The organism is Rhodococcus sp. K11/5, assembly GCF_055193735.1.
Genome location: NZ_CM143721.1, coordinates 3,216,574 through 3,274,244, shown reverse-complemented (window position 1 = coordinate 3,274,244; position 57,671 = coordinate 3,216,574). Strand labels below are relative to the sequence as shown.

Sequence of the window (57,671 nt, the reverse complement as noted above, 5' to 3'; positions counted from 1 at the left end):
CAGGCCTCGCGCGGAGATACGGCGATCACCCTGCACCACGGAGATGCGACGGACCGAACACTGCTCGGTTCGCTCGATTCCGGTGTCGACCTCGTTGTGACCAATCCGCCGTACGTTCCCGACGGTGCGCAGCTCGAACCCGAGGTGGCGGACCACGATCCGCACGTCGCGCTCTTCGCGGGTCCGGACGGTCTGTCCGTGATCGAGCCGATGATCGGCAACATCGCCCGATGGCTCCGCGTCGGCGGGGGAGTCGGTGTGGAGCACGATGATTCGCACGGAGACCGGGTGGTGAAGGCGTTCACCGACCGGGCGGTTTTCGCGGACGTCTCTCAGCACCTCGATCTCGCCGAGCGCCCGCGGTTCGTGGTGGCTCGACGGGTGACGCGCCGGACCTAGCTGCGCGAGGCGCGCGCGAGCCGCGGTGGCAAGATGGGCCGGGTGTCCACCGTCTACGACTGCTCCGAACCCGCGTCCCGCGCCGCCGGCCTCGATGCTGCGCGGCGGGCCCTGTCGTCCGGTCGCCTCGTGGTGATGCCCACCGACACCGTCTACGGAGTGGCCGCCGACGCGTTCGACAGCGGCGCGGTGTCGGATCTGCTGCGCGCCAAGGGGCGCGGTCGCGACATGCCCGTTCCGGTGCTGGTGGGCTCCTGGACGACCATCGACGGACTGGTCCTCGGCGTCCGCCAAGCCGCGCGTGACCTGATCCAGGCGTTCTGGCCGGGTGCACTGTCCCTGGTCGTGCACCAGGCGCCGTCGTTGTCCTGGGATCTCGGTGACGCTCGGGGGACGGTGATGCTCCGGATGCCGCTGCACCCCGTCGCTCTGGAACTCCTGCGCGAGGTCGGTCCACTCGCCGTCTCGAGTGCGAACGTCTCGGGTCGGCCGCCCGCGGTGACGGCGGCGGACGCGCGGGAGCAGCTCGCCGAGTCGGCCACGGTCTACCTCGACGGCGGACCGGCGGAGCACGCACTCGCCTCGACGATCGTCGACCTGACGGGAGACTCTCCCCGCATCCTGCGCGAGGGTGCCGTGTCCACCTCGGCCGTCGCCGAGGTACTCGGCGTCGGCGCCGACACCCTGGTCGCCGGAAGCGCGTGACCGACGGCGGAGCGGGAGTTCCCATTCGGGAACTGCTCCTGGTGATGCTCACCGCGGCGGTGGTGACATTTCTGCTGACGGGAGCGATCCGGCTCGCCGCCCTGAAGTTCGGCGCGGTGGCCGTGCCGCGCGAGCGCGACGTCCACGTCACCCCGACCCCGCGCCTCGGCGGCGTCGGCATCTACTTCGGTCTGCTGATCGCGCTGCTCTTCGCACAGAATCTACCCGCTCTGACCAGGGGCTTCGAGTTCACCACCGACGTCCAGGCTGCGCTCGTGGCCGGATTCATCATCATGCTCGTCGGGGTGATCGACGACCGGTGGGGACTCGACGCGCTCACCAAGTTCGCCGGTCAGGTGACCGCGGCCGGCGTACTGGTGTTGATGGGGGTCAGCTGGTTCCTGCTGTTCCTGCCATGGGGCGGGGACAACGGGACCGGTGGCCAGACGGTCATCCTCGACCAACTGCAGGCGGGCCTGGTCACGGTGCTGATCACGGTCGTCATGGTGAACGCGATGAACTTCATCGACGGACTCGACGGTCTCGCCGCCGGGTTGGGCTTCATCGCCGCCGTGGCCATCTGCATCTTCTCGGTCGGCCTGCTCAACGAGCAGGGCGGCGACGTCAGCGCATATCCGCCCGCCATGATCGCGGCGGCGCTGGCCGGTGCGTGCCTCGGTTTCCTGCCGCACAACTTCCAACCCGCACGGATCTTCATGGGCGACTCCGGGTCCATGGTCATCGGTCTCATGCTGGCCGCGATCTCGACCAGTGCGTCGGGCCGAATCAGCATCAGTGCCTACGGCTCTCGTGACCTCCTGGGTCTGCTCACACCCCTGCTCCTGGTGGGTGCCGTGATGCTGATTCCGATGCTCGATCTTCTTCTGGCCGTCGTCCGTCGAACCCGCGCCGGGCGCAGTCCGTTCAGTCCCGACAAGATGCACCTGCACCATCGGTTGCTCCAGATCGGCCACTCCCATCGACGCGTCGTGCTGCTCATCTATCTGTGGGTCGGCGTGCTGGCGTTCGGGGTGGTGGGCGCATCCCTGATCGATCGTCGGCTCGTGGTTCTCCTGGTGGCGGGCGGTCTGGTGTTCGCCCTGGTCGTGACGGCAGTCCCGGCGCTCGACACGAATCGAAGCACCCGCGGTCGTCCTCGCGGACAGGACGGCTGATGTGCGGTCTCGGTGCGCGCGGGGGAGCGGGAGTCCGTTTCGCCGGAGTCCGTTAGGGTCGAGCATCGTGACATCTTCGGAATCCGAACACTTCGTCCCGGAACCCCTGCCCGATGCCACCGAAGCCCTGCGCCGGGCCGTGCGGTACGGCTCGTTCGGTGTCCTCGCCCTCGCTGCGGCGGGCGTTCTCGTCGGTGGACTGGCCGCCGGACTGCCGGGTGTGTGGGGAGCTCTCCTCGGCGCCGCCGTGGGCGGTGGCTTCGTCCTCATCACCGGGGTGACCGTCCTGGCGTCCGCCAAGCTGCCGCCGACCACCGCGATGGTGGTGGTGCTCGGGAGCTGGTTGGTCAAGATGGCGGTCGCGCTGATCGTCCTCGGTCTGCTCGGTTCGCAGACGTTCTACGACCGGACGACCTTCGCGGTGGTGACGGTGGGAGCGCTGGTCCTGGTGCTGGGTGCGGAGGTCTGGGGGATCCTCAAAAGCAAGATGCTCTACGTCGACGAAAAGCCCTCCGACCCACACTGACCTGCAACGATGCGTGGAGGCCCCCGTCTACACAGCGTCGTAGATGTCTTGTTATGCTGTGGTCCAGGTGACACGGAAGTCGCAGTCCTCGATCGGCCGCGACCATCGTGTCTCGCTCGGGGACTGCCGCGCGCAGCCTCCGGCTCGACCGAAGTGCCGAGGTCGGAAGTGATCCCCCAGGGGGTGTCGCTGACGTGCTCGCGGGTCTGCGTTCTCAGCCAGCAGATCGCCAACGCCAGATCGAACCGCCATAGTCAGATCGAACCGCAGCTCGCGAAGAGCCGCGGCCCGACCACGGGAGAGACCGCTGAGCGTCATATTCACGGCCCAGGGCTACACCCCGCCCACGCTGTCCGACTTCAACCCGCCGGCAATTCTGTTCGGCGGAACGCCGTTCGAGATCGACCGTCTGATCATGCTCAGGCTGATCATGTGCGCGGCCCTTCTCCTCTTCTTCGTTCTCGCGCTGCGGTCGCCGAAGCTCGTGCCGCGCGGCGTCCAGAACGTGGCCGAGTTCGCGATCGATTTCGTGCGGATCAACATCGCCGAGGAAATTCTCGGTAAGGAGCAGGGACGTCGTTTCCTGCCCGTCATCGCCACGATCTTCTTCATCGTGCTGGCGACCAACTTCTCGGCGATCCTGCCGTTCATGAACATCTCGTCCAACGGCCGTATCGCCATGCCGATGGTGCTGGCGCTGTTCGCGTACTTCACCTTCCTGTACGTCGGCATCAAGAAGTACGGCTTCTTCAAGTACTTCAAGAGCAGCATCGTGGTGCCGGACGTTCCGAAGGCGTTGCACGTTCTTCTGATCCCGATCGAATTCATTTCGACGTTCGTTCTTCGCCCGTTCACGTTGATGGTCCGTTTGATGGCCAACATGCTCGCCGGCCACATTCTGCTGGTGCTGTTCTTCGGATCGGCGTGGTACTTCTTCTTCGAAGCCGGTAATTTCACGGCCGTGTTCGGTGTGGCGTCGGTGGCTGCGGCCGTCGCGTTCACCTTCTTCGAGATCCTGGTGATCTTCCTCCAGGCCTACGTGTTCGCGCTGCTGACGTCGGTGTACATCGACACGTCGCTGCACGCGGATTCGCACTAGACCATCCACACCACGGCTGGGGCCCGACATTCCCGGCTGCACTGAGAACTGAGCCCACACCGAACCCGGTGCGGGTCGACAGAAAGGGAACAATCACCATGAGCGTCACCTACCTGGCCCAGGAAGCGGCCGAGACCACGGTCAACGGCTACGGCGCAATCGGCTTCGGTCTGGCGGCCATCGGCCCCGGCATCGGCATCGGCATCCTCGTCGGCAAGGCGATGGAGAGCATGGTCCGTCAGCCGGAGATGGCCGGACAGGTGCGAACCACCATGTTCCTGGGCATCGCGTTCACCGAGGCTCTCGCTCTGATCGGCCTCGTCGCCGGCTTCATCTTCTAAGATCCCCGACATGGCAGCCGCAACCATTGCCCTATTGGCCGCGGAGGGGGAAGAGCAGAATCCTCTCCTTCCCGCGATTTACGACATCGTCTGGTCGATCGTCGCCCTGGCCGTCGTCGCGTTCGTGTTCTGGAAGTTCATCCTGCCTCTCGCGCAGAAGGTTCTCGACGAGCGCACCGACAAGATCGAGGGCGGCATCGCCCGTGCCGAACAGGCGCAGGCGGAGGCTCAGGAAGCGCTGCAGCAGTACAAGCAGCGTCTGACCGAAGCTCGCACCGAAGCCGCGCAGATTCGTGAGGACGCGCGTTCGCAGGGTCAGCAGATCATCGACGAGATGAAGAAGCAGGCCCAGGCGGAGAGCGATCGCATCATCGCGGCCGGCAACGGCCAGCTCGTCGCCCAGCGCCAGCAGATCGTCGCCGATCTGCGCAGCGATCTGGGACGCACCGCGGTCGATCTGGCCGAGAAGCTCATCGGTGAGTCCTTGTCCGACGAGGCCAAGCGGGCGGGCACCATCGACCGTTTCCTCGACGAGCTCGACACCGTCGGAACCGACGCCCCGGTAGGGAAGTGACGCAGATGTATGCAACCAGCCGCGAAGCACTGACACGGACCCGTGCAGCGCTCACCTCGGCCATCGATTCCGCATCGTCGGACTCGAAGACCGCGGTCGCGGCGCAAGCCGGAGCGGACCTGTTCGCGGCCGTCGAGGTTCTCGACGGCGCACGCAGCCTGCGCCGGACCCTCGCGGATCCGTCGGCTCCCGAAGCGGCGCGGTCCACGATGGTCGAGCAGGTCTTCTCCGGCAAGGTCGGCGACGCCGCCCTCGCCACGCTGAAGGATGCGGTCGCCAACAGCTGGTCCGCTCCGCGCGATCTTCTCGACTCGCTGGTCCTGGTGGGCCGCGAGGCGATGCTGACCGCGGCCGAGGCGCAGGATCAGCTCGGCACGGTCGAGGACGAGTTGTTCCGGTTGGGTCGCATCGTCACCGGCGATGCCCAACTCGAACGCACTCTCTCCGATCGCACCGTCGAGCCGGCGCACAAGCGCGAGCTTCTGTCCAAGCTGCTCTACGGGAAGGTCACGGCCGTCAGCGAGGCCCTGGCCCTGCAGGCGGTCGGGCGGTTGCGCGGGGCGACACCGTCGGACGCGTTCGACGCGTTGTCCAACATCGCGGCCGATCAGCGCAAGAGCGTGGTCGCGAAGGTGACCAGTTCGGCGGCTCTCACCGAGTCGCAGGAGACCCGTCTGGCCGCCGCTCTGGGTCGGCTGTATGGCAAGACGGTGACCATGCACGTCGAGGTGGACCCCGGTCTGCACGGCGGGCTCGTCGTCCGAGTGGGCGACGAAGTCATCGACGGCAGTGCTTCCGGACGCCTGGACGCGTTGCGAGCACAACTGGGTAGCCCGCCCGCGTGAGAACACCCCAATACTTTTTCGAAGTCGAGACACCGAGAGCAGGAACAACATGCCGGAGCTGACGATCTCCTCCGACGAGATCCGTAGTGCGATCGAGAATTTCACCGCGAGCTACTCGCCCGAGTCCTCCCGTGAGCAGGTCGGCACGGTCACGGACACCGCGGACGGAATCGCCCACGTCTCGGGCCTGCCGTCCGCGATGTCCAACGAGCTGCTCGAGTTCGAGGGCGGCGTTCTCGGTGTCGCACTGAACCTCGACGCCACCGAGATCGGTGCCGTCATCCTCGGTAACTACGAGGACATCGAAGAGGGCCAGGAAGTCAAGCGCACCGGAGACGTGCTGTCGGTACCCGTCGGTGACGGCTACCTCGGTCGCGTCATCGATCCGCTCGGCCGCCCCATCGACGGACTCGGCGAGATCGAGTCCTCCGAGACCCGCGCCCTCGAGCTCCAGGCCGCGTCGGTCCTCGAGCGTCAGCCCGTCGAAGAGCCGCTGCAGACCGGCATCAAGGCGATCGACGCCATGACGCCCATCGGCCGCGGACAGCGCCAGCTCATCATCGGTGACCGCAAGACCGGCAAGACCGCGGTCTGCATCGACGCGATCCTGAACCAGAAGGCCAACTGGGAGAGCGGCGACGACAAGAAGCAGGTTCGCTGCATCTACGTCGCCATCGGCCAGAAGGGCTCCACCATCGCCGGTGTGAAGGCGGCTCTGGAAGAGCAGGGCGCACTGGAGTACACGACGATCGTCGCGGCGCCGGCTTCCGACTCCGCCGGCTTCAAGTGGCTCGCGCCGTACACCGGTTCGGCCATCGGCCAGCACTGGATGTACCAGGGCAAGCACGTCCTCATCGTGTTCGACGACCTGACCAAGCAGGCCGAGGCGTACCGCGCCATCTCGCTGCTGCTGCGTCGCCCGCCGGGCCGCGAGGCATACCCCGGTGACGTCTTCTACTTGCACTCCCGCCTGCTGGAGCGCTCGGCGAAACTCTCCGACGAGTTGGGCGGCGGATCGCTGACGGCACTGCCGATCATCGAGACCAAGGCCAACGACGTGTCGGCGTACATCCCGACCAACGTCATCTCGATCACCGACGGCCAGGTCTTCCTGGAATCAGACCTGTTCAACAAGGGTGTTCGTCCCGCGATCAACGTCGGTATCTCGGTTTCCCGAGTCGGTGGCGCCGCGCAGACCAAGGGCATGAAGAAGGTCTCCGGTTCGCTCCGCCTCGAGCTCGCACAGTTCCGTGAGCTCGAAGCCTTCTCGGCGTTCGCCTCCGACCTCGACGCCGCGTCGAAGGCGCAGCTCGAGCGCGGTGCTCGCCTGGTCGAGCTGCTCAAGCAGGACCAGTACGCACCCGTCGCCGTCGAGGATCAGATCGTGTCGATCTGGCTCGCCGGCCAGGGCGTCTACGACTCCGTGCCCGTGCACGACGTCCGTCGCTTCGAGACCGAGCTGCTTGAGGACCTGCACCGCAACGCGAGCGGCGTCTACGACAGCATCGCCGGCGGCAAGGCCCTCGACGAGGACAACCAGAAGGCACTGCTCGACGCGACCGAGAAGTTCAAGTCCGGCTTCCTCGACTCCGACGGCAACTCCGTGGTCAACGAGGCCGAGGCCGACACGTTGGACCCGGACGAGGTCAACCAAGAGCAGGTCAACGTCACGCGCAAGACAGTCAGCAAGTAGCGACGATGATCGACGCCACTACGAGGACGGAAGGGAACGGGATCAACTGATGGCGAGCATCCTCGAGCTTCGTTCCCGCATCAAGTCTGTCAACTCGACGAAGAAGATCACCAAGGCCCAGGAGCTGATCGCGACCTCGCGCATCACCAAGGCGCAGGGACGGGTCGCGGCGTCGAAGCCGTACGCGGAACAGATCACCAACGTGCTGTCGGCTCTCGCGAGCACGTCGGGCGCGCTCGACCACCCGTTGCTCAGCGAGCGGACGGAGCCCAAGCGGGCTGCGGTCCTCGTGGTGACCAGCGACCGTGGCATGTGCGGCGGCTACAACTCCAACGTGATCAAGGAAGCGGAGCAGCTGTTCCAGCTCCTGCGGTCCGAGGGCAAGGAGCCCGTCCTGTTCGTTCTCGGCGCGAAGGGCCTCGGCTACTTCACGTTCCGTGAGCGCGACGTCAGCGGTGCGTGGACCGGTTTCTCCCAGGAGCCGGGCTACAACGACGCCGCGAAGGCGAGTCGGCATCTGGTCGACCTCTTCATGGCCGGATCGGGCACGGACGTCGACAAGTCCAACGGCGAAGGCACGATCGAGGGCGTCGACGAGTTGCACATCGTCTACACCCGTTTCGTGTCGATGCTGACCCAGAAGCCGGAAGTTCGGCGGATGGCGCCGCTGGAGATCTCCTACACGGACGAAGAGATCCAGATGGGTGCCGACGCATTGTCGGACTCGCCCACCTCCTCCGAAGCGCAGGCGCAGTACGAGTTCGAACCGGAGGCCGCGACGTTGCTCTCGGCGCTGTTGCCGAAGTACATCAGCACCCGCGTCTACGCGTCGTTGCTGGAAGCGGCGGCCTCGGAATCGGCCGCTCGGCGTACCGCCATGAAGGCGGCCACCGACAACGCCAACGAATTGGTCGAGAACCTGAGCCGTCAGGCCAACCAGGCGCGACAAGCCCAGATCACCCAGGAAATCAGCGAAATCGTCGGTGGCGCCAACGCGCTGGCTGACAGCGCAGGAAGTGACTAAGCAATGACTGCAGCAGTAGCTCAAGAGAACGCGAGCGGAGCGGACACACAGTCCGGCCGCGTCGTGCGGGTCATCGGCCCCGTTGTGGACGTCGAGTTCCCCCGCGGCGCCATGCCCGCCCTGTTCAACGCTCTCCATGCCGAGATCACGCTCTCGACCGTGGCGAAGACGCTGACCCTCGAGGTCGCCCAGCACCTCGGCGACAACCTGGTACGCACCATCTCGATGCAGCCCACCGACGGCCTGGTGCGCGGCACCTCCGTCGAGGACACCGGCAAGCCGATCTCGGTTCCCGTCGGTGACGTCGTCAAGGGGCACGTGTTCAACGCCCTCGGTGACTGCCTCGACTCGCCCGGCCTCGGCCGTGACGGTGAGCAGTGGGGCATCCACCGCAAGCCGCCGGCCTTCGATCAGCTCGAGGGCAAGACGGAGATCCTCGAGACCGGCATCAAGGTCATCGACCTCCTGACCCCGTACGTCAAGGGCGGAAAGATCGGTCTGTTCGGTGGTGCCGGTGTCGGCAAGACCGTGCTGATCCAGGAGATGATCACCCGTATCGCTCGCGAGTTCTCCGGTACCTCGGTGTTCGCCGGCGTCGGCGAGCGCACCCGTGAGGGCACCGACCTCCACCTGGAGATGGAGGAGATGGGCGTCCTCCAGGACACCGCCTTGGTCTTCGGTCAGATGGACGAGCCGCCCGGCACGCGCATGCGCGTCGCGCTGTCCGCGCTGACGATGGCGGAGTACTTCCGCGACGTGCAGGGACAGGACGTGTTGCTCTTCATCGACAACATCTTCCGGTTCACGCAGGCCGGTTCCGAGGTCTCCACCCTGCTCGGACGTATGCCGTCCGCCGTGGGTTACCAGCCGACGCTGGCGGACGAGATGGGTGAGCTCCAGGAGCGCATCACCTCGACCCGTGGACGCTCGATCACCTCGCTGCAGGCGATCTACGTTCCCGCCGACGACTACACCGACCCCGCGCCGGCCACCACGTTCGCGCACCTCGACGCCACGACCGAGCTCTCGCGTCCGATCTCGCAGATGGGCATCTACCCCGCTGTGGACCCGCTGAGCTCCACGTCGCGCATCCTCGAGCCGGGCATCGTCGGCGCCGAGCACTTTCGTGTCGCCAACGAGGTCAAGCGCATCCTGCAGAAGTACAAGGAACTGCAGGACATCATCGCCATCCTCGGTATGGACGAGCTCCAGGAAGAGGACAAGGTTCTGGTCGGCCGCGCGCGCCGTCTCCAGAAGTTCCTCGGCCAGAACTTCATCGTCGCCGAGAAGTTCACCGGTGAGGAGGGTTCGGTCGTGTCGCTGTCCGACACCATCGAGGCGTTCGACAAGGTCACCAAGGGCGAGTACGACCATCTGCCCGAGCAGGCCTTCAACAGCTGCGGCGGACTCGACGACGTCGAGGCCGCGGCCAAGAAGATGTCCGGAAAGTAGTCGGTCATGGCTGAGATGGATGTCGAACTGGTCGCCGTCGAAGAGCGGCTGTGGTCGGGAACGGCCACGCTGGTCATCGCCGAGACCACCGAGGGCGAGATCGGCATCATGTCCGGACACGAGCCGCTGTTGGCGCAACTCGTCGAGGGCGGGACCGTTGCCATCACCACCACCGACGGAGAACGACGCGTCGCGGCGGTGCACGGCGGATTCCTGTCCATGACCGGCGGCACGGTCACCGTGCTGGCGGAGTCGGCGGAATTCGCCGAGGACATCGACGTCGACTCGGCTCGCTCGGTCCTGTCCGAGGGTTCGGACGACGCAGACGCGTTGGCCATGGCCCGCGGCCGCGTCCGTGCTGTCGAGCGCGCGTAGGTTTCGAACGACCCGAGAAGCCGCGGAGGACACCCCCGAGATGACGACCTGGACGAGCCTGCTCGTCGTGATGGTCGTGCTGCTCGTGGGGTTCTCCGCGGCTTTTCTCTATCGACTGGTCCTGGTGCGCCGCGGGGGAACGCCGGTGATTCTGCGCCGGGTGCCCGCATCGAGGGGCAGCGGATGGCGCCACGGCATCATTCGATACGGCGAGAACGTCCTGGTGTTCTACAAGTTGTCCAGCCTGCGGCCGGGGCCGGACCGACGAATGGTGCGTCAGACGCTCGTCCTCGGGGAACGTCGCTCACCCGACTCCGCAGAATCGGACATCATGTCGGACGACATCGCCGTCGTGGAGCTGTCGGACGGCGATCGACGCTACGAGGTGGCGTTCGACCGGGGTGCGTTCACCGCCTTCACGTCCTGGGTGGAATCGCGTCCGTCGGGACGTTCCCAGCGCCCGAGCCCGGGGACCGCCGACGGAACCTGAGAAGGTTCAGGGCTTCTCGCGCCCGCCGCCCGGCTTCCACAGAACGTCGCCGTCCGGGTTGGCGATTCGTCCCAGGATGAAGAGCAGGTCGGACAGCCGGTTGAGGTAGGTCGCCGGCAGGGTCGACGTGGTCTCGGGATGTGCTTCGACCGCCGCCCAGGCCGCGCGTTCGGCTCGGCGGGTGACCGTTCGAGCGTGATGCAGCAGGGCCGATGCAGCCGTACCGCCGGGGAGAACGAACGACGTCAGCGGAGCGAGCTTGCCGTTGAACTCGTCGCACCAGTTCTCGAGCCTCGTGACGTACTCGTCGGTGATGCGCAGCGGCGGGTACTTGGGATCTTCGGCGATCGGCGTGGACAGATCCGCACCGGCGTCGAACAGATCGTTCTGGACGACCCCGAGCACGTCCGCGATCTCGGATGGAGGGGTGCCCAGAGCCAGGACCATCCCCAGCGCTGCGTTGAGTTCGTCGCACTCGGCGTAGGCGACCACGCGGGCGTCGTTCTTCGACACCCGAGAGAAATCGCTCAGTCCGGTGGTTCCGTCGTCCCCGGTACGCGTGTAGATCGATGTCAGATTGACGGCCATCGTCCGATCGTACGGCGGCAGCACCGTCGGTGACGCTCCGATGCTTTCTCCCGTGCCCGCAGCCTCTAGGCTGACCGATGTGAGTGAACGTTTTCTGGTGACCGGTGGCGCTCGCCTCGCGGGCGAGGTGTCCGTGGGTGGCGCGAAGAACAGCGTTCTGAAACTGATGGCGGCGACGTTGCTCGCCGAGGGCACGACCACCATCACCAATTGCCCGGACATCCTCGACGTTCCCCTGATGGCCGATGTTCTGCGCGGGCTCGGGTGCGAGGTCGAACTCGACGGCGACACCGTGCGCGTGACCACGCCGGCGGAGCCGAAGTACCACGCGGATTTCGCGGCGGTACGGCAGTTCCGAGCGTCGGTATGTGTTCTCGGTCCGCTCGTCGCTCGATGCCGCAAGGCTGTCGTGGCCCTGCCGGGCGGCGACGCGATCGGCTCCCGTCCGCTCGACATGCACCAGTCAGGATTGCGACTGCTGGGGGCGACGAGCGAGATCCAGCACGGATGCGTCGTGGCGAGCGCGGAGACGTTGCACGGAGCCACCATTCGGCTCGCGTTTCCTTCGGTGGGAGCCACCGAGAACATCTTGATGGCCGCGGTACTGGCCGACGGCGAGACGGTGATCGACAACGCCGCGCGGGAACCGGACATCGCCGATTTGTGCGCGATGCTGAACAAGATGGGTGCCAAGGTGACCGGCGCCGGAACTCCGACGCTCACCATCGTCGGGGTGAAGTCCCTGCATCCCACCGAACATCGCGTGATCGGCGATCGCATCGTTGCCGCAACGTGGGGGATCGCGGCGGCGATGACCCGCGGGGATGTGACGGTACGGGGAGTCAACCCGAAGCACCTGTCCCTGGTGCTGGACAAGCTCAAGCAGGCCGGGTCGCGCGTGACCTTCCTGCCCGACGGATTCCGCGTGGTGCAGGACGAGCGACCGGTGGCCGTCAACTTCGCGACGCTTCCCTTCCCCGGATTTCCGACCGACCTCCAGCCCATGGCCATCGGTCTGGCGGCCGTCGCGGACGGGACGTCGATGATCACCGAGAACGTGTTCGAAGCGCGCTTCCGTTTCGTCGAGGAGATGATTCGGCTCGGAGCGGACGCCCGGACGGACGGACACCATGCCGTCGTGCGGGGTGTCGCCCGTCTGTCGAGCGCTCCGGTCTGGTCGTCGGACATCCGCGCGGGTGCCGGCCTGGTCCTGGCCGGTCTGATGGCGGACGGTGTGACCGAGGTGAACGACGTCTACCACATCGATCGCGGTTACCCGAGGTTCGTCGAACAGCTGCAGGATCTGGGCGGGGAGATCGAACGGGTGCAGTGAGGCTGCCCCGCCCTCACCGGTGGCGTTGCAGCGCAGCGGACAGCACGCCGAGCGCGGTCGTGAGGTCTCGTTCCTCCACGCGCCCGTAACCGACGACGAGACCGCCTGCGCCGCAGGGCGTTCGGACCGACTCGGACACCGTCGGCACGAGGACGCCGTGTTCGGCCGCGTCCGCGGCCACGGCGTCTGCTCGCTCCGGAGCGAGCATCAGTGTGGTGTGCATACCCGCTCCCGCGCCACGCAGTTCTCCGAATTGCGACAGTGCTCGTTCCACGGCCGCATCCCTGTCTCGGTACCGCCGCCGCGCGGCGCGGACGGCGCGATCCCATTCGCCGTCGCGCAACAGACTCGACATGGCCAGGCTCGACGGTTCCGAGGGGAAGTCGCCGACCGCAGCTCGGTGGGTGAGGACGTCGTCCACCAGGTGGTCCGGCAGCACCATCCATCCGAGTCGGATGCCGGCACCGAGTGTCTTGGCGACGGTACCGAGACAGACGACCCGATCCGGTGCCAACTGCGCGAGTGCGGGGAGGGGCGCGACGTCGAATCTGAATTCCGAGTCGTAATCGTCCTCCACGATCAAGGCTCCGATTCGCCGGGCGTGATCGACCAGCGCCGATCGACGGGCGAGATCGAGTGTTCCGCCCGTGGGGTATTGATGCGACGGCGTGACGTAGACGGCGTGAACCGGTCCGGGGAGCCGTTCGAGAAGGTCGACCCGCATGCCATGGCCGTCCACGGGGACGTCGGCTATCGCCCACCTGGCGGCTCGTGCTGCCGCGGCCGCAACTCGGTACCCCGGATTCTCCATCGCCACAACGGGTTCAGTGAGTTCGGACCCGATGGCAGCGAGGAGGAGAGACATTCCGTGGATCGCTCCGGTGGTGATGACGACGCGATCGGGATCGACGGTCGTTCCCCTGTTGCGCGCGAGGAGGTCGCACACGTCCGAGCGAAGGAGTCGAAGGCCGGCCGGATCCGGGTAGGCGGCCGGCGCGGGCCTGGACCCGACCGTGCGCCAGGCACGACGCCATGCGGCCGTGGCACGCGGATCGGTCCACGGCACACCGGGCCGGAGTCGGATCGTGCGGTCGTCGTCGGAGCGGACTCGTCGCCGCGAGACGGCGGTCTCGTTGTCGGCCGCGGGGCGGGGGAGCGTCGACGCCGAGACGACGAAGGTGCCCGAGCCGCGGCGCGTGACAAGCCAGCCTTCGGCGGTGAGCTGGTCGTAGGCCTGGCCGACGACGCCTCGAGCAATGTCGAGCTCCGTGGCCAGGGCGCGGGTGGACGGCAATCGACTGTCCGGGCGAAGGGTGCCCCCGCGGATCGACTGTCGGATTGCATCGGCCAGTTGCGTTGGCAGACTGCGTGACTCGTCGCGGCGGAGGGACACGGACACGGCTGCCGGTGGTGTTGCCATTGCGTGTCACTTTCCCGATGGTGGGTAGTGGTTCATCGAACTTGTCTGAAACTGGACCATGACAGTAGACCAGTCCGACGTGAGAATCGGGCGGTGAACAGAATCGAACGAAGTGCGACCGGTGTCGGGAGCGAGTCCGTCGAGGGTTTGTCACCGACTGACCGCACCACCCTGCGACGCGGGAAGGCGCGGGCCGCCGCGGATCGCGTGGCGTTGGTCGACGTCCTCGACGCTGCTCGGGTGTGTCACCTGGGCGTGGTGGTGGACGGCAGTCCGCGGGTGGTGCCCACCACCTATGCCTACGACCTGGAGGGCCCCGACCGTGGCGGGACGCTGTACCTACACGGTTCGGTGGCGGCACGCAGCCTGCATGTGGACGGTGAACTGTGTGTCACCATCACCGTTCTCGATGCACTCGTATTGGCGCGCAGCGCTTTTCATCACTCGATGAACTATCGGAGCGCCATGATCCTGGGAGTGCCGAGGATGGTCGACGATGCCGCGGAGCGAGATCACGCCCTGGTGTCGATCGTGGACCGGTTGGTGCCGGGGCGGGCGGGTTCGTTGCGAAAGAACACGCGCAAGGAACTCACGGCGACTTCCGTCGTGGCACTTCCGTTGTGGGAGGCGTCGGTGAAGTCGCGCTCCGGCGGTCCCGTCGACGATCCCGACGACATCGAGCGCGGTGGAGTGTGGGCGGGGCTGGTGCCGTTGCGTGAAGCGGTCGGCGACGCAGTCGCCGTCCCGGATCTCGACGTGCAGGGTCGGGTTGCCGGGTACCACCGGGTCGCGCGGTCGCGTGCCCTTTCGTGAGAGGGCCGTTGCAAGCCCCTGACGGACCTGTGGGCGCTGTGACCAGTGGATTTGCGTTGTGGTTGGTGGTGGCGTAACTTTCTTCGAGTCAGAGCGACACGGACACCGACCGAAGACCTGAGGGTCTGGCGAACGAGGTTGTACGGAGTCGCATGGCTGGGACAGAAAAGGTTCGTCTGCACGTGGTGTAGGCTGAGCGGACAGTCCACTTCCTGATCGGCCGGCGCAGGGTTTGCGTGTGTTCGGTGGTCGGGTTCAGGCTCGAACGGTTGCCCCGGATCTTGCTCGCTTCGGCGGGTGGTGATGGTGTGTGCGTGTTCTTTGAGAACTCAACAGTGTGTCGATGAATGTCAGTGCCAATTGTTTTTGGTTTGCTGGTTTCTTCTCTTCTTCCCGTCGAGGGGGAACTGGTTCTTTTTTGTCAGCAATGGAGTATTGCTGGCGTGAGTTTTATTGCTGGATTTGGCTCTCTAGTTTTCATTCATCGCCCGGGCTGTTCTGGTCTGTGGTGGTGGGTATGAGTCTTCAACGGAGAGTTTGATCCTGGCTCAGGACGAACGCTGGCGGCGTGCTTAACACATGCAAGTCGAACGGTAAGGCCCTTCGGGGTACACGAGTGGCGAACGGGTGAGTAACACGTGGGTGATCTGCCCTGCACTTCGGGATAAGCCCGGGAAACTGGGTCTAATACCGGATATGACTGCAGCATGCATGTGCTGTGGTGGAAAGATTTATCGGTGCAGGATGGGCCCGCGGCCTATCAGCTTGTTGGTGGGGTAATGGCCTACCAAGGCGACGACGGGTAGCCGGCCTGAGAGGGCGACCGGCCACACTGGGACTGAGACACGGCCCAGACTCCTACGGGAGGCAGCAGTGGGGAATATTGCACAATGGGCGCAAGCCTGATGCAGCGACGCCGCGTGAGGGATGACGGCCTTCGGGTTGTAAACCTCTTTCAGCAGGGACGAAGCGTGAGTGACGGTACCTGCAGAAGAAGCACCGGCCAACTACGTGCCAGCAGCCGCGGTAATACGTAGGGTGCAAGCGTTGTCCGGAATTACTGGGCGTAAAGAGCTCGTAGGCGGTTTGTCGCGTCGTCTGTGAAAACCAGCAGCTCAACTGCTGGCGTGCAGGCGATACGGGCAGACTTGAGTATTTCAGGGGAGACTGGAATTCCTGGTGTAGCGGTGAAATGCGCAGATATCAGGAGGAACACCGGTGGCGAAGGCGGGTCTCTGGGAAATAACTGACGCTGAGGAGCGAAAGCGTGGGTAGCGAACAGGATTAGATACCCTGGTAGTCCACGCCGTAAACGGTGGGCGCTAGGTGTGGGTTTCCTTCCACGGGATCCGTGCCGTAGCTAACGCATTAAGCGCCCCGCCTGGGGAGTACGGCCGCAAGGCTAAAACTCAAAGGAATTGACGGGGGCCCGCACAAGCGGCGGAGCATGTGGATTAATTCGATGCAACGCGAAGAACCTTACCTGGGTTTGACATACACCGGAAAGCCGTAGAGATACGGCCCCCCTTGTGGTCGGTGTACAGGTGGTGCATGGCTGTCGTCAGCTCGTGTCGTGAGATGTTGGGTTAAGTCCCGCAACGAGCGCAACCCTTGTCTTATGTTGCCAGCACGTGATGGTGGGGACTCGTAAGAGACTGCCGGGGTCAACTCGGAGGAAGGTGGGGACGACGTCAAGTCATCATGCCCCTTATGTCCAGGGCTTCACACATGCTACAATGGCCGGTACAGAGGGCTGCGATACCGTGAGGTGGAGCGAATCCCTTAAAGCCGGTCTCAGTTCGGATCGGGGTCTGCAACTCGACCCCGTGAAGTCGGAGTCGCTAGTAATCGCAGATCAGCAACGCTGCGGTGAATACGTTCCCGGGCCTTGTACACACCGCCCGTCACGTCATGAAAGTCGGTAACACCCGAAGCCGGTGGCCTAACCCCTTGTGGGAGGGAGCCGTCGAAGGTGGGATCGGCGATTGGGACGAAGTCGTAACAAGGTAGCCGTACCGGAAGGTGCGGCTGGATCACCTCCTTTCTAAGGAGCACATCTCGCTGGAGTACCACTCACACAGGTGGGAGGGAAACGGTGCAGAGACCATGCCGGCCCCGTTCGTGGGTCGGGTGGACGCTCATGGGTGGAACACTGACAACCGGAACCGGCAGTAGCGAGCATCCCTTGTGGTGGTCCGCTGGTTCTATATCGATGCACTGTTGGGTCCTGAGAGAACACGTGAGTGTTTTTTCATGGCAAGAACTTACAGGCGGTCATGGTTGTTTCTATCGGCTCATTTCGGTGGGTGTCTGAGGGCGACGTCAACATGGTCGTGTGTGTGTTGTTTGAGAACTGCACAGTGGACGCGAGCATCTTTGTTGTAAGTAATGAAGAGCGTACGGTGGATGCCTTGGCACCAGGAGCCGATGAAGGACGTAGGAGGCTGCGATAATCCTCGGGGAGCTGTCAACCGAGCTGAGATCCGAGGGTGTCCGAATGGGGAAACCCAGCACGAGTGATGTCGTGTTACCCGCGCCTGAATATATAGGGTGTGTGGAGGGAACGTGGGGAAGTGAAACATCTCAGTACCCACAGGAAGAGAAAACAACAGTGATTCCGTCAGTAGTGGCGAGCGAACGCGGATGAGGCCAAACCATGTGCATGTGATACCCGGCAGGGGTTGTGCGTGTGGGGTTGTGGGGTTTGTTTTTGTCGATTCTGCCGGATCGGCCGACAGTGAGAAATCGTGTGGTTAGTCGAAGTGGTCTGGGATGGCCTGTCGTAGAGGGTGAGAATCCCGTAGACGAAAACTGCGCGACTGTCGAAGTGAATGCCCAAGTAGCAGCGGGCCCGTGAAATCTGCTGTGAATCTGTCGGGACCACCCGATAAGCCTGAATACTCCCTGGTGACCGATAGCGGACTAGTACCGTGAGGGAAAGGTGAAAAGTACCCCGGGAGGGGAGTGAAATAGTACCTGAAACCGTGCGCTTACAATCCGTCAGAGCCGTTGCACAGTTTTGCTGTGGGTGGTGATGGCGTGCCTTTTGAAGAATGAGCCTGCGAGTCAGTGGTATGTGGCGAGGTTAACCCGTGTGGGGTAGCCGTAGCGAAAGCGAGTCCGAATAGGGCGTTTGAGTCGCATGCTCTGGACCCGAAGCGGAGTGATCTACCCATGGCCAGGGTGAAGCGACGGTAAGACGTCGTGGAGGCCCGAACCCACTTAGGTTGAAAACTGAGGGGATGAGTTGTGGGTAGGGGTGAAAGGCCAATCAAACTCCGTGATAGCTGGTTCTCCCCGAAATGCATTTAGGTGCAGCGTCGCGTGTTTCACTCTGGAGGTAGAGCTACTGGATGGTCTAGAGGGCCTACAAGCTTATCGAAATCAGCCAAACTCCGAATGCCAGGGTGTGAGAGCGCGGCAGTGAGACTGCGGGCGATAAGGTTCGTGGTCGAGAGGGAAACAGCCCAGATCGCCGGCTAAGGCCCCTAAGCGTGTACTAAGTGGAAAAGGATGTGAAGTCGCGAAGACAACCAGGAGGTTGGCTTAGAAGCAGCCACCCTTGAAAGAGTGCGTAATAGCTCACTGGTCAAGTGATTTTGCGCCGACAATGTAGCGGGGCTCAAGTACACCGCCGAAGCCGCGGCATTCACACGATAGCCCGCGCATGCCCTACGGGGTGTGTGCCAGGTGTGTGGATGGGTAGGGGAGCGTCGTGTGGCCAGGGAAGCGCCGGAGTGATCCAGGTGTGGAGGCCACGCGAGTGAGAATGCAGGCATGAGTAGCGAAAGACGAGTGAGAAACTCGTCCGCCGAATGATCAAGGGTTCCTGGGCCAGGTTAATCCGCCCAGGGTGAGTCGGGACCTAAGGCGAGGCCGACAGGCGTAGTCGATGGACAACGGGTTGATATTCCCGTACCCGTGTATCCGCGCCCATGACGAATCAGGGGTACTAACCGTCCAGAGCCTTCTGGAGCACCTTCGGGTGCCGTGGAGGTGATGCACGGGACCTTCTCTGGTAGTAGTCAAGCGATGGGGTGACGCAGGAAGGTAGCTGAGCCAGTCAGTGGTAACACTGGTGTAAGCCCGTAGGGCGAGTGATAGGCAAATCCGTCACTCATACAAGCCTGAGAGGTGATGCATAGCCGAATGAGGCGAATTCAGTGATCCTATGCTGCCGAGAAAAGCCTCTAGCGAGCTGGTACACGGCCCGTACCCCAAACCGACACAGGTGATCAGGTAGAGAATACCAAGGCGATCGAGATAACTATGGTTAAGGAACTCGGCAAAATGCCCCCGTAACTTCGGGAGAAGGGGGACCCCTGCCGGTGACGGAATTTACTTCCCGAGCTGGTGTGGGTCGCAGAGACCAGTGAGAAGCGACTGTTTACTAAAAACACAGGTCCGTGCGAAGTCGTAAGACGATGTATACGGACTGACGCCTGCCCGGTGCTGGAAGGTTAAGAGGACCGGTCAATCACTTCGGTGGTGAAGCTGAGAATTTAAGCCCCAGTAAACGGCGGTGGTAACTATAACCATCCTAAGGTAGCGAAATTCCTTGTCGGGTAAGTTCCGACCTGCACGAATGGCGTAACGACTTCTCAGCTGTCTCAACCATAGACTCGGCGAAATTGCATTACGAGTAAAGATGCTCGTTACGCGCGGCAGGACGAAAAGACCCCGGGACCTTCACTACAGCTTGGTATTGGTGTTCGGTTCGGTTTGTGTAGGATAGGTGGGAGACTGTGAAGCGGCCACGCCAGTGGTTGTGGAGTCGTTGTTGAAATACCACTCTGATCGTATTGGATACCTCAACCTCGGACCATGATCTGGTTCAGGGACAGTGCCTGGTGGGTAGTTTAACTGGGGCGGTTGCCTCCCAAAATGTAACGGAGGCGCCCAAAGGTTCCCTCAGCCTGGTTGGCAATCAGGTGTCGAGTGCAAGTGCACAAGGGAGCTTGACTGTGAGACTGACACGTCGAGCAGGGACGAAAGTCGGGACTAGTGATCCGGCACCGGCAAGTGGAAGCGGTGTCGCTCAACGGATAAAAGGTACCCCGGGGATAACAGGCTGATCTTCCCCAAGAGTCCATATCGACGGGATGGTTTGGCACCTCGATGTCGGCTCGTCGCATCCTGGGGCTGGAGTAGGTCCCAAGGGTTGGGCTGTTCGCCCATTAAAGCGGCACGCGAGCTGGGTTTAGAACGTCGTGAGACAGTTCGGTCTCTATCCGCCGCGCGCGTCAGAAACTTGAGGAAGGCTGTCCCTAGTACGAGAGGACCGGGACGGACGAACCTCTGGTGTGCCAGTTGTTCCACCAGGAGCACCGCTGGTTAGCTACGTTCGGAAGGGATAACCGCTGAAAGCATCTAAGCGGGAAGCCTGTTCCAAGATGAGGTTTCTCACCCCCTCGAGGGGGTAAGGCCCCCGGCAGACCACCGGGTCGATAGGCCAGAACTGGAAGTACAGCAATGTATGCAGGTGACTGGTACTAATAGGCCGAGGACTTACACCGAAGAAGCTACGCGTCCACTGTGCAGTATCTGAAACAACACACGAGTGTTCAGATGAACCGCACCACCCCCCCGATCACCCGATCACCGACCCCGGATGCCGGCACACCGCCGACACCCGAACCCGGTAACCGGAAACCAGGGGATGTGTGCCTCGTGCACTGTGTTTCACAGAGTTACGGTGGCCATAGCGGAGGGGAAACGCCCGGTCCCATTCCGAACCCGGAAGCTAAGCCCTCCAGCGCCGATGGTACTGCACCCGACAGGGTGTGGGAGAGTAGGACACCGCCGTACATAACCCAAACGAAAGCCCCCCGACCACCAGGTCGGGGGGCTTTTCGCATTCCCGGGCAGCGTGAGCGGATCGGACGGCTACCCTCTACTCACCATGCCGCAGAAACCTCGCCGGGCCATCGCGCCCCTGGGCTCGCCGATCCTCGGAAACACGACCTACTCGCCGCGTCGTCGTCGTATTCGCGTGCAAGTCCTTCTCACCGTGTTCCTGCTGTCGGCGAACGCAATCGGGGCGGTGATCGCCGCCGTGTTGATCAGCGTGGTGGTGCCCGGTCCGGACGTCGTGAGGCCGCGTGAGTACTGGTGGGTCAACTTCCTCGTGCTCCCGATCTATCTGGTGTTCGCCTTCGTCGTGGGAGTCCTCTGGGGGACGAAGAGAACCGTCAACGGCCTGCGATGGGCGATCGAGGACCGCACCCCGACCTCCAAGGAGCAGAAGCGCACGCTGGCGATGCCGTGGCGCCTGACCCGTCTTCAGATCGGGCTGTGGATCGGCGGGCTGATCATCCTCACCACCGCCGACGGCATCATCGATCCCAACAGCATTCCCAAGGTCGCCTTCACCATCGCGTTCAGTGGCATCACCGTGTGTGCGTTCAGCTACCTGCTGACCGAGTTCGCGTTGCGCCCTGCGGCAGCGCGCGCGCTCGAGGCCGGCGATCCACGGCGCATACGCATCGCGGGGGTCATGGGCCGGTCCATCCTGTCCTGGTTGCTGGGAACCGGGGTGCCGGTTGCCGGCCTGATGGTCATCGCGATCGCGTCGTTCATCCGCAACGACACCAGCGCGGATCAGTTCGCCGTCGCGATCCTGGCGCTGGGCGGTATCACGTTCCTGTTCGGGTTCGCACTCACACTTCTGGGTGGGCTGGCAACGACCGCGCCGATCGACAACGTACGGTCCGCCATGTCCGAGGTGGAACGGGGCAACCTCGATGCCCGTGTCTCCGTCTACGACGGAACGGAGCTCGGTGAACTCCAGAGTGGTTTCAACCGCATGGCGGAGGGGCTGGCCGAGCGGGACAAGATCCGAGACCTCTTCGGCCGGCACGTCGGGATGGAGGTCGCCGAGGCGGCCCTGGCGAGCAACCCGGAGCTGGGCGGGGAGGAGCGGGACATCGCGGTGTTCTTCATCGACCTGGTGGGGTCCACGGAGCTCGCCTCGTCGAAGCCCCCCGTCGAGGTCGTCGACCTGCTCAACCGATTCTTCGACGTGGTGGTCGGCGAGGTCGACCGTCACCACGGTTTCGTCAACAAGTTCGAGGGCGACGCGGCGCTCGCCGTGTTCGGTGCACCCAGTCGTATCGACGACCCCTGCGGTGAGTCCCTCGCGGCCGCGAAGGCAATCATGCGTCGGCTGAGCGTCGAGGTGCCGGACTGCACGGCCGCGATCGGCATCGCGTCGGGCCGGGCCGTGGCCGGAAACATCGGCGCCAAGGAGCGATTCGAATACACCGTGATCGGTGACCCCGTGAACGAGGCGGCGCGGCTGTCCGAGCTGGCCAAGACGGTGGACGGGAAGATGCTGGCGTCGGCTCGCACCGTCGAGGATGCCGACGCCCACCGGGCGGGCGAGTGGTCCATCGGCGATGCCGTCACGTTGCGCGGTCGCGCGGAGGAGACTCGACTCGCGGTTCCCGCCTGACCTGCGGGGTCGAACGGGGCCCGCGGGCGCGTGCAGGCGGCGGGCCCGCGCTGTTCTAGGGTGTCCTGGTGCGTCTCGTCATTGCTCGTTGCCAGGTCGACTACGTCGGAAGGCTGACCGCGCACCTCCCGCTCGCGCGACGCCTGCTGCTGATCAAATCGGACGGGTCCGTGAGCGTGCACGCGGACGATCGTGCGTACAAGCCGCTGAACTGGATGAGCCCGCCGTGCTGGATGGTGGAGAACCCGGCCGGTTCGCTCGACGCGATGCCGGACGACGGCACCGTGGTCCCCGCCGATCGCCAACTCTGGGTGGTCACCAACAAGGCGGGCGAAGAACTGCGGATCACCATCGAGGACGTCGAACTCGACAGCAGCCACGAGCTCGGCATCGACCCGGGGCTGGTCAAGGACGGCGTCGAGTCCCACCTGCAGGAACTGCTCGCCGAGCACGTGAGCACCCTGGGGGAGGGCTACACCCTGGTACGGCGGGAGTTCCCCACGGCCATCGGGCCGGTGGATCTTCTCTGCCGCGCCGAGGACGGCGCGACCGTCGCGGTGGAGATCAAGCGCCGCGGCGACATCGACGGCGTGGAGCAGCTCACCCGCTATCTCGAGCTCTTGAACCGCGATCCGCTGCTCGCACCGGTGCGGGGCGTGTTCGCCGCTCAGCAGATCAAGCCACAGGCCAAGACGCTGGCGCACGACCGCGGTATTCGCTGTCTCACCCTCGATTACGACTCACTGCGGGGAATCGACACCTCGGAGTTCAAGCTGTTCTGACCGCTGCGCGAGGTGCTCGTCCGTCGTTTCGGCTGCGGTCGCCTACCATCGTGAACGTGCCGCGCCGCAACAATCAGCAACGAACCGGACGTTCCGCGCGCCCGAATCGCCCGTCGCCGACGTTCGGTGATGCCGTGGCACGCGTCGAATCCGGCCCCTCGTCGGACGGCGACGAGCGGTACACGGTGCGCCCGATCGCGGGCTCCCGCGCCACCAAGCCGTACCGGTGCCCCGGGTGCGATCAGGAGATCTTCCCCGGCGTGGCCCACGTCGTGGTGTGGCCGGCCGATCGCATCGGCGGCGCGGACGATCGGCGGCACTGGCACACCGGATGTTGGTCCGGCCGCCGCACCCGCGGTCTCACCCGCCGCTGGAGCTGACGGGTTCGACCGGGGGACTCAGCTGTCCCGGTTGCTCGCGGCCGCGTCGAGCGAGTCGATGTCGTCGTCCGCCAACTCGTCCGGAACCGCCGGGGCGTCGAGCAATTCGCTCTCCCGGTTGACCGATGCCAACATCGCGGGCACCGAATCCAACTGACCGCGGATTCCGAGCAACTGGGCGAGCACCCGGCCACGCAAGACCCGCAGTTCCTCGGCGAGCTCCTTGGCGTGTGCGATCCGACGCTCGGACTGCTCGGTGGCAGCCTGGAGGCGCCGCTTGGCCTCGGTGGTCGATTCCGCGAGGCGGCGTTCTGCGTCGGCCTTCGACTCGGCGATACGACTTTCCGCCTCGGCCTTGGAGTCGGCGAGGCGTCGTTCCGCCTCGGCCTTGGAGTCGGCCAGGCGGCGTTCGGCCTCCGCCTTGGAGTCCGCCTCCAGGTCGTCCACGGCCTTCATGACCTTGGTGCGACGCTCGGCCATCGTGATCTCGAAGTCCTCCTGGACCTCGGCCTGCTTCTGCTCGGCCTCGGCGGCCAGGCGATCTCGCTCGGCCCGCGCTTCCTCGACGATGCGAGCGGCCTCGGCGCGGGCCTCGGCCAACGTCGTCTGGTGCTCGGTCTCGAGCGCATCGCGTCGCTGGCGCAATTCGGCGGTGAGGCCCTCGTACTCCCCACGCATCCGGGCGCTCTCCTGCTCGGCGACGGAGATGGTCTCCGCTGCCTCCTCCTGCGCCTTCTGGCGGACCTCGGAGGCCTCGTCCGATGCGAGGCGCAGCATGCGAGAGATCCGGTCGCTCATGCCCTCGGCGGTGGTGGGCGGCACCGAGAGCCGGTCGATGTCCTTGCGGAGATCGTCGATCTCGTCGCGAGCGTCCTCGAGCTGGACGGCCAGATCGCGAGCCTGTGCCGCGGCGGCATCGCGATCGGTGGCCACGACACGGAGTTCGGCGTCGAACCGCTCGAAGTAACGCTGCACCTCGTCCTTGTCGTAGCCCTTGCGGACCACGTTGAAAGGCAACGAGCTGCCACCGATGACGTTGTCTTGAACCATGATCGCCAACTTACCGTCCTGCGCCCCGTTTCGGCGGCGCGGATACCCGAAGGCGGCGATCTAGCCCCGCGCGGGCTCGACCAGTTCGATCAGCACGCCGCCGGCGTCCTTGGGGTGCACGAAGTTGATGCGCGAATCGGCCGTGCCCCGCCGCGGCTCGTCGTAGAGCAATCGGGCGCCGCGGGCCCGCAGAAAGTCGGCGACGTTCTCGACGTCGGAGACGCGAAACGCGAGCTGCTGGAGTCCGGGACCGTTGCGGTCGAGGAACTTCGCGATGGTCGACGTCTCGTCCAGCGGCGCCAGCAGCTGGATCTGCGACGCCTGATCGGACGCGCCCGGAACCCCGAGCATCGCCTCGACCACGCCCTGGCTGTCGTTGACCTCCCGGTGCGTGACGGTCAGACCGAAGTGCGAGCCGTAGAAGTCGATGGCGGCGTCGAGGTCGGCCACGGCGATGCCGACGTGATCGATCGCGGTGACCAGACCGGCTCGGATCGCTTCGGCCGTCGCGGTGCCGGCGGGTGCTGCGTCGGTGCTCATCCCCCGACGGTAACGGGTGAACGCTCCGAACATACGGTGGCGTAGGTCACAAAGGAACGGCGCCACCGTGGTGGAACCCACTCGAGAGCCGTCGAAATCGGACATCGGGCTACGGCACAATGAACGTATGGCCGACAATTCCGTCTCGACGTCCCCCACTGTGTCCGGCACGCCCGCCCCGTCGCGCATGCCGATCGTCCGCATCTTCCGCGTCGTCGCCTTCGCGGAGGCCGTGACCTGGTTGCTGTTGCTGATCGGCATGGGGTTCAAGTACATCCCCAACCCCGGCAACGACGAAGCCGTGGCGCTCCCCGGTGCGTTGCACGGCGGCATGTTCGTGCTCTACCTGGTGGTGACGGTACTGACCGCGCTGACACTGAAGTGGAGCCGCAAGCTCACGATCGTCGCGCTGCTGGCCGGTATCCCGCCGTTCGGAACCGTCGTCTTCGAGATGTGGGCCGCGCGCACCGGCCGTCTGGCGCCCGCGGCGACCGTGCCCGGCACCGCGTCGCCGTCCGTGCGGAAGTAGTGACAAAATACCGGGTGTGACTCGACCCGGATCCCGCCCACCCGCACGCCCGTCCGCAGCCACCGCGGCCGCCATGTCCGGAGCCGTCGACCTCTCGGGGCTCAAGGCGAAGGCGCAGGCCGCGGCATCCCCGCCGCCGCCGGCCGCGTCCGACGGGACGCCGGTGGCGGTGACCGTCACCGAGGCCGATTTCGAGACACAGGTCCTGGTGAAATCCAACCAGGTGCCGGTCATCGTCAACCTTCTCTCGCCGCGATCCCCGCAGTCGCTGCAACTGACCGCAACGCTCGAGACGCTCGCCGCCGAAGGTGACGGCGCGTGGGTGCTGGCGAACGTCGACGTCGACGTCAACCCGCGTATCGCACAGGCCTTCGGCGTCCAGGCGGTCCCGACGCTCGTCGCCGTGGCCGCGGGTCAGCCGTTGGCCGACCTCCAGGGTGCACAGCCCGAGGAGAACCTGCGCCAGTGGCTCGGCGCGATCGCGCAGGCCGTGGAGGGCAAGCTCACCGGTCCGACCCCGGCCGACGGTGACGCGCCCGCCGAGGAACCCGAGGACCCGCGGTTCGACGCGGCCGAGAACGCGCTCGCCGAGGGTGACCTCGCGGGTGCCGAAGCAGCGTTCCAGGCCATCGTCGACGCCGAGCCCGGCAACAAGCAGGCGCTCAACGGTGTCCGCCAGGTGCGTTTCCTCGCGCGCGTCCAGACCCTGCCGGACGACGCGATCGAGCAGGCCGACGCGGCCCCGGACGACGTCGAACTCGGGCTGCAGGCCGCCGACGCGCTGCTCTACCAGCAGCGGACCGAGGAGAGCTTCGCGCGCATCGTCGAACTCGTGCGGCGTACTCGCGACGACGATCGCGCCACCGCTCGCGCGCGGCTGCTGGAGCTGTTCGAACTCTTCGACCCGGCCGATCCGCTGGTCATCGCGGCGCGGCGCAAGCTGGCCTCTGCACTCTTCTGACCCTCGGCCGGATCAGTTGTACCGGCCGGCGCAGGCGTCCTGTCCTCCCAGCACGCCGTGGCGGAACGCATCGACGCGGGCGAACCCGCTGGGCACGGTGCGACCGTCGACGTCGCTGGCCGCGAAGCCGTCCGTGAGCAGACCCGACACGGCCTCGTCCAGGTCCCCCGGAGACAGGGTGACCACGGCGCCGGCAGTGGGACCGTCCACGGACGGACTGAGGGCCGCGGTCACCGCACCGGAGAGGCATGCGGACCGCAACGGAGTTCGCGCGTCGGTCAGCGACTGCCCCGCCTGATTCTGTACGGAGAGCACGTAGCGAGACACGAAGAGCACGTAGGCGCTGTAGTCCCCGGTCACGTCGATGGGAAGCAACTCGTCGTCGTCGACCGCCGATGGTTCGCCGACGGCAGCCAGCGCGTCGACCGAGATGCCGATGGTGTTGGTGGCCGGGCAGTAGGACACCGGCTCGGTGGGGCGGGCGTCGGCGCACCCGGTGTCCGCGCCGGTGTACTCGACGGCCGGCGGGTCCGGGGTCGGGAGGACCTGCTCGAACGTGGCCGCGAACTGTTGGAGAGTCTCGCGTGTGACCGGTAGTTCACCGGTGTCGAACGGGTCGTCGAACGCGCGGGGCAACGTCGAGCGCCGCGATTCCACCTCGGCTTCGTCGATGGCCGTGCACGCGGCCGCCCCGTCGGTGAAGCCGATCTGTGCGGCGGTCACGCGCTCGAATGCGGAACCGTGAACGGACTCGGGGTCACCGGGGTCCACATCCCGGACGGCGACGGTGGCCGCGAGCACGTCGTTGAGGCCGTCCGCGGTGTTCAGGGTGAAGTGGGTGGACTCGCCTTCGGCCACGTGCCGCATGAATGCGCCTCCGAAGCAGTCGGCCTGTTGTTCTGCCACCAGGGTGGGATCGTCCTCGCCGATGAGTCCGGACCGGTTCTGGATCGCGTGCCCGTACTCGTGAGCGAGCACCATGACCACCGACATGGGGCCGAACGCGTCCATGATCGCGGGCATCAGGACGCCGCGATCCCAGCCGATGCTGTCGTCCGACGAGCAGTACCCGGCGTTGGCGAGATCGACGGTCGGATCGCCGCAGAACGTGGGCCCGTCCCCGGTCGTGGCATCCCAGGACAACAGGCGATCGACGGGGGCGAAATCGTCGCCGAACAGGGTGGGGTAGGTCAGCCGCCAGAACTTCTGGATGTCGTCGACGGCGTCGACCGCGATGACGTCGACCTCGGAGCCGTCGAATCCGACGACGTCGAGTCGGGCGTGGGCGACACCCGGCCGGGGCCCGGACGGCCCGTCGGTGACGTCGAGCCCGGCGACGGTGAAGGGATCGTCGTAGATGGAGACGGCGCGGCCGTCGACCACCGCACTGCATGCGGTCGAGGCCAGAGCCGCCACCAGCAACGACGCGACGGCGCTCACGATGCTCGTCGGGCGAACGCGAGCGCCGACCATCACTTCTCCAGTCTGAGCCAGATCGCTCCGTACGGCGGCAGCGCCACCCGAGCCGACGCCGGGCGTCCGTGCCAGGACTGATCGACGGCCTCGACCGATCCGAGATTCCCGACGCCCGAGCCACCGTAGGTCTCGGCGTCGGTGTTGAGGATCTCGGCCCATCGTCCCGTCTCGGGTAGACCGACACGGTACTCGCCGCGCGGAGAACCGGAGAAGTTGAACAGGCAGGCCACGACCGACCCGTCCTCGCCGTACCGGAGGAAGCTGAGCACGTTGCTCGCGGTGTCGTTCGCGTCGATCCAGGAGAAGCCTGCGGGCGAAGAATCCTGCGTGAACAGCTCGGGGCTGGCGACGTAGGTGCGGTTGAGGTCGCCCACCAGATCCATCACACCCCGGTGAAGCGCGTTGGTCCCGTCGCCCTCGAGCTCGTGCCAGTCGACACCGCGTTCGTCGGACCACTCCGCGGTCTGTCCGAATTCCTGGCCCATGAACAGCAGTTGCTTGCCCGGATGCGCCCACATGTAGGCGAGCATGCCGCGCAGACCGGCGGCCTTGGCCCAGTCGTCGCCCGGCTGGCGCGACCACAATGTGCCCTTGCCGTGCACCACCTCGTCGTGGCTGATGGGGAGGACGAAGTTCTCGCTCCACGCGTAGACGAGAGAGAAGGTCACCTCGTGGTGGTGGTAGGCGCGGTGGATGGGATCCCGGCCGATGTACCCGAGGGTGTCGTGCATCCACCCCATGTTCCACTTCATGGAGAAGCCCAGACCACCGAGATTGGTGGGGCGAGTGACGCCGGGCCACGACGTGGACTCCTCGGCCACGGTGACGACGCCGGGGTGGTGCTTGTGGACGGTGGCGTTCATCTCCTGCAGGAACGCCACGGCCTCGAGGTTCTCGCGGCCGCCGTGCACGTTGGGGCTCCACCCTCCCTCGGGACGGGAGTAGTCCAGGTAGAGCATCGAAGCGACGGCGTCGACGCGGAGACCGTCGATGTGGAACTCGTCGAGCCAGTAGAGCGCGTTCGCGACGAGGAAGTTGCGGACCTCGCTGCGGCCGAAGTCGAAGACGAGGGTGCCCCAGTCGAGTTGTTCTCCGCGCTGCGGATCACCGTGCTCGTACAGGGGGGAGCCGTCGAAACGCGCGAGTGCCCATTGATCCTTGGGGAAGTGGGCCGGAACCCAGTCCACCAGGACGCCGATGCCGTCGCGGTGCAGCAGGTCGACGAAGGCTCGGAAATCGTCCGGGGTGCCGAAACGCGAGGTCGGTGCGTAGTACGAGGTGACCTGGTAGCCCCAGGAACCGCCGAAGGGATGCTCCGCGACGGGCAGCAGCTCGACGTGCGTGAAGCCGGTCGCCCGCACGTGCGCCGACAGCTGCTCGGCGAGTTCGGCGTAGTTCAACCCCGGTCGCCACGAGGCCAGGTGGACCTCGTAGGTGCTCATCGGCTCCTTGTGGGGCTGACGGGTGGCACGCTCGTCCATCCACTCCTGATCGTTCCAGGTGTACGTGGAGTGGTTCACCACGGACGCGGTCGACGGCGGGACCTCGGTGGCGAAGGCCATCGGATCGGCCTTGTCGACGGTGGAGCCGTCCTTGCCGTGGACACGGAACTTGTACAGGGTGCCGGCCCCGATGTCGGGAACGAACAGCTCCCACACGCCGGTGGATCCGAGGACCCGCATCGGCCACGTCTGACCGCCCCACCCGTCGAACTCGCCGACGAGCGTGACGCCGACGGCACCGGGGGCCCACACGGCGAACGACGTGCCGGCCACCTCGCCGTCGGGGGTGGTGTACGAGCGGGTGTGGGCGCCGAGGATCTCCCACAGACGTTCGTGCCGCCCCTCGCCGAACAGGTGCAGATCGAGTTCACCGAGGGTGGGCAGGAAGCGGTAGCCGTCGGCGATCGTCACGTCGTGACCGCCTGGATACTCCACGCGCAGACGGTAATCCGACAGATCCTCGATGGGAACGAGGGTGCTGAAGACGCCCTGCGCCACGTGGGTGAGGGGGTGATCCGTGCCGCCGATGACGGCCGTCACGCTCTGCGCGTTGGGACGCAGTGCGCGAATCACGGTGCCCCCCTTCACCGGATGGGCGCCGAGGACGGAGTGCGGATCGTGGTGGTGCCCGCGGGCGAGCAGCGACAGATCGTGATTGCTCGGTGTCGCGACGGTGTCCGCCGCACCCGCTCCGGTCGAGGTGGTGTCGGTCATGATTTTCCTCCACGGAAGGCGAGCTCGGTGCGAGCCGGTTCGGGCACGGGCGGCAGCGCGACGATGTGGGCCACCGAGCGCCAGGGCTCGAGCTTGACGTAATTTGCCTGGCCCCACTCGAATTGCTGACCGCTCACCTCGTCGGTGACCGCCATGCGCTCCTGCCAGTCGCGACCGATGGACGGCATGTCGATCCACACCGTGCCCTCCTCGGCCCCGTAGGGGTTGAGGTTGATCACCACCAGAACGGCGTCACCGCTGACCGGATCGAACTTGGAGTAGGCGATCAGCGCGTCGTTCTCGACGTTGTGGAACGTGATGTTGCGCAGTTGCTGCAACGCCGGATGAGCCTTGCGAATCGCGTTGAGCGTGGTCAGCCACGGCTCCAGGGACTCTCCGCGGGCGCGGGCGCCCTCGAAATCTCGGGGACGCAACTCGTACTTCTCCGAGTCCAGGTACTCCTCGCTGCCCTCGCGGACCGCGAGGTGTTCGTAGAGCTCGTACCCGGAATAGACACCCCACGTCGGAGACAGCGTGGCCGCCAACGCCGCTCGCAGGGCGAACATTCCCGGCCCACCGTGCTGCAGGCTCTCGTGCAGGATGTCCGGGGTGTTGACGAACAGGTTGGGTCGACCCAGGTCCGCCTTGGCGGCGATCTCGGTGCCGAACTCCGTCAGTTCCCACTTCGCCACCCGCCACGTGAAGTACGTGTAGGACTGCGTGAATCCGCGTCGGGCGAGGCCGTAGAGCCGTGCCGGACGGGTGAAGGCCTCGGCGAGGAACAGCACGTCCGGATCGGACTTCTTGATCTCCGCGATGAGCCATTCCCAGAAGTCCGGCGGCTTGGTGTGCGGGTTGTCGACCCGGAAGATCTTGACGCCCTGACTGATCCAGAACTTCACGACCCGCAGGACCTCGGCGTAGATGCCCTTGCGGTCGTTGTCGAAGTTGACCGGGTAGATGTCCTGGTACTTCTTGGGAGGGTTCTCCGCGTACGCGATGGTGCCGTCGGGAAGAACGGTGAACCATTCGGGGTGGGCCTTGGCCCACGGGTGATCGGGTGCGCACTGCAGCGCGAAGTCCAGCGCCACCTCGAGGCCGAGCTTGCGCGCGGCCGTGACGAGATTGCGGAAGTCCTTGACCGAGCCCAGTTCGGGGTGCGTCGCGTCGTGCCCGCCCTCGACGGCGCCGATGGCCCACGGCGAACCCACGTCCGTCGGCCCGGGGGTGAGGGTGTTGTTGCGACCCTTGCGGTTGACGCGGCCCACGGGGTGGATCGGGGGGAAGTAGACGACGTCGAAGCCCATGGCGGCGACACGGGGGAGTGCACCGATGGTGGTCTCGAACGTGCCGTGCTTCGGCGTTCCGTCGTCGTTCCAACCGCCGGTGGACCGGGGGAAGAGCTCGTACCAGGACCCCACGAGGGCCTCACGGCGGTCGACCCACACGTTGATGGCCTCACCGCGGGTGACGAGTTCGCGCAGCGGGTTCGCCTGCAGCAACTCGCGGACGTCGGAGGTGAACGCGGGTGCCACGCGTGAGGGGAGGTGCATGTCGCTGCGGAGCGCGCTCACCACGTGCTCGAGCGTCGACCGGTCGGTGCGCCCGACGTTCTTGGCCGCGCGCTCGAAGAGTTGGGCACCGATCTCGAGGTCGTTGGCCAGCTCCTCGGGGCCCTGACCGACACCGAGCTTGGCCTCGACGCCGTGCATCCAGGTGGCGATGGGATCGCCCCACCCCTCGATGCGCGCGATCCAGAAGCCCTCGCGGTCGGGGGTGAAGAGTCCGTGGAAGATGTCCGGCTCCGTGCCGGGCGTCATCGGGATGTGTACCGACTTGCCCTGACCGGGTCCGCGCACCGCGAGGGTGGCGTTGACGGCGTCGTGGCCCTCGCGCCACACCGCGGCCGTGATCGGGAAGGATTCTCCCACAACGGCCTTGGCGGGATATTTACCGGACGATGTGTTGGGTAGTACGTCGTCGATGCCGATACGGCCTGTCACCGAAGCCCCTTTTCTGCTGGTGGTCGCCAGTTCTGGTGTTCGGAGGTGCATGGTCTGCCTGGCTGGTCTCGTGAAGATGTCCTGCCGCGCCCAACCGTAGTCGAGTCGGCTGCGCGGCGTCTGCTCTCGCGAGCCTTACCCGAATGCGCGACGAACAAACGCGGACTACGCCGAACGACGGTGCGCGCCGCGGTCGGCCCGTAGTGTTTCGACGCGTGAAAGCACTCCGTCGATTCACCGTCCGCGCCCAACTTCCCGATCGTCTCGCCGGCCTGGCCGAGCTGTCGGTGAACCTCCGCTGGTCGTGGCACGCACCCACCCTCGAGTTGTTCGAGAGCATCGATCCCGAGCTGTGGGTGTCCGGCGACCGCGACCCCGTGCGCATCCTCGGTGAGGTCGCGGCCGACCGGCTGACCTCGCTCGCCGAGGACGACGCGTTCGTCACCCGCGTCGACGATCTGCAGGCGGACCTGCACCGATACCTCGCGGAGCCGAGATGGTTCCAGCAGGAGCTCGAGGCCGGGGCCGACCTTCCCGCCGGGATCGCGTACTTCTCGATGGAGTTCGGCGTGTCCGAGGTACTGCCCAACTACTCGGGCGGGCTCGGCATCCTGGCCGGCGATCACCTCAAGGCCGCGTCCGATCTCGGCCTGCCACTGATCGGTGTCGGTCTGCTCTACCGCTCCGGATACTTCCGACAGTCGCTCACCGCCGACGGATGGCAGGCGGAGCGCTACCCGTCGCTCGATCCCCAGGGACTCCCGCTGCGACTGCTCACCGACGAGACCGGCGCCGCGGTGCTGGTGCACGTGGGCATGCCGGGCGACCGGGTGCTGCGGGCTCGCATCTGGATCGCGCAGGTGGGCCGAATTCCGTTGCTGCTGCTCGATTCCGACATCGCCGACAACGATCCGGATCTGCGCGGGGTGACGGACCGGCTCTACGGCGGTGACCAGGACCATCGGGTGAAGCAGGAGATCCTCGCCGGCGTCGGCGGCGTCCGGGCCGTGCGGGCGTACACCTCGTATCACGGTCTCGACGATCCGAGCGTGTTCCACATGAACGAGGGTCACGCAGGCTTCCTCGGACTCGAACGCATCCGGGAACTCGTCGCGGATGCGAAGAACGGGCTCGATTTCGACGCGGCGTTGGCGGCGGTGCGTGCCTCGACGGTGTTCACCACGCACACCCCCGTCCCGGCGGGCATCGACCGGTTCCCGGCCGAACTCGTTCGTCTCTACTTCGGCGACGGCTCCGCGGAGTCCTCGCTGCTGCCCGGTATCGACCTCGATCGCATCCTCGAACTGGGTCGCGAGGGCGATCCGGCGCTCTTCAACATGGCGCACATGGGCTTGCGCTCGGCGCAGCGCGCCAATGGGGTCTCGCGACTCCACGGGCAGGTCAGTCGCGGAATGTTCGACGAGCTGTGGCCGGGATTCGACGCACGTGAGGTACCCATCGGGTCCGTCACCAACGGCGTCCACGCTCCCACCTGGGCGTCGCCACGCTGGTCGGAGCTGGGGGAGAAGGCCGAGGGGACCCGGCCGATGGAGGAGGCGCGCGGCTGGGAGCAGCTCCAGGACGTTCCCGCCGACGAGCTGTGGCGAACACGCAACGACCTCCGCGCGGAGCTCGTAGCCGAGGTGCGGCGCCGTGTGCGCAACTCCTGCATCGAGCGGGGCTCGACCGAGGCCGAGCTCGCCTGGACCGACGACGTGTTCGATCCGTCCGTGCTGACGGTGGGATTCGCCCGACGCGTGCCCACCTACAAGCGGCTCACGCTCATGCTGCGCCAACCCGAACGGCTGCGCGCGATGCTGCTCGACCCGGACCGCCCCGTTCAGCTGGTGGTCGCGGGTAAATCCCACCCCGCCGACGACGGCGGCAAGGCCCTCATCCAGCAGATCGTGCGCTTCGCCGATCAGGAGGACGTGCGACACCGCATCGTCTTCCTGCCGGACTACGACATGTCGATGGCCCGCTTCCTCTACTGGGGCTGCGACGTCTGGCTCAACAACCCGCTGCGTCCGCTCGAGGCCTGCGGCACGTCCGGCATGAAGTCCGCGCTGAACGGCGGATTGAACCTGTCCATCCGCGACGGATGGTGGGACGAGATGTACGACGGGGAGAACGGCTGGGCCATCCCCACCGCCGACGGAGTCGTGGAGGAGAGCCGACGCGACGACCTCGAGGCCGCCGCCCTCTACGAGCTGCTCGAGAAGTCGGTGCTGCCCAAGTTCTACGACCGGGGTACCGACGGCCTGCCGGTCCGGTGGGTGGAGATGGTGCAGCACACCCTGCACGTTCTCGGGCCCAAGGTGTTGGCCTCCCGCATGGTTCGGGATTACACCGAGCAGTACTACGGGCCGGCCTCGCGTGCGGGTCGACAGGTGGCCGCGGACGGATTCGCGGGCGCCAAGGCCGTCGCCGAGTACCGGCGGCGTATCGACGCGGCGTGGCCCTCGGTGACCGTGCTCGACGTCGACAGTGACGGGCTGCCCGACACCCCGGTGCTGGGGGCGACACTGTCCATCACCGCCACCGTGGAACTCGCCGGGCTGAGCCCGGAGGACGTGACCGTTCAGGCCGTGTTCGGACACGTCGACCAGGACGAGAACCTGACCGACGTGGTGACGGTGCCGATGGCGCTCGCCGGGCCCGGACACGACGGCGGACAGGCGTGGTCGATCGACACCACGCTCCCGCTGTCCGGATCGGTGGGCTACACCGTGCGCGTCCTGCCCCACCACCCGCTGCTGGCCGGAGACGCCGAGCTCGGGCGCGTGGTCGGGCCCGTCCAGCACTGATCAGGAGGTCAGGCGGGTGAGTGCCTTGCGCACGATCTCCGGGTCGGTGGTCTCCCAGAACGGCGGCAACGACGCGCGGAGGTAGCCGCCGTACCGGGCCGTCGCCAACCGGGGATCGAGCACCGCGACGACCCCGCGATCGTCGACGCTGCGGAGCAACCGACCCACGCCCTGGGCCAGCAGGAGTGCGGCGTGGTTGGCGGCGACGGCGAGGAAGCCGTTGCCGCCGCGGGACTCCACGGCGCGCTGACGGGCGACGAGCAGGGGATCGTCGGGCCGCGGGAACGGGATGCGGTCGACGATCACCAGGGTGAGCGAGCGGCCGGGGACGTCGACGCCCTGCCACAGCGACAGGGTGCCGAACAGCGATGTCGCCTCGTCCTTCGCGAACCGTTCGACCAGCGCGCCCGTCGCGTCGTCACCCTGACACAGCACCGGGGTGTCGAGGCGTTCGCGCATCTCGGCGGCGGCGGCCTTCGCCGCGCGCATCGAGGAGAACAGTCCCAGCGTGCGGCCACCGGCGGCCTTCACCAGCTCGGCGATCTCGTCCAGCTGGGACGGTGAGGTCCCGTCACGGCCGGGAGGCGAGAGATGCTTCGCGATGTAGAGGATGCCCGCCTTGCCGTGATCGAACGGGGAGCCGACGTCGAGCGAGTTCCAGCGGAACGACTCGGTGTCCGACGGTGCCTGCGTACCCGTGGCCAGGGCCGCGTCGACTCGCGTCGGGTTCTCCGCCGGAAGTCCCCAGTTGACGGCGAGGCCGTCGAAGGAGCCGCCCACGGTGAGCGTCGCCGACGTGAGCACCACCGTCGCCTCGGCGAACAGGCGAGTACGCAGGAGTCCGCCCACGGAGAGCGGCGCCACGCGCACCACGCGCCGCACGACGCCCCGAAACTCGTCGACCGACAACCACACCACGTCGCGTCGCTTGGCCGGATCGGTCTCCTGGAAGGTCTCGAGGATGCGCACCGCGGTGTCGTGGACGTCGTCGATCGCGGCCAGGGCGGCGGTGCGGGCGGCGGCGACGTCGGGATCGGCGGCCGCGCCGCGCTCGGTGGGCCCGATGGCCGTGCGCACCGCCCAGGCGGAGTCCCGCACGGCGGCGAGGGTCTGGCCGGCCCCGTCGGGGAGCTCCTCCCAGCGACCGCCGACGAGTTCGTCGAGCAGCGCGGCGAATCCCTCCGCGGCGGAGGCGAGCCGATCGAGGATCTCGTCCTCGACCAACTTCCCGCACCGGCGCATGGCGGCGCCGATCGCGGTGGCGGACATCTCGGCCGTGGCGGCCGAGGTCACCCGGTCGACCAGCTCGTGGGCCTCGTCGATGACCACCACGTCGTGTTCCGGGAGCACCTGGATGCCGGTGATGGCATCGATCGCGAGCATGGCGTGGTTGGTCACGACGACGTCGGACTTGGCCGCGTCGACCTTCGCGAGTTCGGCGAAGCAGTCCTCGCCGTAGGGGCACCGAGCCTTGCCGAGGCACTCCCGCGACGTGACGCTCATCTGCCGCCACGCCTGATCGGAGACGCCGGGAGTGAGCTCGTCGCGGTCACCGGTCTCGGTGTCCGACGACCACTCGGTGATGCGCTTGACCTCGCGGCCGAGGCGGGAGACGGTGAACGCGTCGAACAACTCGTCCTCGGGTGCCTCCGACGGCGCACCGTGCAGTTTGTTGAGGCACAGGTAGTTGCCCCGACCCTTGAGGATCGCGAACTGCGGCGTGCGGGACAGGGCGCCGGTGAGGGCCTTGGACAACCGCGGAAGATCGCGGTCCACGAGCTGACGTTGCAAGGCGATGGTCGCCGTCGACACGACGACGGTCTTGCCCGAGGTCACCGCGTGCCGCAGGGCCGGGACCAGGTAGGCCAAGGACTTTCCGGTGCCCGTTCCGGCCTGGACAGCGAGGTGCTCACCGGTGTCGATGCTGTGCGCCACCGCCGACGCCATGGTCAGCTGCGCCGTGCGCTCGGTGCCGCCGAGGGCCGTCACCGCGGTGCTCAGCAGGCTGGGGACGGGAGGCAGTTCGGACTTCGGCACCGTGCGAGGTTACGCCGTCGGGCGGCGGAAACCGGACAGCCCCGGTTCGCCCGTGTGTTCTATCGGGTGGACGCGACTCCGTGGTCGGCGAGCTCGGCCAGCACCGAGGGAACGTTCGACGGAGTCACCGCAGCGCAGTAGTCCACGAGCACGGTCGTGGTGAACCCAGCGGCGGCCGCGCCCAGGGCTGTCGCGCGCACGCAGTGGTCGGTGGCCAAGCCCACGACGTGGACCGAATCGACCCCGCGGGCGCGCAACCACGGCGCCAACGCGGTGCCGTCCTCGGCGGTGCCCTCGAATCCGGAGTATGCGGCCTCGTACTCGCCCTTGGAGAATACGGCGGCCACCGACGAGAGATCGAACGACGGGTGGAAGTCGCATCCCGGGGTGCCGACGACGCAGTGCGGTGGCCAACTGTCGACGAAATCGGGTGTGTCGGAGAAGTGGTCGCCGGGGTCGATGTGGTGATCACGGGTGGCGACGACGACGTCGTACTCCGCGCCCGCCACGAGCATGCTCACGGCTTCGGCGACGCGAGTCCCACCCTCGACTCCCAGCGCACCGCCCTCGCAGAAATCGTTCTGGACGTCGACGATCACCAGTGCGGTAGTCACGGCTACGAGAATACCGTCGGGATCGCCGGGTCTCCCTGCGAGAGCCCGAGCCCCTCCCACGGCAGCGACTTCAGGCCCGACGCCACCGCGGCGCGCGCGTCCTCGAGCGTGCCGACGCCGTCGCAGACCTCACCGCCGCGCACCAGCGGGACGGTGAGTTCGCGGACCTCGTACGGTTCCGAGTCCGGGGTCGGAGCGTCGGCGGGAAGCACGACCTCCTCCACCACGATGCCGGTGCGGCGGGACAGGCGCACGCCGCGCTTGCGGCCGCCACGCGACTCCTTGTGCGAGCTGCGCTTCGCCACCGGCAGTCCGTCGACCTCGACGAGCTTGTAGACCATCGACGCCGTGGGTGCCCCGGATCCGGTGACCACCGAGGTCCCCACCCCGTAGCTGTCCACCGGCTCCGCGCGCAGCGACGCGATCGCGTACTCGTCCAGGTCTCCGGAGACCACGATGCGGGTCCCCGTGGCGCCGAGGTCGTCGAGTTGGCGGCGAACCTGACGGGCCAGCACACCGAGGTCACCCGAATCGATGCGCACGCCGCCGAGTTCGGGTCCGGCCACCGCGACGGCGGTCGCGACGCCTTCCGTGATGTCGTAGGTGTCCACCAGCAGCGTGGTCCCGACGCCCAGAGCGGCGATCTGCGCGGTGAAGGCGGCGGCCTCGTCCGGACCGTTCCGGTCGGTGTGCAGCAGCGTGAACGCGTGCGCGCTGGTACCGGCTCCGGGCACGCCGTGGCGGCGGGTCGCCTCGAGGTTCGACGTGGCGGTGAACCCGGCGAGGTACGCCGCGCGTGCCGACGCCACCGCACCCTCCTCGTGCGCGCGGCGCGATCCCATCTCGATGAGGGGACGACCGTCGGCCGCCCCGACCATGCGGGCCGCCGCCGCGGCGATCGCGCTGTCGTGGTTGTAGATCGACAGCACGAGGGTCTCGAGCAGCACGCACTCGGCGAAGGTGCCGTGGACCGTCAGCACGGGGGAACCCGGGAAGAACAACTCGCCCTCGCGGTAGCCGTCGATGTCGCCCGAGAACCGGTGGTTCCGCAGCCACTCCAGCGTGGTGTCGTCCAAAAACGTCGAGAGCGACGCCAGCTCGTCCGGCCCGAACCGGAAGCGGGTCAGCGCGTCGAGCAGCCGTCCGGTGCCCGCGACGACGCCGTAGCGGCGCCCGCCCGGCAGCCGCCTCGCGAAGACCTCGAAGGAACAGGATCGGTGCGCCGTCCCGTCGCGCAACGCGGCCGAGAGCATGGTCAGTTCGTAGCGATCGGTGAACAGCGCGGTCGAGGTCACCCTCGCACTGTGTCAGACCGAAGGGCGGCGAGTCGGTTCTCGGGCCGCACGCCACGCCGTATCCTGGTGGGCATGGCTTCGGAGATCACCACGAGACCGCTCGTCACGGCCACCGTTCCCCAGGCCGCACCGGGGGAGACGGAAGCGGTGGCAGTCGAGGAACGGGCCGCCGAGGACACCCCCTGGGTCACCATCGTCTGGGACGACCCCGTGAACCTCATGCACTACGTCACCTACGTGTTCCAGAAGCTCTTCGGCTACAGCAAGGACAAGGCCACGGAGCTGATGATGCAGGTGCACTCGGAGGGCAAGGCCGTCGTGTCGAGCGGGGCACGGGACAAGATGGAGATCGACGTGCAGAAACTGCACAGTGCGGGCCTGTGGGCCACCATGCAGCACGACGTGTGACAGCGCGGCTCACAGCGACACCACACCGACCCCCGCACACCGACACCCCGCACACCGACACCAAGGAAGAGGCGCCGACGACGTGCGTATGTGGACCCGCAAGAACGGTTTGGGCGGACCCAAGTTCAAGACCGAGATGGACGGTCGCGAAGTAGCCGTGCTGTCCTCGCTCGTCGAATCCGTGGTGGGGTTGCTCGATCGTCGCACCGCGGACGCCCCGGCCGACGACCTCGCGGAGCTGACCGGCATCCGCTCCGGGAACACCGCGCCCCCCGAAGACCCGACGCTGGCTCGGTTGCTGCCGGACTTCCATCGCCCCGAGGCGGCCGATCTCGGGGAGAGCGACGCCGAGGGACCCGGATCGCTCGCGAACCAGGCGGACCTCAACGGTGCGCTGCGCGGACTGCACGAGCCCGACATCATCGACGCCAAGCGGCTGGCCGCGACGACCATTCTGTCGACCCTGCCTGCGGGCGGCGGCAAGCTCGCGTTGACTCCCGAGCAGGCGGAGCAGTGGCTCGTGGGGCTCAACGACGTGCGGCTGGCGCTGGGCACCACGCTCGGCATCGACGCCGACACCCCCGAGCAGCTGCCCGAGGACGATCCGCGGGCTCCGCACCTCGACGTCTACCACTGGCTGACGTGGATGCAGGACTCGCTGGTTCAGACCCTGATGCCGTGAGCGAGGGCCCGCACGATCGGTTGACCGACGTGCGCGGACTGCTCGTGGGGCATCACCACGTCCTCGACGACGCGGTGTCGCTCACCGATCCGAGGTCCGGCGCGGACGGTCGGGGCGGCGCCACCGGGTGCACGGTGGTGCTCACCACCTCGCCCGCCACGGCGGCGGTCGACGTACGCGGCGGCGGGCCGGGCACCCGCGAGACCGATCTGCTCGACCCCTCGCACTCGGTGCAGAAGGTCGATGCGATCGTCCTGACCGGCGGCAGCGCCTACGGTCTGGCCTCGGCGGACGGCGTGATGCGGTGGCTCGAGGAACAGGGTCGCGGCGTGCGCATGGGAAGCCCCCGCCTGGTGGTGCCGATCGTGCCCGCCGCGGTGATCTTCGACCTCCCCGTGGGGGACTGGTCGGTGCGCCCGGGCGCCGACTTCGGGTACCGCGCGGCCGAGGCGGCGGGTACCGCGTTCGACTCGGGAAGCGTCGGAGCCGGAACGGGCGCACGCGCCGGCGTGCTCAAGGGTGGCGTCGGAACCGCCTCGACCGTGCTGGACTCCGGTCCGGCCGCCGGGGTCACGGTCTCCGCCCTCATGGTCTGCAATCCCGTCGGGTCGGTGTTCGATCCCGAGACGGGAATGCCGTGGGGGTTCGGTGCGTCCGGCGCACCGGATCGCGGTGTGCGGCCTCCGTCCGCGGACGACCGCCGTGCGGCCGCCGCTCTGGTGGACAAGGCCACCTCGCTCAACACCACCATCGGTGTCGTGGCCACCGATGCGCCGTTGACGGCGTCCGGGTGCCGCCGCCTCGCGGTCGCCGGTCACGACGGTCTGGCGCGAGCGGTGCGGCCCGCGCACTCACCTCTCGACGGCGACACCGTGTTCGCGCTCGCCACGGGCACTCGAATTCCGGAGGCGGGGGATCCTGCGGATCCGATGATGATGGCCGATCTCGCTGTGCTCGACGCGGTGTGTCGCGCGGCGGCTCCGACGGTGGAACGGGCCATCGCCGACGCCGTGCTGTCCGCGGTGTCGGTGGCCGGGGTGCCGTCGTACCGCGAGGTGTTCCCCTCCGCGTTCGGCTGAGCAGTCGGCGGTGTCCGATATGGTCGAAGGTGGGTAGACAACGCCGACGACGTGCCCGATCAAGGAAGTGACCATGACCCTCGGATCCCCCGGTGCCGCCCCCGCGGCTCCCACCCGCAACCGCTCGCGGTGGAAGAGCGCGGCCTCGGTCACGCTGGCCTTCGTCGCGCTGCTCTACGTCATCGAGGCGGTGGACGTGGCCACCGGTCTTCGCCTCGACGCCGCCGGTATCCGGCCCCGGCAGATCGACGGTCTGGACGGCATCGCGTTCGCCCCGGTCCTGCACCACGGGTGGGACCACCTGTTCGCCAACACCGCGCCGCTGCTGGTTCTCGGCTTCGTCCTCATGCTGTCGGGAATCGGACGCGGCATCGCCGTGACCTCGGTCGTGTGGATCGTCGGTGGCTTCGGCACGTGGCTGACGGGCGGAACGGCGACGCTCCACGTGGGGGCCTCGATCCTGGTGTTCGGCTGGTTGTCCTACCTGATCGTGCGCGGTGTCTTCGCCCGCAACCTCGGCCAACTGGTGGTGGGATTCCTGGTGCTCGTGGTCTACGGCAGCGCGCTGTGGGGTGTGCTCCCGACGCAGCCGAACGTGTCGTGGCAGGGCCACCTGTTCGGCGCGCTGGCCGGGGTGTTGGCGGCCTGGATGTTCGCCTCGGATTCCCGGAGTGCCCGCACGCAGAAGACGCCGACTCTCCCGCACACTCGGTGACGGCAGCGCCCGACGACGACCCCGTCGGCGGGTCGCGGAATCGGTCGGTCGACTCCGCGTGGGATCGCGCGTGAATCGGGAGGGGGGCATGGCAGCATGACCGGCATGCGTCTGACGATCCTGGGTTGCTCGGGCAGCGTGGCGGGCCCGGATTCGCCGGCGTCCGGATACCTGCTCGAGGCGCCCGACACCCCACCGCTGGTGATGGACTTCGGTCCCGGGGTTCTCGGGGCCCTGCAGCGGTACGTCGATCCCGCGGACGTCACGGTGCTGCTCTCGCACCTGCACGCCGACCATTGCCTCGACGTTCCCGGGTTGCTCGTGTGGCGGCGCTACCACCCGAACCCGCCCGCCGGCCGCGCCCTGGTCTACGGACCGTCGGACACCGCCTTCCGGCTCGGGGTGGCGTCGGCGGAGAGCGGCGGCAGTATCGACGACATCTCCGACACCCTGGACCTGCATCGCCTGTCCGACGGCAAGATCTTCGGATTCGGCTCGCTCACCGTCCAGACCCGACGCGTGTTCCATCCCCCCGAGTCGTACGGCATCCGCATCGACACCGGCGAGGGCCGCGTCCTCGCCTACACCGGTGACACCGGTATGTGCCAGGCCGTCCGCGACATCGCGCACGGCGCCGACGTGCTGCTCGCGGAGGCGTCCTGGACGGACGACGCGAGTCGGCCGACCGGTGTCCACCTGTCCGGAACCGAGGCCGGGCGCCTCGCCACGGACGCGGGCGTGGGGGAGCTCCTGGTCACTCACATTCCGCCCTGGATCTCGCGCGAGGACGTCGTGGCGGAGGCGAAGGCGCAGTTCGACGGGCCGGTCCACGCCGTCTCGCCCGGTGACGTCTTCGAGATCTGACCGCGGCTAGGGTGGGAATCGTGTCCACACGAGAAGACGGCAGAGCAGACGACGAACTACGCCCCATCACCATCACCCGCGGATTCACCTCGCATCCCGCCGGCTCGGTGCTGGTGGAGTTCGGCAACACCCGCGTGATGTGCACCGCGAGCGTCGAGCAGGGCGTGCCGCGGTGGCGCAAGGGATCCGGCCTGGGCTGGCTCACCGCCGAGTACGCGATGCTTCCCGCCTCGACCCACACCCGAAACAGCCGCGAGTCGGTCAAGGGCAAGGTCAGCGGACGCACCCAGGAGATCTCCCGCCTGGTCGGTCGCTCGCTGCGCGCGTGCATCGATCTCGCCGCGATCGGCGAGAACACGATCGCCCTGGACTGCGACGTCCTCCAGGCCGACGGCGGCACCCGCACGGCGGCCATCACCGGCGCGTATGTCGCGCTGTCCGACGCCGTCACCTACCTGCGTGCCCACGATCGTCTGACCGACCCGCAGCCCATCTCGTGCGCCATCGCCGCCATCAGCGTCGGTGTCGTGGACGGACGGGTGCGCCTCGACCTTCCTTACGAGGAGGATTCGCGCGCGGAGGTCGACATGAACATCGTCTCCACCGACACCGGGACCCTGGTGGAGGTGCAGGGCACCGGGGAGGGTGCGACCTTCCCACGCTCCACCCTCGACGCGATGCTCGACGTCGCCTTCACCGGCTGCGAGAAGCTCTTCGCGGTGCAGAAGGAAGCGCTGGCCCTGCCGTATCCGGGTGAGCTGCCCGGTGTCTGAGGTTCGGTTGCTCGTCGCGAGCCGTAACGCGAAGAAGCTCGCCGAACTGCGTCGCGTTCTCGACGCGGCCGAGATCACGGGGATCGCCCTGGTGGGGCTCGACGAGGTCCCGGAGTACCCGGAGCGGCCCGAGACCGGTGCCACGTTCGAGGAGAACGCCCTGATCAAGGCGCGCGACGGCGCAGCGGCCAACGGAATCGCCTGCGTTGCCGACGATTCGGGTATCGAGATCGACGCGTTGAACGGGATGCCCGGAGTGCTGTCCGCCCGGTGGTCCGGCCAGCACGGCGACGACGAGGCGAACACCGACCTGGTTCTCGCGCAGATGGGCGACGTTCCGGACGAGCGCCGCGGGGCCGGGTTCGTGTCGGCGTGCGCTCTGGTGCTTCCCGACGGCACCGAGACGGTGGTGCGAGGGGAGTGGCGCGGAATCCTCGCGCACGAGGCCGTGGGATCGGGCGGTTTCGGTTACGACCCCGTCTTCGTCCCCGAGGGCGAGATGGTCACGGCGGCCGAGCTCACCCCGCAGGAGAAGGACGCGGCGTCGCACCGCGGTCGCGCGCTTCGGATGCTCCTGCCGCAGCTGGCCGCGCTCGCCGACCCGGCCTGACGCCTCTCAGACGACGAAGTCGCGCTGTACCTGACGGGTGCGGCGGTGCTCGATCACGAAGGAGAGCAGCGGAATCGTGCCGGCCAGCATCGTGCCGATGGTGCGCGAGACCGGCCACCGCACCTTGACCGCCAGGTCCAGGGTGAGGATGAGGTACACGAAGTACACCCAGCCGTGGACGATGGCGATCCACGAGGGCAGATCCTCGACACCGAAGATGTACTTGGCGATCATCTCGGCGGTGAGCACGATCAACCAGACACCGGTGGCGTACGCGAGCACGCGGTAGCGCAGCAGCGCCGGCTTGATCCGCGGGTCGTTCTTGCGAGAGTCCACGGCGGGATCGTGCTCGGCGGTGCTCACGTGGTGCTCCTGTCGTTGTCGCGGCCGGCGGTGCGCTCCGCGGAATCGGGATCCAGCTCGGCGAGAAGTCGGTTGTACTCGCGCAGCTGTCGCGCTTCGAGGTCGGTCTCCGGGCCGAGGTCCACGGTGGGCCGCGGCGGCAGGAGGTCGGCGGGGATCTCGGTCACCGGTGCGGACTCGTCCTCGACCGGTTCGTCCTCGCCGCTCTCGAGCTGGACGAAGCGTCGGTAGGCGAAGACCACGAACGCCGCGAAGAGCGGCCACTGCAGGGCGTAGCCGAGGTTCTGACCGGTTCCGGAGGAGGATTCGAAGCGCGCCCACTGCCAGTAGCCGAGGGCGAGACACCCCGCTGCGGCCACGATCACCAGGATGATCAGCGCAGGTCGACGACCGGGAGAGCCGGAGGTGTCGTCGATGTTCACGTTCTCGACGGTACCGGACCGAACCGCGTCGACGACAGCGCGTCGTACCCCCGCGGACGAGGTGAGACGGAGGCCACGAGTGCGCGAGGGGGGACTTGAACCCCCACGTCCTTCGGACACCAGAACCTAAATCTGGCGCGTCTGCCAATTCCGCCACTCGCGCGTAGCGAGGGGAGCTTATCCCACCCCGGCGCCGGTGAACCGTGCCGATCACCGGCGCCGGGGCGGGAGAGTCAGCGCCGCGATCTGCGCTGGTGACGCCACACGCTGTGCCGGAGGGTGGCCGCGTCGACCGGCATCGACGTCGCGGTGTCACGGACCAACGCGTCGATCTCGCCGTCCGTGAGGTCGTCGCCGTCCGTCAGTGTCTGCCGCACGAAGTCACGAACGTGCCCGTTCACCGCCGCGTCGAGCTCCGCACCGCGCCGGGTGAGGAACTGCACCCCGTGGAACAGCGACCAGGACGCCGCGCCGACGCCCGGCACGGAGGTGACGGCGCGGGCCGCGGCCGCGAGGTCGGACTCGTCGCACTCGTACAGATCGTTCGAGTTCTCGATACCCAGGTTCACCAAGGCGGCGGCGACGTCGCGAACCGCGGCCGCCTTGGTCGCGGTCCCACCCGCGACGCGTTGACGATTGCCCAGGATCTCGGTCAGCTCGTCGGCGGAGACGGAGGCGAAGGCCGTCAGGTCGTCGCGGCCGGTGCGGTACGTCCGCCACGCCGAGATCACGCGCCTCACCCCGGTGGTCGCCGAGCCGTAGGCGGCGCGCGGGGAGTAGACGGCGTCCAGCAGGGCGGCCTCGGCATCGCCCGGCCACCCGGGGAACCAGAACGGATGGGTCGCCGCCGGGAGCGTCGTCTCGATCGCGGTGACGAGGCGGTGCAGCGGCGGGGCCAGGGCGGCCGGCGGTTCGATGGTCGCCGCCGATTCGGTGGTCGCGTCGGTGATGGTGTCGGTCATGGTTCCCCCCGGAACGTGTCGGTGCCCCCGCGGCCTCGCGTGGGCTGTCGGGACAGTAGGACGCGGCTCCGACAGGGACCGTTCCCGCGCCGTTGCACCCCGTGCCTCCCGGTGTGATCTGTGTAACAACCAAGCTGCGGTGAATCCGAGGATCACCTCATGTTCGCGGGCTCCGCATACGCCTTCGGCCTGCGCCGATCTTCCCTACTATTCGGTCAGGTCGAGCGGCTCGTCGGCGGGGCGAATTCGACGTACTCGCTGGTAGCACTAGGACGTCATAGCGAACGTGAGGAATTCCTCATGATTCTGTGACACCCTTTCCTCACGAGATGACGAGCGGTCTGTTCGCTCGCGCATCGAGCCGCAACGACCCCGACGTGCCTCGCGACCCGAGGTGACCAGGAGAGGACACGCACGCGTGACGATCAACGAGAGCACACCCCACGGCCGCCCACGTTCGACCGACCGATCGCAGTCGCTCGCCGAGCAGCTCGCCGACGGAACGCCGTACGCCGTGGCGTTCGGTGGACAGGGCGCCCCGTGGCTGCCCACTCTCGAGGAGCTGACGCGTGACTGCGCCCTCGAGCCGCAGATCACCGAGCTGATCAACACCTCCGCCCGCGCCCTCGAGCCCGTCTCGCAGGAACTGCTGGTCGTGCGTCCGCTCGGATTCGATCCGATCGCCTGGATGCTCGAGCAGGAACTCGCCGACGATCCCACCGCCGGACCGTCCGACGCCGCGCTCGCCTCCGCCGCCGTGTCGGTCCCCGGTGTGCTGCTGACCCAGATCGCCGCACTGCGCGCCCTCGCCGTCCAAGGCCTCGACTACACGGTCACCCCGCCCGTCGTCGCCGTCGGACACTCGCAGGGCGTCCTCGCCGAGCAGGTGGTCGCCGATCGTGGCCACAGCGATGCGGAACTGCTCGCCGTCGCCCAGCTCATCGGTGCCGCCGCCGGTCTCGTCGGCCGCCGCCGCGCCCTCATCGGATCCGGTGACCGTGCCCCGATGGTCTCGGTGTCCGGCGTCGATCCGGAGCGCCTGCAGACCATCGTCGACGAGATCGCCGGCGACGACGCCACCACCTCTGCCGTCGTGGCGATCCGCAACGGCCGTCGCCGTGTCGTGCTGAGCGGTCCCTACGCCAAGCTGGTCCGCATCCAGCAGCGCTGCGAGGAGATCTCCGATCAGGAGAGCCGCGAGCGCGACGCCAAGAAGCGCGGCGGCGCCATCTTCTCGCCGGTCTTCGAGCCCCTCGACATCGAGGTCGGCTTCCATCACCCGCAGATGGCCGAAGCCGTCGAGACCGTCACGGCCTGGGCCGATCGATGTGGTTTCGACGTCGAGCGCGCCACCACCCTCGCCCGCAAGATTCTCGTCGACCCCGTGGACTGGGTCGAGTCGGTCGAATCCGTCGTCGCCGCCGGCGCGGCCTGGGTCCTCGACCTCGGCCCCGGTGAGGCTCTCGTCCGCCTCACCGCGTCGAACCTGCGTGGACACGGCATCGGCGTCGTCGCGGCCTCCACCCGCACCGGCCACCGCAACCTCCTGACCCCCGGCGCAGCCCCCGAGGTCGAGCGTCCGTGGAGCGAATTCGCCCCGCGTATCGTCGAACTCCCCAACGGGTGGAAGGGCGTCGAGACCACGTTCACGACGCTCACCGGTCGCTCGCCGATCCTGCTGGCCGGCATGACGCCGACCACGGTCGACCCGGCCATCGTCGCCGCGGCCACCAACGCCGGCCACTGGGCCGAGCTCGCCGGCGGCGGTCAGGTGACCGAGGAGATCTTCGCCGGTCACGTCGAGCAGCTGAAAGAACTGCTCGAGCCTGGCCGCAGTGTGCAGTTCAACTCGCTGTTCCTCGATCCGTACCTGTGGAAGCTCCAGCTCGGCGGCAAGCGCCTCGTACAGAAGGCGCGCACGGCGGGTGCTCCCTTCGACGGTGTCGTCGTCACCGCCGGCATCCCCGAGCTCGAGGAAGCCGTCGCACTCATCGAGGAGCTGACCGAGGTCGGCATCAGCCACGTGTGCTTCAAGCCCGGCACCGTCGCGCAGATCCGGGCGGTCATCCGCATCGCCAACGAGGTCCCGGACTACCCGGTCATCGTCCACATCGAGGGCGGCCGCGCCGGCGGTCACCACTCCTGGGAAGACCTCGACGATCTGTTGATCGCGACGTACGCCGAACTGCGCGCCCGTGACAACATCGTCATCTGCGTCGGCGGCGGCATCGGTACCCCCGAGCGCGGCGCCGACTACCTCACCGGCCGCTGGTCCGAGGACGCCGGTTTCCCGGCCATGCCGCTCGACGGCATCCTCATCGGCACCGCGGCCATGGCCACCCTCGAGGCGACCACCTCGCCGGAGGTCAAGCAGCTCCTCGTCGACACCCCGGGAACGCCCGACTGGGTCGGCGCCGGAACTGCCACCGGCGGCATGGCGTCGGGCCGCAGTCAGCTCGGCGCCGACATCCACGAGATCGACAACGCCGCCTCGAAGACCGGACGCCTGCTCGACGAGGTCGCCGGCGACGAAGAGGCCGTGGCCGCGCGCCGCGACGAGATCATCGCCGCCCTCGACTCCACCGCGAAGCCGTACTTCGGCGACGTCGAGTCGATGACGTACCTGCAGTGGCTCCAGCGCTACCTCGAGCTGGCCATCGGCTCGGACATCGCGCGTGACTTCGACACCGGCGGCGACATCTCCGACGCCTACACCGAATCCACCACCTCGCCGTGGCTGGACGTCACCTGGCGCGTGCGCTTCCGCGAACTGCTCCAGCGCGCCGAGGCTCGGCTGCATCCCGTGGACCGCGGACCCGTCCCCACCCTGTTCGCCGACGACGCCGTCCTCGACCGGCCCGCCGCCGCACTGCGCACGCTGCTCGGCAGCTACCCCGACGCCGGCGACGTGCGGCTGCACCCGGCGGACATCCCGTTCTTCTTCTCCGTCTGCCGCCTCCCCGGCAAGCCCGTCAACTTCGTTCCCGTCGTGGACAAGGACGTGCGGCGCTGGTGGCGCAGCGATTCGCTGTGGCAGGCCCACAGTGCGCGCTACTCGGCCGATCAGGTGTGCGTCATTCCCGGCACCGTCGCCGTGGCCGGCATCGATCGCGTCGACGAGCCCGTCGGTGATCTGCTGAACCGCTTCGAGAAGGCCACCGCGGACCGCCTCCTGGCGGACGGCGCCGACGTCACGCCCGTCGCGACGCGCCGCAACCCGGCCGTCGCCGGCGGCCTGATCGGCATCGTGCTCTCCGCTCCGGACATCACCTGGGCGTCGCGGTTGGCCCCGAGCCCGGTGCGCCGCCTCGGCGCGCTGTCCGAGTGGACCGTCGAGACCGATTCGCGCGCAGTGCATTCGCGCACCGGAGCCTCGCTCACCGTGCTGGACGACGATCACGTCGCACTGTCCGTACCCCTGTCGCCGGGCAAGACCGTCGACATCCGCATCACCGTCCCGGCCTCCGCCGTGGACGGCGGTGCTCCGCTGGTCACTGCCGACGACGCCGAGTCCGCGATGTCCGCGCTGCTCGGAGTCGCTGCGGGACAGGACCTTCCGGCCGTCAAGAACGGCGCCGCGCGGCTGAACATCGCGTGGTCGCCGGATCTGGTCGCCGACCACGCCGGCGTCACCGGTGCGGGTCTGCCCGCCTCCTTCGGCATGGGCAACTCGGCGGTCCCCGACGTTCTCGTCGGTGCCTGCTGGCCCGCCGTGTTCGCTGTGCTCGGTTCCGCTCGCACGCCGGGTGCCGATTCCCTCGGTGTCATCGAGGGCATGCTCGACCTGGTCCACCTCGATCACCGCATCGACATCAGCGGCGAACTTCCCGATCACCACAGCATTCTCGTGGTGAAGGCCCGGTCCGGCGAGGTCGTCGACACCGATCTCGGCCGCGTGGTCGAGGTGTCCGTCGAGATCGGCGCCATGCTCGGCGAGGGCCTCGACGCCCCCGTCGTCGCCACCCTGGTCGAGCGGTTCGCGATCCGCGGCCGTACCGGAGCCGGTTCGCTGTCCGACCCGGCCCGCGCCGGCGGCGCCGTGACCGACGCCGCCGTGGAGACCCCGCGTCGTCGTCGCCGCGACACCACGGTGATCGCTCCGCGGCACATGGCCGCGTTCGCTCAGGTGTCCGGGGACCACAACCCCATCCACACCTCCGACGCCGCCGCCCGCCTCGCCGGCCTCGGCAGCCCGATCGTGCACGGGATGTGGCTCTCGGCCGCGGCCCAGCAGGCCGTCATCGCCGACGATCCGGAGTCCACGACGCCCCCGCGTCGCCTCACCGCCTGGACCGCTCGCTTCCTCGGCATGGTGCGCCCCGGCGCGACGATCGACGTGCGCGTGGACCGCGTCGGCTACGACGCCGGCGCCGAGATCGTCGAGGTCTCCTGCAAGGTCGACGGCGACATGGTCATGATGGCCACCGGTCGCACCGCCGCTCCCAAGACGGTCTACGCCTTCCCCGGGCAGGGCATCCAACAGCCCGGGATGGGCCTCGACGCCCGCGCCCGCTCCAAGGCCGCACGCGAGGTCTGGGAGCGTGCGGACAAGCACACCCGGTCGGCCCTCGGCTTCTCCATCCTGGCCGTGGTCCGCGACAACCCGACCGAGCTGCGCGCTCGCGGCGTCGTCCACCGCCACCCCGACGGCGTTCTGCACCTGACGCAGTTCACCCAGGTCGCCATGGCGGTCCTCGGTGTCGCGCAGGTGGCCGAGCTCCGGGAATCCGGTGCGTTCGTCGAGGATTCGATCCTCGCGGGCCACTCCGTCGGTGAGTACAACGCACTCGCGGCCGTCGCCGGCGTGCTCCCGCTCGAAGCCGTCCTCGAGGTCGTCTTCCAGCGCGGTTCGGCCATGCATCAGCTGGTTCCGCGAGATGCGAAGGGACGCAGCGACTACCGCATGGCGGCGATCCGTCCGTCGCAGATCGGGCTCGCGGACGAGGACGTCGTCTCGTTCGTCGAGGCCGTCGGTGAGCGCAGTGGCGAATTCCTGCAGGTGGTCAACCTCAACCTGCGTGGCTCGCAGTACGCCATCGCCGGCACGGTGGCCGGGCTCGAGGAACTCGAGAAGGAGATCGACGAGCGTCGGGCCGCATTCGGTGGCAAGCGCGCGTTCATCGTGGTCCCCGGCATCGACGTCCCGTTCCACTCCACGGTGCTGCGCGGCGGTGTCGACGACTTCCGTGAGCGTCTGCTCGATCTGCTGCCCGCCGAGATCGATCCGTCGATCCTGGTCGGCCGCTACATCCCCAACCTGGTGCCGCGACTGTTCTCACTCGATCGCGACTTCGTCCAGGAGATCTCGGATCTGGTTCCGTCCGAACCGCTTCGGGGCGTTCTGGGGGACTGGGACAGCTGGGCCGCGCGCCCGTCGGACCTGTGCCGCGTGGTGCTGACCGAGCTGCTGGCCTGGCAGTTCGCCAGCCCGGTCCGCTGGATCGAGACGCAGGACCTGCTCTTCGCCGACGAGGCCGACGGCGGACTCGGTGTCGAGCGCTTCGTCGAGGTGGGTCTCGGATCCATGCCGACGGTCGCCAACCTGGCGAAGAACACGCTCAAGCTTCCGGGCCGGGTCGGCCACCCGATCGAGGTCCTCAACATCGAGCGCGACGCGCAGGTGGTCTTCGCGACGGACACCGATCCGGAGATCGTCGAGGACGAGCCGGCCGATGCGCCGGCCGATCCCGTCGCCGCCGCGGCTCCCGCTGCACCGGCCGCACCCGCGGCCCCGGCCGCCGCACCCGCCGGTGGACCCCGTCCGGACGACATCGCGTTCACCGCGTCGGACGCCACCACCATCCTCATCGCGCTGTGGACCAAGCTCCGCATGGACCAGATCGGCCCCGCCGACACCATCGAGGCCCTGTGCGACGGCGTGTCCTCGCGCCGCAACCAGCTGCTCGTCGACCTCGGTTCCGAGCTCTCGCTCGGTGCCATCGACGGTGCGGCGGACGCGGACATGGGTGCGCTCGCCGGCACTGTGAACAAGCTCGCCCGCACCTACCGGCCCTACGGCCCGGTGCTCAGCGATTCGATCAACGACCACCTGCGCAAGGTCTTCGGACCGTCGGGTCGGCGTCCGGCCTCGATCGCCGAGCGGGTCACGAAGGTATGGCAGCTCGGCGACGGGTGGGCCCATCACGTCACGGCCGAGGTGGCCCTGGGCACTCGGGACGGTGCGTCCATCCGCGGCGGCGACCTCGGCGGTCTCGCCGACGGATCGGTGGCCGACGGTGCCGCGGTCGACGCGATCGTCGACGCCGCGGTGTCCGCGGTCGGTCAGCGTCGCGGCATCCAGGTGACCATGCCGTCCAGCGGCGGCGGCGGTGGCGGCGGAACCGTCGACGCGGCCGCGCTCGGCGAGTTCACCGAGAACATCACCGGTCGCAGCGGCGTACTTGCCTCCGCCGCCCGGTTGGTGCTCGAGCAGTTGGGCTTCGCGGAGGCCGAGAGCATCCCCGAGTCCGACGGCAGTGCAGCGGAACTGGTCGATCTGGTCTCGTCCGAGCTCGGTTCCGACTGGCCTCGCCTGGTCGCGCCGTCGTTCGACGCGAAGCGGGCCGTGCTGATCGACGATCGCTGGGCCACGGCCCGCGAGGATCTCGCCCGGCTGTGGATCGGCGACGAGCGGGCCCGGGCCCTGGCCGTCGACGCCTTCGCCGGAACCGGCGATGCCGTTGCCGCGCAGGCACAGTGGTGGCAGCAGCGCGCCGAGAGCAACGGGCTCGCGGACCTCGCGAACACCTACGGATCGATCGCCGCGTCCGCCGCGTCGACCACCGAGGACTCGACCCGCTGGGCGGGCGAGGTCGCCGTGGTCACCGGAGCGAGCAAGAACTCGATCGCCGCGGCGGTCACGGGTGAACTGCTGGCCGGGGGAGCGACGGTGTTCCTCACGACCTCGCGCCTGAACGACGAGCGACTCGGGTTCTACCGCGACCTCTACCGCACGCACGCCACCGCGGGTGCCGCCCTCTGGGTGGTTCCGGCCAACATGGCGTCGTACGCGGACGTCGATGCGCTCATCGACTGGATCGGCGGCGAGCAGATCGACTCCGCCGGTGGCGCGAAGACCCTCGTCAAGCCGGCCATGACCCCGACGATGCTGTTCCCGTTCGCAGCACCGAGAGTGGCGGGCGAATTGTCCGACGCCGGAGCTCGGGCCGAGATGGAGATGCGCGTGCTTCTCTGGTCGGTCGAGCGTCTCATCGGCGGTCTGTCGACGATCGGCAGCGACCGCGACGTCGACTCCCGGCTGCACGTCGTCCTCCCGGGTTCGCCCAACCGCGGGCTCTTCGGCGGCGACGGTGCGTACGGCGAGTCCAAGGCCGCGCTCGACGCCATCGTGAACCGCTGGAAGGCCGAGCGCACCTGGGCCGACCGCGTCACGCTGGTCCACGCCCGCATCGGCTGGGTCCGAGGCACCGGCCTCATGGGTCACAACGATCCCGTCGCCAACGCGGCCGAGGCCGCCGGCGTGCGGACCTGGTCCACCGCCGAGATGGCGTCGCAGTTGCTCGCCACCTGCGACGAGGACTCCCGCGAATCGGCTCTGCGGGAACCGATTCAGGTCGACCTCACCGGCGGACTCGCCGAGGCCGGGCTGGATCTGGCCGCGCTGGCCAAGCAGGCCCAGGACGAGGCCGTCGCGGACGAGGCGGTGTCCGAGGATCTCCCCACGGTCGACGCACTCCCCGCGCCGCCGCGGCTCGACGAGAAGTTGGACGCGCCCTCCTGGCCCGCGTTGGACGTCGATCCGTCGGAGCTCGTGGTCATCGTCGGCACCGGCGAGCTCGGACCGTACGGCAGTGCGCGTACCCGGTTCGAGATGGAGGTCGAGGAGAAGCTCTCGGCTGCAGGCGTTCTGGAGCTCGCGTGGAACACCGGACTGGTGGTCTGGGAGAACGATCCCAAGCCGGGCTGGTACGACGTCGAGTCCGGCGACCTGGTTCCCGAGGCGGAGATCGCGGAGCGGTACCACGACATCGTGGTCGAGCGCTGCGGCATCCGCCGGTACGAGGACGACGGCGCCATGGTGAACAACAGTGCGCCGCTCATGACCTCGGTGTACCTGGACAACGACCTGACGTTCGTCGTCGGCAGCGAAGCGGAGGCCCGCGCCTTCGTCGGTGCCGACCCCGAGCGCACCGTCGTCGGACAGTCGGCCGACGGTGACTGGCAGGTGACCCGCAAGGCGGGCACCGAGATCCGGGTTCCGCGTCAGATGAAGCTCACCCGCACCGTGGGTGGTCAGATTCCGACCGGGTTCGATCCGACCACGTGGGGCATCTCGCCCGACATGGCGGCGTCGGTGGACCGGGTCGCGTTGTGGAACATCGTCTGCACCGTCGACGCGTTCATCACCTCGGGCTTCAACCCGTCCGAGCTGATGCGCTGGACGCACCCGTCGCTGGTCGCCAACACCCAGGGCACCGGCATGGGCGGCATGGAGTCGATGCGCTCGCTGTACATCGACACCCTGCTCGGCGACGCTCGGGCGAACGACATCCTGCAGGAGGCGCTGCCCAACGTGGTTGCGGCCCACGTGGTCCAGTCGTACGTCGGGTCCTACGGTGCGATGGTCCACCCGGTCGCGGCGTGCGCCACGGCGGCGGTGTCCGTCGAGGAAGGTGTCGACAAGATCCGGCTCGGCAAGGCCACCTTCGTGGTCGCCGGCGGCTTCGACGACCTGAGCACGGAAGGCATCATCGGCTTCGGTGACATGTCGGCCACCGCCGACTCGGCCGCGATGCACGCCAAGGGCATCAGCGATCGCCGGTTCTCCCGGGCCAACGATCGTCGGCGCGGCGGATTCGTCGAATCCCACGGCGGCGGAACGGTTCTGCTGGCGCGCGGTGATCTGGCACTGGAGATGGGTCTGCCCGTCCTCGGTGTCGTCGGATGGGCACAGACCTTCGGCGACGGTGTGCACACGTCGATCCCGGCTCCCGGACTCGGCGCGCTGGGCGTCGGCCGCGGCGGTCCCGACTCGGCCATGGCGCTCGCACTCGGCGCCCTCGGCGTCGGGCCGGACGACATCTCGGTGATCTCCAAGCACGACACCTCGACCAACGCCAACGATCCCAACGAGGCGGAGCTGCACACGCGTCTCGCCAAGGCACTCGGGCGCACGGAGGGCAACCCGCTCTTCGTGATCTCGCAGAAGTCGCTCACCGGACACAGCAAGGGCGGTGCGGCCGCGTTCCAGCTCATCGGTCTCTGCCAGGTCCTCGAACAGGGCGTCATTCCGCCGAACCGCAGTCTCGACTGCGTGGACGACAAGATGACCGAGTTCGAGCACCTCGTCTGGGCGCGAGAGCCGCTGCGCTTCGGGAACCGGTTGCCGCTCAAGGCGGGTCTGCTCACCAGCCTCGGCTTCGGGCACGTCTCCGGTCTCATCGCCGTCGTGCACCCGCAGGCGTTCCTGGAAGCCGTTCCCGCGGAACGACGCGACGAGTACGTGGCCGCGTCCACGGCGCGCAGGATTGCCGGCAAGCGTCGACTGATGGATGCGATGTGCGGCGGATCGTCGCTGTACGAGCGTCCGGAGAACCGTCGTCTCGGCCACGACGGCACGTCGAGCGACGCAAAGCACCAGCTCGAGGTAGACCTGTTGCTCAGCGAGAATTCGCGACTCGGCGCGGACGACGTGTACCGGGTCGCCGGAAACGGAGACGGCAAGTGAGCATTCTCGGGGTAGGTATGGACCTGGTCTCGGTGTCGGAGTTCGGGGAACAGCTCGAACGCGTCGGTACCACGATGGTGCGGGACAGCTTCACCGCCGGTGAACGGCGGCACGCGGCGACCAAGAGTTCGGAGCCCGCGCGGCACTACGCCGCGCGGTGGGCCGCGAAGGAGGCCGTGCTCAAGGCGTGGGCCAGCTCGCGGTTCGCCCGGCCGCCGCAGATCGGCGACAACCCGTACCCGTTGATCGAGGTGGTCAACGATGCGTGGGGTCGGCCCTCGATCAAGCTGCACGGCATGGCGGCGGAGTTCCTGCCGACCGTCAAGATCCACCTGTCGATGACGCACGACGGGGACATCGCCGGAGCGGTCGCCATCCTGGAGGAGTAGCGCCGGCGTAGGCGGGCGAAGCACGGAGAAGAGAGTCAGCGCATCAGCGCTGGCTCTCTTTTCCTGCGACCATCAGATACGCGCCCATGATGCGCTTGAGCTCGGCCACCGCGTCGGCGTGCGACTGACCGTCCTGAACGGAGAAGTTCAGCATCGAGTAGACGACGTGCACCAGGACCTCCGCCATGAGGTTGCGTCGTTCCCGCGGAGTGCGGGGTGTGAGCGGCGCGAGCATGCGTTCGATCTGGGCGGCGAACGCCTTCTCGTGGATGACCCCGGTGGCCCGCGTCGCCGGCGTCGACTGCATCGCCAGCCACACCTCGCGGCGGGAGGGGTCCGAGGTCCACAGACCCGACAGGTGATCGAGGAAGTCGTCGAGGAACCGCAGCCAGTCGAGGGACGGAATCTCACCGTCGAAATCGGCCAGTTCCTGCTGCACGCCCTTGAAGTCCTGGCGATTGAGCTCGCAGACGATCACGTACTTGTTCGCGAAGAACTGGTAGAGGGTGCCGATGGGCAACCCGGCCCGCGTCGCGACCTCTTCGCAGGTGAACGACTCGAACCCCACGTCCGTGAGCACGTCGCGCGATGCCGACAGCAGGGCGTCGAACTTGCGCTTGCTGCGCTCCTGCGTCGGACGGCGACGGGGGAGGAGCTCGCGCGGTTCGTTGGTGTCCGCGACCTCGCTGGTGTCGGCCCCGTCCCGCACGTCCGCTCCGTCCCGCAGGACGTCGGAGGCCAGGTCACGGGACGGTTCGATCGTGGCGTCGACGCGCTCGGATTCGAAGGAGGCGTCGGTCGACGGGTCGTGCGGCAGCGGCGATCCGGCAGTCGAGTCCACGCCCTCAGGGTATCCGGCGACACCTGTCATTCGAATGAGGTGTGCCATTCAGTGACACCGAATATGAACTTCGGGTATGTTTAGGGCCAGTAACAAGACGTCGAGCCCAAAGAGGCCACGCATAATCGGCGCCGCGAGCGTCCGACGGTCGGTTGCCGTCCGGCCCACGAGAAGAGGAGGCCCCCATGCCCGGAACTCCACGAGGCGGAGCAGCGGAGACGACGGCCGCCGTCCTGCTCTACGGCCTGCACGGCACCACGGTGACCGCATCGTTGCTCGCGGCCGAGGACGGATCGGTTCTCCGGGAACCCGCATCCAAGGTGCTCAGCGGCTTCAGCCCCGAACAGTTCGGCCTGACGGTGCCGATGCTGTGGGATCTCGTGGACACGTCCGGCGCGAGCATCGTCGCCGTCGTCGTGTCCGGTGCTTGTGCCGAGATCGACGTCATCACGCCCATTCTCGAACTCGCGTTCGGCGTGCCGGTGTTCGACGCGGCCCTGGTGTCCGAGGCCCGAGTGTCCGAACCCGTCGTCGCCGGCGGTGTGGCCCCGTGGGATCGCGCCCGCACCGCCGTCGCGAGCGGCGGAGAACCGGCCACGGCGATGTCGGGTGGGGGCACCCCGAAGGGTTCGCGCCCCGTGCCCGCGAAGCCCGTGCGCCGGAATCGGGTCGCCGGTGCGGCCGCAGCGGGTGCCGCTGCCGCCGCCGGTGGATCGGGCACGACGCCGCCGGTGGGCCCGGCCGCTCCGCGGGGCGGATCGGCGCCCGGGGGTCCGGCATCGAAGGCCCGTTTCACCCCGAAGGCTCCGTCGACCCCGAAGGACCCGTCGACCGCGAAGGCCCCGTCCACCGCGCCGGATACGACCCCCTCGCCGCGGGT

Annotated in this window: 45 protein-coding genes, 1 tRNA gene and 3 rRNA genes (2 of these 49 only partly in view); 34 read left to right on the top strand and 15 right to left on the bottom strand. The window is 67.5% G+C overall.

What is annotated here, in order from left to right; all coding sequences use genetic code 11:
- The 13 genes from prmC to ACY466_RS15330 form a co-directional block, all read left to right on the top strand.
- Positions 1 to 399 carry the 3' end of a peptide chain release factor N(5)-glutamine methyltransferase gene (prmC, locus tag ACY466_RS15390; RefSeq protein ID WP_463246326.1) on the top strand. It extends 483 nt beyond the left edge of the window, so 399 of the gene's 882 nt are visible here — the last part of the coding sequence; the start codon falls outside the window, past its left edge; the stop codon is at positions 397 to 399.
- Positions 400 to 441: 42 nt separating this feature from the next.
- Positions 442 to 1,104 (top strand): L-threonylcarbamoyladenylate synthase, encoded by a 663-nt coding sequence (locus ACY466_RS15385; RefSeq protein ID WP_463246324.1) that lies wholly within the window; start codon positions 442 to 444, stop codon positions 1,102 to 1,104.
- A 44-nt stretch (positions 1,105 to 1,148) separates the two neighbouring features.
- Positions 1,149 to 2,279: a glycosyltransferase family 4 protein gene (locus ACY466_RS15380; protein WP_463252319.1), complete on the top strand. Its 1,131-nt coding sequence runs from the start codon at positions 1,149 to 1,151 to the stop codon at positions 2,277 to 2,279.
- A 67-nt stretch (positions 2,280 to 2,346) separates the two neighbouring features.
- On the top strand, positions 2,347 to 2,805 hold the full coding sequence (locus ACY466_RS15375) for a hypothetical protein (RefSeq protein ID WP_463246323.1): 459 nt from the start codon (positions 2,347 to 2,349) through the stop codon (positions 2,803 to 2,805).
- A 307-nt stretch (positions 2,806 to 3,112) separates the two neighbouring features.
- Positions 3,113 to 3,904, top strand: coding sequence for a F0F1 ATP synthase subunit A (gene atpB, locus ACY466_RS15370; RefSeq protein ID WP_463252318.1), 792 nt, complete (start codon positions 3,113 to 3,115; stop codon positions 3,902 to 3,904).
- A gap of 98 nt (positions 3,905 to 4,002) precedes the next feature.
- Entirely contained in the window at positions 4,003 to 4,245 is a 243-nt protein-coding gene (locus ACY466_RS15365; RefSeq protein WP_463246321.1) for an ATP synthase F0 subunit C, read from the top strand.
- A 10-nt stretch (positions 4,246 to 4,255) separates the two neighbouring features.
- Positions 4,256 to 4,819 carry a F0F1 ATP synthase subunit B gene (locus tag ACY466_RS15360; RefSeq protein WP_463246320.1) on the top strand — a complete coding sequence of 188 codons (564 nt, stop codon included), beginning with the start codon at positions 4,256 to 4,258 and terminating at the stop codon, positions 4,817 to 4,819.
- A gap of 5 nt (positions 4,820 to 4,824) precedes the next feature.
- Positions 4,825 to 5,664 (top strand): F0F1 ATP synthase subunit delta, encoded by an 840-nt coding sequence (locus ACY466_RS15355; protein WP_463246318.1) that lies wholly within the window; start codon positions 4,825 to 4,827, stop codon positions 5,662 to 5,664.
- A 49-nt stretch (positions 5,665 to 5,713) separates the two neighbouring features.
- The gene (atpA, locus tag ACY466_RS15350; RefSeq protein WP_463246317.1) at positions 5,714 to 7,357 is read left to right on the top strand and encodes a F0F1 ATP synthase subunit alpha; all 1,644 of its coding nucleotides are present in this window, start codon (positions 5,714 to 5,716) and stop codon (positions 7,355 to 7,357) included.
- A gap of 49 nt (positions 7,358 to 7,406) precedes the next feature.
- A complete protein-coding gene (locus ACY466_RS15345) occupies positions 7,407 to 8,381 on the top strand; it encodes a F0F1 ATP synthase subunit gamma (RefSeq protein ID WP_463246315.1) in 975 nt (324 codons plus the stop codon).
- A 3-nt stretch (positions 8,382 to 8,384) separates the two neighbouring features.
- A complete protein-coding gene (gene atpD, locus ACY466_RS15340; protein ID WP_463246314.1) occupies positions 8,385 to 9,833 on the top strand; it encodes a F0F1 ATP synthase subunit beta in 1,449 nt (482 codons plus the stop codon).
- A 6-nt stretch (positions 9,834 to 9,839) separates the two neighbouring features.
- Positions 9,840 to 10,208, top strand: a complete 369-nt coding sequence (locus ACY466_RS15335) for a F0F1 ATP synthase subunit epsilon (protein WP_463246312.1) — start codon at positions 9,840 to 9,842, stop codon at positions 10,206 to 10,208.
- Between the two features lie 40 nt (positions 10,209 to 10,248).
- Positions 10,249 to 10,698, top strand: a complete 450-nt coding sequence (locus tag ACY466_RS15330) for a DUF2550 domain-containing protein (protein WP_463246311.1) — start codon at positions 10,249 to 10,251, stop codon at positions 10,696 to 10,698.
- Positions 10,699 to 10,704: 6 nt separating this feature from the next.
- On the opposite strand, the gene ACY466_RS15325 is transcribed toward ACY466_RS15330, so the two are convergent.
- A complete protein-coding gene (locus ACY466_RS15325; RefSeq protein ID WP_463246309.1) occupies positions 10,705 to 11,286 on the bottom strand; it encodes a cob(I)yrinic acid a,c-diamide adenosyltransferase in 582 nt (193 codons plus the stop codon).
- 79 nt (positions 11,287 to 11,365) lie between these two features.
- On the opposite strand from ACY466_RS15325, the gene murA reads away from it, so the two are divergent.
- A complete protein-coding gene (gene murA / locus ACY466_RS15320) occupies positions 11,366 to 12,619 on the top strand; it encodes a UDP-N-acetylglucosamine 1-carboxyvinyltransferase (RefSeq protein WP_463246307.1) in 1,254 nt (417 codons plus the stop codon).
- A 13-nt stretch (positions 12,620 to 12,632) separates the two neighbouring features.
- Here the strand turns inward: murA and pdxR are convergent, their stop codons facing one another.
- Positions 12,633 to 14,039: a MocR-like pyridoxine biosynthesis transcription factor PdxR gene (pdxR, locus tag ACY466_RS15315; protein ID WP_463246305.1), complete on the bottom strand. Its 1,407-nt coding sequence runs from the start codon at positions 14,037 to 14,039 to the stop codon at positions 12,633 to 12,635.
- Positions 14,040 to 14,132: 93 nt separating this feature from the next.
- On the opposite strand from pdxR, the gene ACY466_RS15310 reads away from it, so the two are divergent.
- The 7 genes from ACY466_RS15310 to ACY466_RS15280 all read left to right on the top strand — a co-directional run bounded on the left by ACY466_RS15310 (position 14,133) and on the right by ACY466_RS15280 (position 23,467).
- On the top strand, positions 14,133 to 14,852 hold the full coding sequence (locus ACY466_RS15310) for a pyridoxamine 5'-phosphate oxidase family protein (RefSeq protein WP_463246303.1): 720 nt from the start codon (positions 14,133 to 14,135) through the stop codon (positions 14,850 to 14,852).
- 525 nt (positions 14,853 to 15,377) lie between these two features.
- Positions 15,378 to 16,896: ribosomal RNA gene (locus ACY466_RS15305) — 16S ribosomal RNA — on the top strand.
- Between the two features lie 335 nt (positions 16,897 to 17,231).
- Positions 17,232 to 20,368 (top strand): 23S ribosomal RNA (locus tag ACY466_RS15300).
- 175 nt (positions 20,369 to 20,543) lie between these two features.
- A 5S ribosomal RNA gene (gene rrf / locus ACY466_RS15295) occupies positions 20,544 to 20,660 on the top strand.
- The 16S, 23S and 5S rRNA genes sit together here, the layout of an rRNA operon.
- Positions 20,661 to 20,754: 94 nt before the next feature.
- Complete coding sequence (locus ACY466_RS15290) at positions 20,755 to 22,305, top strand: adenylate/guanylate cyclase domain-containing protein (RefSeq protein WP_463246301.1); 1,551 nt, start codon at positions 20,755 to 20,757, stop codon at positions 22,303 to 22,305.
- A 68-nt stretch (positions 22,306 to 22,373) separates the two neighbouring features.
- Positions 22,374 to 23,087 (top strand): endonuclease NucS, encoded by a 714-nt coding sequence (gene nucS, locus ACY466_RS15285; protein WP_463246299.1) that lies wholly within the window; start codon positions 22,374 to 22,376, stop codon positions 23,085 to 23,087.
- A gap of 56 nt (positions 23,088 to 23,143) precedes the next feature.
- The gene (locus ACY466_RS15280) at positions 23,144 to 23,467 is read left to right on the top strand and encodes an ATP/GTP-binding protein (protein WP_463246297.1); all 324 of its coding nucleotides are present in this window, start codon (positions 23,144 to 23,146) and stop codon (positions 23,465 to 23,467) included.
- Positions 23,468 to 23,485: 18 nt separating this feature from the next.
- On the opposite strand, the gene ACY466_RS15275 is transcribed toward ACY466_RS15280, so the two are convergent.
- Both ACY466_RS15275 and mce read right to left on the bottom strand, forming a co-directional pair.
- Positions 23,486 to 24,517 carry a hypothetical protein gene (locus tag ACY466_RS15275; RefSeq protein ID WP_463246295.1) on the bottom strand — a complete coding sequence of 344 codons (1,032 nt, stop codon included), beginning with the start codon at positions 24,515 to 24,517 and terminating at the stop codon, positions 23,486 to 23,488.
- A 60-nt stretch (positions 24,518 to 24,577) separates the two neighbouring features.
- Positions 24,578 to 25,057 carry a methylmalonyl-CoA epimerase gene (gene mce, locus ACY466_RS15270; RefSeq protein ID WP_463246293.1) on the bottom strand — a complete coding sequence of 160 codons (480 nt, stop codon included), beginning with the start codon at positions 25,055 to 25,057 and terminating at the stop codon, positions 24,578 to 24,580.
- Positions 25,058 to 25,244: 187 nt separating this feature from the next.
- Here mce and ACY466_RS15265 point away from each other — a divergent pair, with 187 nt between their 5' ends.
- Together ACY466_RS15265 and ACY466_RS15260 are read left to right on the top strand one after the other, a co-directional pair.
- The gene (locus ACY466_RS15265; protein ID WP_463252317.1) at positions 25,245 to 25,586 is read left to right on the top strand and encodes a DUF3817 domain-containing protein; all 342 of its coding nucleotides are present in this window, start codon (positions 25,245 to 25,247) and stop codon (positions 25,584 to 25,586) included.
- A 73-nt stretch (positions 25,587 to 25,659) separates the two neighbouring features.
- The gene (locus ACY466_RS15260) at positions 25,660 to 26,547 is read left to right on the top strand and encodes a co-chaperone YbbN (RefSeq protein WP_463252316.1); all 888 of its coding nucleotides are present in this window, start codon (positions 25,660 to 25,662) and stop codon (positions 26,545 to 26,547) included.
- 12 nt (positions 26,548 to 26,559) lie between these two features.
- Here the strand turns inward: ACY466_RS15260 and ACY466_RS15255 are convergent, their stop codons facing one another.
- From ACY466_RS15255 to ACY466_RS15245, 3 genes are read right to left on the bottom strand one after another with little or no spacing between them, the layout of a single operon-like run.
- The gene (locus ACY466_RS15255; protein ID WP_463246291.1) at positions 26,560 to 28,020 is read right to left on the bottom strand and encodes a neutral zinc metallopeptidase; all 1,461 of its coding nucleotides are present in this window, start codon (positions 28,018 to 28,020) and stop codon (positions 26,560 to 26,562) included.
- Positions 28,020 to 30,239, bottom strand: coding sequence for a 1,4-alpha-glucan branching protein GlgB (gene glgB / locus ACY466_RS15250; RefSeq protein WP_463246289.1), 2,220 nt, complete (start codon positions 30,237 to 30,239; stop codon positions 28,020 to 28,022). The genes ACY466_RS15255 and glgB overlap by 1 nt, the downstream gene beginning before the upstream one ends.
- Positions 30,236 to 32,242, bottom strand: a complete 2,007-nt coding sequence (locus tag ACY466_RS15245) for a maltotransferase domain-containing protein (RefSeq protein WP_463246287.1) — start codon at positions 32,240 to 32,242, stop codon at positions 30,236 to 30,238. Before ACY466_RS15245 ends, glgB begins: the two co-directional genes overlap by 4 nt.
- Before the next feature lie 215 nt (positions 32,243 to 32,457).
- Here ACY466_RS15245 and glgP point away from each other — a divergent pair, with 215 nt between their 5' ends.
- Positions 32,458 to 35,049, top strand: coding sequence for an alpha-glucan family phosphorylase (gene glgP, locus ACY466_RS15240; RefSeq protein ID WP_463246285.1), 2,592 nt, complete (start codon positions 32,458 to 32,460; stop codon positions 35,047 to 35,049).
- Here the strand turns inward: glgP and ACY466_RS15235 are convergent, their stop codons facing one another.
- From ACY466_RS15235 to ACY466_RS15225, 3 genes are read right to left on the bottom strand one after another with little or no spacing between them, the layout of a single operon-like run.
- Positions 35,050 to 37,086, bottom strand: coding sequence for an ATP-dependent DNA helicase (locus ACY466_RS15235; RefSeq protein ID WP_463246283.1), 2,037 nt, complete (start codon positions 37,084 to 37,086; stop codon positions 35,050 to 35,052).
- 59 nt (positions 37,087 to 37,145) lie between these two features.
- Positions 37,146 to 37,700 carry an isochorismatase family protein gene (locus ACY466_RS15230; RefSeq protein ID WP_463246281.1) on the bottom strand — a complete coding sequence of 185 codons (555 nt, stop codon included), beginning with the start codon at positions 37,698 to 37,700 and terminating at the stop codon, positions 37,146 to 37,148.
- A 2-nt stretch (positions 37,701 to 37,702) separates the two neighbouring features.
- On the bottom strand, positions 37,703 to 38,995 hold the full coding sequence (locus ACY466_RS15225; protein WP_463246279.1) for a nicotinate phosphoribosyltransferase: 1,293 nt from the start codon (positions 38,993 to 38,995) through the stop codon (positions 37,703 to 37,705).
- 72 nt (positions 38,996 to 39,067) lie between these two features.
- On the opposite strand from ACY466_RS15225, the gene clpS reads away from it, so the two are divergent.
- From clpS to ACY466_RS15190, 7 genes are all read left to right on the top strand, one after another.
- Positions 39,068 to 39,403 carry an ATP-dependent Clp protease adapter ClpS gene (clpS, locus tag ACY466_RS15220; protein WP_463246277.1) on the top strand — a complete coding sequence of 112 codons (336 nt, stop codon included), beginning with the start codon at positions 39,068 to 39,070 and terminating at the stop codon, positions 39,401 to 39,403.
- An 82-nt stretch (positions 39,404 to 39,485) separates the two neighbouring features.
- On the top strand, positions 39,486 to 40,085 hold the full coding sequence (gene aosR, locus ACY466_RS15215) for an oxidative stress transcriptional regulator AosR (protein ID WP_463246275.1): 600 nt from the start codon (positions 39,486 to 39,488) through the stop codon (positions 40,083 to 40,085).
- A complete protein-coding gene (locus tag ACY466_RS15210; RefSeq protein WP_463246273.1) occupies positions 40,082 to 41,164 on the top strand; it encodes a P1 family peptidase in 1,083 nt (360 codons plus the stop codon). The genes aosR and ACY466_RS15210 overlap by 4 nt, the downstream gene beginning before the upstream one ends.
- A gap of 73 nt (positions 41,165 to 41,237) precedes the next feature.
- Positions 41,238 to 41,879, top strand: coding sequence for a rhomboid family intramembrane serine protease (locus tag ACY466_RS15205; protein ID WP_463246272.1), 642 nt, complete (start codon positions 41,238 to 41,240; stop codon positions 41,877 to 41,879).
- Between the two features lie 105 nt (positions 41,880 to 41,984).
- On the top strand, positions 41,985 to 42,743 hold the full coding sequence (locus ACY466_RS15200) for a cyclic nucleotide-degrading phosphodiesterase (protein ID WP_463246270.1): 759 nt from the start codon (positions 41,985 to 41,987) through the stop codon (positions 42,741 to 42,743).
- A 20-nt stretch (positions 42,744 to 42,763) separates the two neighbouring features.
- Entirely contained in the window at positions 42,764 to 43,516 is a 753-nt protein-coding gene (gene rph / locus ACY466_RS15195) for a ribonuclease PH (RefSeq protein ID WP_463246269.1), read from the top strand.
- Positions 43,509 to 44,126, top strand: coding sequence for a non-canonical purine NTP pyrophosphatase (locus ACY466_RS15190; RefSeq protein WP_463246267.1), 618 nt, complete (start codon positions 43,509 to 43,511; stop codon positions 44,124 to 44,126). Before rph ends, ACY466_RS15190 begins: the two co-directional genes overlap by 8 nt.
- A gap of 6 nt (positions 44,127 to 44,132) precedes the next feature.
- Here the strand turns inward: ACY466_RS15190 and ACY466_RS15185 are convergent, their stop codons facing one another.
- The 4 genes from ACY466_RS15185 to ACY466_RS15170 all read right to left on the bottom strand — a co-directional run bounded on the left by ACY466_RS15185 (position 44,133) and on the right by ACY466_RS15170 (position 45,873).
- On the bottom strand, positions 44,133 to 44,489 hold the full coding sequence (locus ACY466_RS15185) for a DUF3817 domain-containing protein (protein WP_463246265.1): 357 nt from the start codon (positions 44,487 to 44,489) through the stop codon (positions 44,133 to 44,135).
- On the bottom strand, positions 44,486 to 44,905 hold the full coding sequence (locus ACY466_RS15180; RefSeq protein WP_463252315.1) for a transcriptional regulator: 420 nt from the start codon (positions 44,903 to 44,905) through the stop codon (positions 44,486 to 44,488). Before ACY466_RS15180 ends, ACY466_RS15185 begins: the two co-directional genes overlap by 4 nt.
- Before the next feature lie 86 nt (positions 44,906 to 44,991).
- A tRNA-Leu gene (locus ACY466_RS15175) sits at positions 44,992 to 45,074 on the bottom strand.
- A gap of 70 nt (positions 45,075 to 45,144) precedes the next feature.
- Positions 45,145 to 45,873: a hypothetical protein gene (locus ACY466_RS15170; protein ID WP_463246263.1), complete on the bottom strand. Its 729-nt coding sequence runs from the start codon at positions 45,871 to 45,873 to the stop codon at positions 45,145 to 45,147.
- A gap of 418 nt (positions 45,874 to 46,291) precedes the next feature.
- Here ACY466_RS15170 and ACY466_RS15165 point away from each other — a divergent pair, with 418 nt between their 5' ends.
- Both ACY466_RS15165 and acpS read left to right on the top strand, forming a co-directional pair.
- Positions 46,292 to 55,561: a fatty acid synthase subunit beta domain-containing protein gene (locus ACY466_RS15165; RefSeq protein ID WP_463246261.1), complete on the top strand. Its 9,270-nt coding sequence runs from the start codon at positions 46,292 to 46,294 to the stop codon at positions 55,559 to 55,561.
- Positions 55,558 to 55,950 carry a holo-ACP synthase AcpS gene (gene acpS / locus ACY466_RS15160; protein WP_463246259.1) on the top strand — a complete coding sequence of 131 codons (393 nt, stop codon included), beginning with the start codon at positions 55,558 to 55,560 and terminating at the stop codon, positions 55,948 to 55,950. Before ACY466_RS15165 ends, acpS begins: the two co-directional genes overlap by 4 nt.
- Before the next feature lie 43 nt (positions 55,951 to 55,993).
- Here acpS and ACY466_RS15155 read toward each other — a convergent pair whose 3' ends face one another.
- A complete protein-coding gene (locus ACY466_RS15155; RefSeq protein ID WP_463252314.1) occupies positions 55,994 to 56,659 on the bottom strand; it encodes a TetR/AcrR family transcriptional regulator in 666 nt (221 codons plus the stop codon).
- Between the two features lie 317 nt (positions 56,660 to 56,976).
- Here ACY466_RS15155 and ACY466_RS15150 point away from each other — a divergent pair, with 317 nt between their 5' ends.
- Positions 56,977 to 57,671 carry the beginning of a hypothetical protein gene (locus ACY466_RS15150; RefSeq protein WP_463246257.1) on the top strand. Its footprint extends 871 nt past the window's final position, so 695 of the gene's 1,566 nt are visible here — the first part of the coding sequence; it begins with the start codon at positions 56,977 to 56,979; its stop codon lies beyond the right edge, outside the window.

Coding starts and splice junctions, on each gene's coding strand:
- ACY466_RS15380 (WP_463252319.1), top strand. CDS start 1,149: ATGCTCACCGCGGCGGTGGTGACATTTCTGCTGACGGGAGCGATCCGG.
- ACY466_RS15365 (WP_463246321.1), top strand. CDS start 4,003: ATGAGCGTCACCTACCTGGCCCAGGAAGCGGCCGAGACCACGGTCAAC.
- ACY466_RS15360 (WP_463246320.1), top strand. CDS start 4,256: ATGGCAGCCGCAACCATTGCCCTATTGGCCGCGGAGGGGGAAGAGCAG.
- ACY466_RS15355 (WP_463246318.1), top strand. CDS start 4,825: ATGTATGCAACCAGCCGCGAAGCACTGACACGGACCCGTGCAGCGCTC.
- atpA (WP_463246317.1), top strand. CDS start 5,714: ATGCCGGAGCTGACGATCTCCTCCGACGAGATCCGTAGTGCGATCGAG.
- ACY466_RS15345 (WP_463246315.1), top strand. CDS start 7,407: ATGGCGAGCATCCTCGAGCTTCGTTCCCGCATCAAGTCTGTCAACTCG.
- atpD (WP_463246314.1), top strand. CDS start 8,385: ATGACTGCAGCAGTAGCTCAAGAGAACGCGAGCGGAGCGGACACACAG.
- ACY466_RS15335 (WP_463246312.1), top strand. CDS start 9,840: ATGGCTGAGATGGATGTCGAACTGGTCGCCGTCGAAGAGCGGCTGTGG.
- ACY466_RS15330 (WP_463246311.1), top strand. CDS start 10,249: ATGACGACCTGGACGAGCCTGCTCGTCGTGATGGTCGTGCTGCTCGTG.
- ACY466_RS15325 (WP_463246309.1), bottom strand. CDS start 11,286: ATGGCCGTCAATCTGACATCGATCTACACGCGTACCGGGGACGACGGA.
- pdxR (WP_463246305.1), bottom strand. CDS start 14,039: ATGGCAACACCACCGGCAGCCGTGTCCGTGTCCCTCCGCCGCGACGAG.
- ACY466_RS15290 (WP_463246301.1), top strand. CDS start 20,755: ATGCCGCAGAAACCTCGCCGGGCCATCGCGCCCCTGGGCTCGCCGATC.
- ACY466_RS15275 (WP_463246295.1), bottom strand. CDS start 24,517: ATGGTTCAAGACAACGTCATCGGTGGCAGCTCGTTGCCTTTCAACGTG.
- mce (WP_463246293.1), bottom strand. CDS start 25,057: ATGAGCACCGACGCAGCACCCGCCGGCACCGCGACGGCCGAAGCGATC.
- ACY466_RS15265 (WP_463252317.1), top strand. CDS start 25,245: ATGCCGATCGTCCGCATCTTCCGCGTCGTCGCCTTCGCGGAGGCCGTG.
- ACY466_RS15260 (WP_463252316.1), top strand. CDS start 25,660: ATGTCCGGAGCCGTCGACCTCTCGGGGCTCAAGGCGAAGGCGCAGGCC.
- ACY466_RS15255 (WP_463246291.1), bottom strand. CDS start 28,020: ATGGTCGGCGCTCGCGTTCGCCCGACGAGCATCGTGAGCGCCGTCGCG.
- glgB (WP_463246289.1), bottom strand. CDS start 30,239: ATGACCGACACCACCTCGACCGGAGCGGGTGCGGCGGACACCGTCGCG.
- clpS (WP_463246277.1), top strand. CDS start 39,068: ATGGCTTCGGAGATCACCACGAGACCGCTCGTCACGGCCACCGTTCCC.
- ACY466_RS15205 (WP_463246272.1), top strand. CDS start 41,238: ATGACCCTCGGATCCCCCGGTGCCGCCCCCGCGGCTCCCACCCGCAAC.
- ACY466_RS15200 (WP_463246270.1), top strand. CDS start 41,985: ATGCGTCTGACGATCCTGGGTTGCTCGGGCAGCGTGGCGGGCCCGGAT.
- ACY466_RS15170 (WP_463246263.1), bottom strand. CDS start 45,873: ATGACCGACACCATCACCGACGCGACCACCGAATCGGCGGCGACCATC.